Source organism: Halegenticoccus soli (assembly GCF_002844195.1).
GTDB classification, from domain to species: Archaea; Halobacteriota; Halobacteria; order Halobacteriales; family Haloferacaceae; genus Halegenticoccus; species Halegenticoccus soli.
In genome coordinates this window covers 1-55,619 of the sequence record NZ_PEND01000008.1, presented here as the reverse complement: position 1 = coordinate 55,619, position 55,619 = coordinate 1, and the positions used below count along the sequence as shown (strand labels likewise).

Sequence of the window (55,619 nt, the reverse complement as noted above, 5' to 3'; positions counted from 1 at the left end):
CGGGACGGCGGCGCCGACCGGGATGGTGACCGCGCGGGACCCCTGTCGCGGGCTCGATCTGCCGTCGGTCGGCGAGTTCGTCTTCGGCGGGCACGACATCCGCTCGGGAACGGTTCTGGGGAGGGCCAGGGAGCTGTCGGCGGACAACGGGACGCCGTCGCCGGAGGCGCTGTCGGCCGCCGGCGACGACCTCGCCGCGATCAACGACCGGATCCGCCGCGGGACGGCGCTCAACTGCGGCGAGTCGGTCGCGGCGCTCTCGGACGTCGAGCCCCTCGAAGCCGACAACGACGTCCCGGAGATCGCAGAGCGGCTCCGGGCCGACCTCGACGAGTTCGAACTGGAGAACGACCTCGACGACGTGGTCGTCGTCAACGTCGCCTCGACGGAGCCGCCGCTCTCCGAACCCGACCGGTACGAGTCGCGGGAGGCGATCGAGCGCGCCGTCAAGGGCGGCGACGACGGCCTCCCGGCGAGCGTCCTGTACGCGTACGCCGCGCTCCGGGGCGGGCGTCCGTACGTCAATTTCACGCCCAGCACCGGCAGCTCGCTCGGCGGACTCCGGCAACTGGCCGAAGAAGAGTCGGTACCGCACATGGGGAACGACGGGAAGACCGGCGAGTCGCTCGTCAAGGCGGCGCTCGGGCCGATGTTCGCGGCGCGCAACCTCCGCGTGCGCTCGTGGGACGGCCACAACATCCTCGGCAACACCGACGGCCGCGTTCTCGAAGACGAGACGAACAAGCGGGGCAAGGTCGAGAGCAAGGGCGACATCCTCGAAGGCATCCTGGACGAGCCATTCCACAACCGGGTCCGCATCGACTACACGCCGTCGCTGAACGACTGGAAGACCGCGTGGGACTACGTCCGCTTCGAGGGCTTTCTCGGCACCGAGATGACGATGCAGTTCACGTGGGAGGGCTCCGACTCGGCGCTGGCCGCGCCGCTCGTCCTCGATCTGGTCCGCCTGATCGCGTACGCGGACGACCGCGGTGAGGGCGGCCTCCAGCCGCACCTGGCGTCGTTCTTCAAGTCGCCGCTCGGGGTGGACGAACACGGCCTCTCCGACCAGTTCGACCTGCTCGACGCCTACGCCGAGGCGCGCGCCGAGCCGCCGGAGGCGGCCCCCCGCGGCGACGCCGAGGGATCGGGGTCGTGACGGATGCGCGTCCTGCAGGTCGCACACGCCGTCCCCTCGCACACGCTCGGCGGGACGGAGCTGTACGCGAAACACCTGAGCGAGTCGCTCGCGCGGGAGCACGACGTCGCCGTCGCGGCGCCGCAGGGCGACGGGACGCGCCTCGACGTCCCGTTCGTTCGGCTGCCGCTCCCGGAGGGCCGCGGGCCGCTGGCGGTCGATAGCGAGGCCGTCGAGCGGCGGTTCGTCGACGCGCTCGACTCGTTCGACCCCGACGTCGTCCACTTCCAGCACCTCAAGCGGCTCTCGGCGACGCTCCCGGAACGCTGCCGCGAGCGCGGGATCCCGTGCGTCGCCACGCTGCACGACTTCTGGACGATCTGCCACCGCGAGCAGCTCTACCGGCCCGAGGGAACGATCTGCAGCGGTCCCGAGTCGGTCGGCAAGTGCGCCGACTGCTACCTCGCGGCGCGCGAGGGCCGCCGCGGCGGGCTGCCCGACGGCGGCTCGTCCGACGACGGCGCGCTCACAGCGCACGCGGCCGGCCCTGTCGAGTCAGCCGAGCGCGCGGTCGAACGCCGCACCGCCCGGCTCTCGGACGCTCTCGGGGGCTTCGACCGGCTGATCGCCCCGTCGGCGTTCCTGCGCGACACGTTCGTTAGGTTCGGAACCCCGCCCGAGCGGATCGTCAAGCGCCGCAACGGCATCCTCACGGAGCGGTTCGCCGACGCGGGGTTCGACCCGTCCTCGCCCGTCCGGTTCGGGTACGCCGGGCGGATCACGGAGCTGAAAGGCGTTCACCTCCTCCTGCGGGCGTTTCGAGCCGTCGACGACGACGCGGAACTGCACGTGTTCGGCCGGTTCGATCCGGCGACCGATCCGTACCACGCCGGGTTGCGCGAGCTGGCCGCCGGCGACGACCGCGTGGCGTTCCACGGCGAGTACGACCGACCCGGCGAGCCGTACGAGCACATGGACGTCAAGGTGCTGCCGTCGCTGTGGTACGAGAACAGCCCCATCGTCGTGCAGGAGGCGTTCGCCTCGCGGGTTCCGATCGTCACCGCCGACGTCGGCGGCATGGCGGAACTGGTGACCGACGGCCGCGACGGCCTGACCTTCCGGGTCGGCGACCGGGAGGCGCTCGCCGCGACGCTCCGCCGCGTCGTCCGGTCGCCGTCGCTGATCGAGCGGCTCAGGCGGGGAATCCGCGAGCCGAAGCACCTCGACGAGAACACCGCCGAGACGGTCGCGCTGTACCGCGAGTGCCTCGACGGGAGAGGCGGAAGAGACGAAAGGGACGAAAAGGACGGGAGGGACGCCGGCCGGTGAGCGACGTCCTCGTGCTCACCCGCGACGTTCCGCACCCGCCGAACGCCGGCGACCGGATCGTCACCAGCGGGTTCGTCCGCGGCCTCGCCGCCCGCGACCACGCCGTCCACCTCCTCTCGTACGGCGGGGACGGCGACCGGTCGCGGGCGGCGGCGCTCTCGGACCCCTGCGAGACCGTCCGACTCGTCTCCGATCCGGGAACGTCGCTCCCGCCCCGGATTCGAAAGCTCGGGAACGCGCTCCTCGGGCGGTCCGACGTCATGCGGATGTTCTACTCGGACGCGTACCGCCGGGCCGCCGCCGAGGCGATCCGCGCGGTCTCGCCCGACGTCGTCCTCGCCGAGCACCCGTACATGGGGCAGGTGTTCCTCGACCGGGAGGTGAAGCGGGCGGCGCGCGCCGCGGACGCGCGGCTCGTGACGAACGCCCACGTCGTCGAGTACGCGGCCCACGAGGCGTACCGCGACCTCGTCGACGACCCGCTCGCGCGGCTCCACCTCCGACACGAGATCCCGAAGCTCCGCAGAGAGGAACTCTCCGTCTACCGGGCGTCCGACCGGACGCTGGTTCTCGGCGCGGAGGACCGGGCCGAGCTCGACCCCCACGTTCCCGGACCGGTTCGCCGCCAGCGCGTCGGACTCGACCTCGACGCCTACGACCCCGCGCCGGGGGCCGACGCCGACGGCGCCCGCCTCCTCTTTTTCGGCTCCTACGAGTGGTTCCCGAACGAGGACGCCGTCCGGTACTTCGCGCGGCGCGTCTTCCCGGAAATCCGGGCGCGACGCCCCGACGCGGAATTCGTCGTCGCCGGGCGGGGCGCTCCGGACTCGGTCGGGGCGCTGGACGACCGGCCGGGCGTCGCCGTCGTCGGCGAGGTGGCCGACCTCGGATCGGCCGTCCGCGACGCCGCCGCGGTCGTCGCGCCGCTCCGGGTCGGCGGCGGGACGCGGCTGAAGGTGCTCGAATCGATGGCCTGGGGGGCTCCGGTCGTGACGACCGCCCCCGGTTTCGAGGGGGTCGAGGCCCGACCGGGCGAGGACCTGCTCGTCGCCGACGCGTGGAGCGAGTTCGTCGACGCGACGGTCGGTCTGCTCTCCCGGCCCGACCGGCGCGAGCGGATCGGCCGCAACGCGCGCGAGGCGGTCGAATCGACCTACTCGATCGACGCGGCGGCCGCGGAACTGGTCGAGAACCTCGGGATCGCCTAGGGTCGTTCGGAGAACTCGCAGCCGAGCGGCGCAGTCCGGGGAGACTACGTCACTCCGCCGCGGCCCGGACTTCCTCCATCAGCGTCAGGACCCACCGGCTCCGTTCGAGCGACTCGAAGGACCGCCTGTCGCGTTCGAGCGCCTTCGCGACCTCGTTGAGCAGGTAGTAGTGGCCGTCGGCGCTGCGCTCCGCGTGGCGGTCGAACCGCTCCTCCAGGGTGTCGCGGCCGTGCCACTCTACGGCCCCGACCATCCCCCGAACCGCGCTTTCCGTCGTCCGCAACCCCCGCTCCAACCGCTTCGAGAGGAGGTGGTACGGCCCCTCGTCGGCGTCGTGCGCGTCCAGGATCGTCGTGGGAACGTCGACCGTCGCCGAGCCGTCGGTCCCGTGGACGCTGATTCGGTGACTCGGCGTCGACGCGGAGAGAAACGAGATCGAACAGAGCGTCGATCCCTCGCCGACGTACTGGAGGGTCGTGCCGTCGTAGGCGACGTCGCGCTCGTAGTCGTCCGCGGTCCGCGCCAGGACCTCGATCTCGGATCGGTCCCTCGGGTAGCCGCCGAGCGCGAGCGCGAGGTACAGCGGGTGCGGCAGCCCCTCCTCCAGATCGCCGCCCGGCAGGTCGAACACCCAGTCGCCGCGGTACGTCTCGTCGGGGCGGCCCTCGCCGGCGAACGCCGCCTCGACGGCGCGGATCTCGCCGAACTCGCCCGCGGCGATCCGACGTCTGAGCTTCCGGACGACCGGATAGCACAGCCAGTTGTGGACGACCGAGACGGGGACGCCCCGCTCGGCCGAGCACTCGGCCAGGCGCTCCAGCTCGTCAAGCGTCGTCGTCGCCGGCTTCTGCACCGTGACCGGGACGCCGGCCTCGACGGCGGCGCTCGCCAGGTCGAAGTGCGTTCCCACGGGGGTCGCCACGTGGACCCAGTCGAGCCCCGCGGCGAGCAGCGCGTCCGGATCGGTGTACGCCTCCGTGCCGTACTCGTCGGCCGCGTCCCGCGCCCGGTCGGCGTCGAGGTCGCAGACCCCGACGAGTTCGGTCCGCGGGTTGCGGTCGACCGCCGGGAGGTGGTTGTTCTCCGAGACGATGCCCGCGCCGACGATCCCCGTCCGAAGCGTCATCGGATAGTGGGTCCACGGTGTCGAAAATAGGAGTGGCGGCCACTCTCAGACGCGTTGATCGGTAGCGGCGAGCCCCTCGTCCCGGCCGTCGAGGGTCCGGGCCACGACCTCGCGGATCTCCGCGTGGAACCGGCCGCGGCCGAACCGCCGCTCGACGCTCTCCGGGTCGGCGCGGAGCCCCTCCCCGCCGTCCGGCCGCGAGAGCGCCGCGTCGATCTTCTCAACCGCCTCGGGGACCGTGTCGTAGACGAGTTCGTCCCGGCGGCCGACGATCTCGCGCTGGCCGCCGTTGTCGGGGACGAACGGGACCGTCCCGCCCGCGACGAGTTCGCCGACCGCCATCCCGAAGTGCTCGTGGCGCTTGCCGTGCAGGCCGTAGCGGTGCGAACAGACGGTCTCCACGAGCTCCCGGCGGGGGAGTTCGCCGTCGAGCGAGACGTATTCGCGGTCTGCCGCCAGCGATTCGAGTTCCGCCCGGTACGCCTCGTCGTACGAGGGCCCCACCACGTGGAGGTGTACGTCGTGGCCGCGCTCCCTGACGCGATCGACGATCTCGACGTTCGCCTCGACGTTCTTGTAGCGCGCGAGCCGGCCGAGAGTGACGAACCCCGGTTCGCGCTCCCCCCAGGGTCGGTCTTCGAACCCCCGCGTGTCCACGGGCGGGTGGACGACCGTCGGCCGAACGCCGTAGGCGTCCTGGACGACGCCGGCCATCCACTCGGCGTTCGTGAGCAGGACGCTCGACCGGACCTCGTCGGCGTCGTATCGCCCGAACCGGTAGCTCAGCCGGTCGTAGAGGTGATCGACGAAGCTGTCCTCGCCGACGCGCTTCGAGACGACGAGCCGGGCGAATCGAGGGGTGTGGATGTACTGGATCGTCGGTCCCGAGACGCTGAGTTCGTTGTCGGTGCCGAAGACCAGGTCGAACCCGTCGCGCTCCCGCTCGACGAATCGATTGAGGAGCGCGTTCCGCAGGTTGTACAGCGGATCGTCGACCCGGTCGAGCAGCGCGTCGACGAGCGGCGGGCGGCGGACCGGGAGGTCGCGCACGTCCGTCTCGAAGTACCGGTTCAGCTCCGCGATGTCCGGGTCGAAGAGGGTCAGGAGGACGAGGTCGTGCTCGTCCTGCAGCGCCTCCAGGACGTTCATGCAGACGCCCTCCCCGCCGCCTTTTGCCATCAGGTCCGCGTGCGCGACGCCGATTCGTGCCATGGGTGGTTCAGACGTATCCGAGTCGGTCGAGCCGCCGCTCGACGCCGCCGGAGACCGCCGTCCGTGCGGTTCCGGCCGCATCGCCCCGCTCCGGCCACGGCGGCACGCGTTCGAGCAGCGATTCCCTGACGGCCTCCGGCGGCTCCCCCGGCTCCTCGTCGGGGAGCGAGAACCAGCGTTCGACCCCGTCGCCGCGGGAGACGATCAGCTTCCACCCGCCGCCGTACGCCGCCTTCTTCTCGTAGCCGTAGCGGGCCCCCTCGACGAGGACGGGTCGACCGGCCGGCGGGCCGCCGTCGTCCTCGCGCCTCTCGCGCGGCGAGCCGCCTAAGAGCGACACCCCGTCCGCCGGCTCCGGCGTCGGGAGGCCGACCGCGTCGGCGACTGTCGGCGCGACGTCGACGAGCGAAACCGGGCCGTCGTGACCGGCAGGGCCGTCCGGACCGCCGTGACCGTCCCGATCGTTCGGATCGTCGCGGTCGCCGATCCCGTTCCGCAGGCCCTCAGCCCCGTCCCCGTCCCCGTCCCACAGGAGCGGGACCCGCGCGATCGCCTCGTAGGGCGCGCCGCCGTGGCCGACGCAGTAGGCGGGGCGGGGGTCGGCGAAGTGCTCCGCGCCGAACGCCGCGCGCTCCCAGAACCCCTCGCCGTGGTCGCCCGCCACGAACACGAGCGCGTCGTCGCCGAGGAGGTCGCGGAGCCGTCGGAGGTGCGATTCGAGCCGGTTGTCCACGTACTCGACCGCGGCGCGGTACAGCTCCCGTCGGTGCGTCCGGTACCGCTCGACGGTCGGGCTGTCGTGACAGACGTTCTCGTAGCGCCACGTCCGGATTCCGGGGATCGACGGGTCGACGCCGTGTTCGCGCCAGTACGGCGCGGGCGGATCGACCGGCTCGTGGAGGTCGCTGAGGTGGATGTACGAGAACGTCCGGCGGTCGAGCCGGTCTGTGAGCCACTCGCGGTGCGACGCAAGGAGCGTCCCCGCGTCGGCTCCCTCGCGGAGGTCGTGCGCCTCGAACCGCCCCGCCAGCGCGAGGAAGGGAACGAGCATCCCGAAGCTCCCGCGCGTCTCGTAGCCGGCGCTCGAAAGCGCCTCCGGGAGCGTCCACGCTTCGGGGGCCGCTCTCGGCGGCAGCGGCGTCACGTCGAGGACGGCGTCGTCGAACCCGTCCGTCCGCCGCATCGCCCCGTGGGCGTGCGGGTACCGCCCGGTCGCGAGCGACGTCACCGACGGGAACGTCCACGTCGACGGGGCGACGGCGTCCGTCCCGGACAGCGAGTCGAGAAACGGCGCGCGCTCCGGCGCGACGGCGTCGGCGCGGAGGGCGTCGACGACGACGAGGACGACGTGCCGCGGCGCGTCCGCCGCGGGGGTCGTCCGGGGGCGGGACCGGTTGCGGAACCGCGCGTCGGCGCGCCGCTCCCGGAACCGATCGACGATCGGCGCGCAGGACTCCTCGGCGCGTCGGGCGAGCGCGTCCGGGGCCCGCCCGGCGGCGCGAGCCACCGCTTCGAACACGGTAGCGCGGTACGAGAAGTAGTAGTATACGCGTGCGGGCTGGCATATCAACCTCAAGTCCCCCGGCGGCGAACGGCCGTGGCGGTTTTCCCGATCGTTCCCGCTAGGGGCGCTCGAGAGTGGAGGGGACGTCGCCGAAGCGACGAGGACCGCCGGCAGATCCGCACGGGAGGCCACGATGAACACGGACACGCAACGCGGCATCGAGGTGTCGACGTGACCGACGGTTCCGGGGGGACCGTCTCGGTCGTCGTTCCGACGTACTACCGAAACGGGCGTCTCCGCGAGGCCCTGGAGAGCGTCCGCGCACAGCGGTACCGCCCGATCGAGGTCGTCGTCGTGGACGGCTCCGGCGAGGCGCACGCGCGCCCGGTCGTCGAGGCGTTCGCGGAGGCTCTCGGAGCCGACGGCCCGATCGAGGACGTCGCGTACGTCGCCCAGGAGCGCGACGAGGGTCCCCAGGCCGCCAGAAGCGTCGGGGTCGAGCGGGCGAGCGGACGGTACGTCCAGTTCCTCGACGACGACGACCGGCTCCGGCCGACGAAGCTGCGCGAGCAGGTGCCGAGGATCGAACCGCCGGTCGGCGTCGTCTACTGCGGGATCGCCGACGAGGAACTCGGGGAGATCCGACCCGATCCGGAGGTCAGCGGGCACGTGTTGAAGCGCGCCCTGGAGATGAACACGTTTCCCTGCATCCCCTCGACGATGCTCGTCGACCGCGCGGTGATCGACGATCTGCTCCCGCTGAGACACCGCCACGGCGCGGACGACACGGGCATGAAGATCGAACTGGCGATGCGGACCCGCTTCGACTACGTCGACGAACCGCTCGTCGACCGCGGAAAGCCGGGCGGCGCGCTCTCGAAGTCCTGGGCGCACATCGAGGGGCGAAAGCGGCTCCTTCGGACGTACCGGGAGCTGTATCGGTCCTTCCCGCCCGGGGTCCGGGCGACGGCGACGAGGCAGACTCACTACCGGGAGGGGAAAAAGCGCCTGGAGGAGGCGGTCTGGTCGCCGTCGGCCGTCCTGTCGTTCGCCCGCGCGGCGTACCACACGCCGGAGAACCGGCCTTACTACGTCCGCGAGTGCCTCGCGTCGCTGTTCGGCCGTCCGGGGCTCCGGGCGGCCGACGCCGTCTTTTCGTGAGTCGCGCGGGTCGCCGCGGGTACGGCGGTCGCCGCACCGCCTCCGTGCTGCGACCGCCGCGCCCGGCGCACCCGTCTCCGCGCCGCGACTGCCGCGGCGGCTATCTTCGAACCGCGCGTACAAACTCACATGGAGGTGTACTCGTGATCACGGGCGGTAACCCGAACGCCACCGTCTCGGTCGTCGTTCCGACGTACTACCGAAACGACCGCCTGCGGGAGGCCTTAGAGAGCGTCGCCGCCCAGACGCACCGACCGATCGAGGTGATCGTCGTCGACAGCGCGGCGGGGGCGCACGCGCGCCCGGTCGTCGAGGCGTTCGCCGACGAGTGGGGTGACACGTTCGAGGGCGTCGCGTACGTCTCACTCGAACGTGACGAGGGTCCCCAGGCCGCCAGAAGCGTCGGGGCCGAGCGGGCCACCGGGCGGTACGTCCAGTTCCTCGACGACGACGACCGGCTCGAAGCGACCAAGTTCGAAACGCAGATTCCGCTCCTCGAACCGCCGGTCGGCGTCGTCTACTGCGGGATGGTCGACGAGGAGCGCGGGGAGGTGCGTCCCAACCCCGCGGTCCGCGGCAACGTGCTGCGGCGGGCCCTGGAGATGAGAACGTTCCCCTGCATCCCCTCGACGATGCTCGTCGACCGCGCGGTCGTCGACGACCTGCTCCCGCTGAAGCACCGTCACGGCGCGGACGACACGGGTATGAAGATCGAACTCGCGCTCAGCACCCGGTTCGACTTCGTCGACGAACCGCTTGTCCGGCGGGGCAGGACCGACACCTCCCTCTCGCGGTCGTGGGCCTACATCGAGGGCCGCGAGGAGGTGATCGACACCTACGACGACCTGTATCGGACGTTCCCGCCGCGGGTCCGTCGACTGGCGGTGAGAGAGACCCACGTCCAGGCGGCGAGAAAACACCTCGAAGAGCGAGGATGGTCGTCGAAGGCGGTGCTCGCCTTCGCGCGGGCCGCGTACTACACTCCGGACAACCGACCCTACTACCTGTTCGAGTGTCTCGCGTCGCTGTTCGGCCGCCCCGGAGTCCGGGCGGCCGACCGCTTGCTCGCGTAGCGGCCACTTCGGATCGCCCGTCCGCCCCGCCGGCGAGCGGCCAACTCAAGCGACGGCCCCCCTCCGCGAGTAAACCGCCGGTTTCGCGGGGTTTCGCGCCCGGCGCGGCAGCGTATCTCCATAAGTTATGAGTACCTACGAGAAAAGTTGTTTGACAACTACGCGGTGGCTATGGGAAAGAATTATATGGCTCCTGTCCATAGTACGTATTGTATTATGACTGGATACTACGACTACGTGCTCGGCCTGATCCCACTCGCGCTGCTCGGAATTACCACCATGCTCAGCGTCGTGGGCTTTCCGTTGACGACGGCCGTGCCCGTGGCCGCGAGCGTGTCTGGGCTCGTGATCGGCCACGCCCTCTTCGTCAACGGTCCAGTCGACTCCTCGACGCCCGCGACGTCGCCCAAGACGAAGGGCTTCAACGCGGACTGAACGACCAGTCGCTCCGTTTCCTTCGTTTCGGCGACCCGCACCGTTTTGGTTCTCGGTTCCGTGCTGTGACGCATGACGGAGACGCTGTTTCTGACGAGCGACGACGTCGCCGGACTCGCCACGCCGGCGGAGTACGTCGAGGCGGTCCGCGAAGGGTACCGCCAGCGCGGCGAGGGCGCGCCCGCCGAACCGCGGACGAAGCTCCTCAACGACGAGCCCCGCGGGATGCTCACCACCTACGCCGCGATCCTCCCCGAGACGGGCGCGATGGGAGGGTACACCTATGCGGCGGGCTTCGGCGCGGCGGACGCCTGGTTCGCGACGCCGCTCTTCGACGCGGAGTCGGGCGAACCGCTCGCCCTCCTCGATGGCGCGAGCATGAACCCGTTCAAGACCGGCGCGGCCGGCGCCGTCGGGGTCGACGCGCTCGCCCGCGAAGACGCCGAGACGGTCGCCGTGATCGGCAGCGGCGCGCAGGCGCGCGGACAGCTCCGGGCGACGGCGACCGTCCGCGACCTCGACACCGCGTGGGTGTACTCGCCGACGAAAGAGCACCGCGAACGGTTCGCGGGCGAGATGAACGAGCGCCTCGACGCGAGCGTCGCCGCCGTCGCCTCCAGCGCCGCCGCGGTCGAGGGCGCGGACGTCGTGATCACGGCGACGACGGCGTCGGAGCCGGTGTTCGACGGCGACCTCCTCGACCCCGGCACGCACGTCACGGCCATGGGTCAGTACCACCCCGACAAGCGGGAGCTCGACGCGACGACCGTCGAGCGGTCGACGTACGTGCTCGACCTCCGCGCCCGCGCGACGCGCGACGCCGGATCGCTCATCGCCGCGATCGAGGAAGGTGCCGTCGGCGAGGACCACGTCCACGCCGAACTCGGCGAGGTCGTCGCCGGGAAGATCGAGGGACGAACCGACGAGGAGGAGATCACGGTGTTCGACAGCGGCGGCACCGGCATCGAAACCGTCGCGGCCGCGCACCTGCTGTACGAGAAGGCCCGCGAGGCGGGGCTCGGGCGGACGATCGACTTCGCGCCGGCGAGCGAGGCGCTCACCGGGGAGTAGGCCGCCGTCCGACGACCCCACCGCCGGCGCTCCCCTCGCCGTACCGCGAATCCCCGAAAGCCGAACCGTTCGAGCGTTCGACGTCGACGCGGGCGAGGTCGCTCACACCGTCCGCAGCGCCGCCGATCGGAACCGCGCCAGGAGCCGCGGAAACGGCGCGAGCAGCCCCGGAGCGAGCACCGCTGGGAGGACGACGCCGGGCCACCACAGCCCGGTCGTGAGTTGGACCGCCCCGCCGAGGAACGATCCGACGCCGAGCACGCCGCCGTAGTACGCCGATCGGATCGGCATCGTGACGGGATCGCCGGGCGAGGGCCAGCGCCCGACGTCGACGTACCGGCCGCGGAAGACCGCCACGCCGACCGTCGTCGCCGCCAGCGCCGTCGTCGCGGAGAGCGACACCTCGACGGGGTTCGGCGCGAAGAGCAGGAGGTACAGCGCCGGCAACCCGAGCACGCTCACCTCCATGGCCGCGAAGAAAACGTGATCCAGCAGCCGCTCGAAGCGGGCGGTCGCGGAGTCGTTCGAGCGGCGCGCCACGCCGGAACTCGGGACCCGAACCGGTAAACGATTACCCCGACGCGGACGCGGTTCGTGGTCGGGCCGCGATTTCAGCGCTCCTACTGCAGCCGGTAGCGCAGGAGCGCCGCGATCCCGCCGAGGTTCTTCAGCTGCTCGCCGGGGGCGAACTCCGCGGAGAAGACGGTGATCTCGCCGCCCTTCTGCTCGACCGTCTCGAGGACCTCGTTCGCGTCGACCCCCCAGTCGCCGCGGCCCTGCCGCTCCTCGCGCAGTCGCTCGTCCAGCACCAGCAGTTCCTCGACCGCGCCGAACTCGGCGGCCTCGGCCACCTCCTCGATCCCGTAGGCCGCCTTCGCGCCCGCGGCGATCCGCTCCATCAGCTCGTCGATCAGCGTCGCCTCCCGCGCGATGCGCGTCTCCGCCTGGATCTCCTCTAAGGCGCCGCGCTTCAGCACCTCGTGGACGCCGCGGCCGCCCACGGCGCTCGTGTCGACGGTCGTCACCTTCTCTGCGACCTCCGGGTGGTTCTCCTCGATGTAGTCCTTCGCGTCCTCCTTGGTGAACCCCGGCCCGGCGAGGACGATGGCCGCGACGTCGAGGTGCGACAGCGCGGAGCCGAGCTCGGCGAAGAGTTCCTCGCGGGGGCGGGCGTACTCGCCCTTCCCGGTCGGCCGCGTCAGCGAGACGTACTCCTCGACGCCGTGCTGGGCGACGGTGTGGACGTACGCCTCGCCCTCCTCGACCGTCGCGATGGCCACGTCCGGGTTCTCCGCCGCCTCCTCCGCCTCCTCGATGCGGTCCAGCTGGTCGGGCTTGAACCGCTTTTCGATCGTGATCTCGGTGTGCTCTTCGACGTTCAGCGTGTGGTGCTGGTTGAGCACGTCCTCCCGCGAGGCCGACCTGATGACGCCGCCGACGCGGAGGCGGTTGGCGAAGCGGGCGAACTCCACGTCCTCGACCTCGATCGTGGCGCTGATGTGCTCGCGCTCGCCTCCGGTGTCGCGCATCTGGTCGTCGCTGCGCTGGATGCGCCGGGTCGTGTCCCCCGAGACGAGATCCCCCGGTTCGAGCACGTAGGAGAGGTGCCAGAGGTCGTCGACGTTCTCGGGGACGACCGTCAGGCGCTCGCGTCCCTCCTCGCCGCGACCGCGGCTTACGATTCGCATACGCGGACGGTCGCCCGCGAAGGTAACAACCCTTGCCTTCTCGGATCCGCCCGTCGCGCTCCCTGCGTCGGCCCCGATCGCCTTCGCGGACCGCCCCATCGAGCGTATCCGAGGCTGGCAGAGGAACGACGTTAGCGCGACGCCCCGTCACCGACGCCCGTTCTCGGGACGAGATAAGTTCACTGACAAGCCTCGGGGTCGTTCGGAAGACCGAGGGCCTTCCGTGATGACGAGACGCCGTCGGCGTCTCGAACCACTTGACTCCGAGGCGGTTGACGCTGGCGATCGTCGTGGCGATGGCCGCGACGGCGACGAAGTGGGTCAGAAGCCGCAGGCTTCGGTGACCGCGCCGCTGGAAGCGGCGCAGAGCGCGTTGCTCCCGCCGCTCCCTCCGCTACTCGCCGACCGCCGACGCGAACCCCCGACCCCAGACGGCGACGACGGCCACCTCCGCGTAGAACGCGAGGAAGAACCCGACGACGACCGCCGAGAGCGGCGCGGCCGCGGCGACGGCGACCGCGGCGAGGGCGACGCCGGTCCACCACGCGACGAAGTAACCCGCGTCCGTCGCGGCCCGTCGGAGCGCGCGCGCGTCGAACGCGGCCCGGACGCGCCCGCGGACGGCGTAGTTCGCGAGCGCCGCCGGCAGGAGGTACGCGAACGCGACCGCGACGAACAGCGTCGCCGTTCCGCCGACGAGGACGCCGACTCCCGTCCGCGCGCCCCCGCCGGCCGGGACGGTCAACGAGGACAGGCCCGCGACGGTCACCGCGAGCGCCGCGGCCGGTACGAGGAGGTAGGCGACCCCGATCCCGACGGCGGCGACGCCGTCGCGGGCGAGCGCCGGGAGGTCGCGGAAGGCGGGCGGGTCGGCCCCTCCGCGGAGCGCGCCCCGTCCGCCGGTCGCCGCGCGTTCGAGCGCGCGGACGAGGTACCCGGCGACGAACACGAGCGGCACGAACGGGACGAAGACTGCGAGGAGGTGCAACCCGCCGCCGACGAGCAGCGTCTCGACCGCGTCGTCTCCGCGCGCCGGGTACCGGAGCGCCTCAGCGAGCATCGCCGCTCCCCGCCGGCCGGCTCCGGTTCCGGCTCATTCGTCCGGGTCTTCTGCGTCGTCCCACACGAACCCGTCGGCCGCGGTCCCCGTCTGCCGCCCGTTCGTCGCCGTCCCGCCGCGTCGATTCGCGGAGACGGCCGGTGAGCCGACCGTCCGCCCGGTCTGAACGCTCGGCGGTGCCTCGGACGGGACTCGGGAATCGGCGGCTCCCTCCATTCCGTCGCCGCCGATCCTGTCCGCACCGATCCCGTCTGCGGGGATTCCGTCGCCGTCGATCCCGCCCGCGTCGACCCCGCCGGTGCCGATCGCCCCCCTCGAATCCCGTCCGAGCGCCGACGCCGCCCCGCGACCGTAGGCCGAGTGGGCCGCGACTTCGACGTAGAACGCGACGGCGAAGCCGACGAGAACCAGTTGTAGCGGGACGGCGACGGCGAGGCCGACCGCGAGCACGCCGATTCCGACGAGCCAGCCGGTCACGTAATCCCCCGAGCGGCAGACTCGGAGGACTCGTCGGGGCGAGAACGCGTCCCGGAGCCGGCCGCTCGCGGCGAAAAGGGCGAGCGCCGCCGGCCGAACGTAGAGGAAGGCGAGGCCGTAGACGACGCCGAACAGCCCGACGACGGTGACGCCCACGGAAACGAGAGGAGCGCCCACGGGACCGAAATCGACCCCGCCCGCGTCGACGGCGGACGCCGCGGCGGCGACGATCCCGGCGGCGACGGCGACCGGGAGCAGGTAGCCGACGCTGAGCAGGAGCGACTTCGCCCCGTCGACGACGAGGCCGCCCCACCGGACGAACGACGGGGCCGCGGGGTCGCCGTCGAGCCCGCCGCGGATCACTCGGACGTGGTACCCCCGAAGGACGAGGGGCGGCAGCGCGACGAAGGGGGCGAACGCGAGCGCCAGCGGGGTCGACGCGAGGCCGACGACGAAAAGCGGCGGCCCGACGGTCGAGACGAGCGCCAGCGCGCCGCCGATCAGGACGGTCGAGGCGGCGTCGTCCGTCCGCGCCGGGGTCTTCAGAGCGTCCGTGAGCATCGGTTCGTCCGCCGGGAGGGACCGCGGTACCATAACGGTGTCTCAGCCGGCACTCTGACCCGGCGCTCGCCGAGCAGTTCGGCGACGAACCGCGTCGGTGGATCAACGGCGGTGGCGGATGATCCTCGGCGGTGGACGGGCGCAGAGACGGACGAACGATGAGGGCGGGCGAACCGAGGGGGTGATCGAGTCGGCGATAGAACGGGCGAACCCCGCGGGAGCGAAAAAGCGCCGGATTCGAAAAACGTCGGGGTCGACAAGTCGTCGACGGCGTCGCGGGATCCCGCGGCCTCAGACGACGGGCTGCTCGTCGAGCACGTCCTCGTCGCGCATCTCGACCGGGTGGAGCTTCCCCCAGGTCCGGCCGATGATGTAGTACGCGGCGACGGCCGCGTAGAACGTCACGAAGGCGCCGACGACGAAGCCCAGGAGCGGGACGACGTTCAGCAGCCCGGCGACGAACCCGCCGGCGACGACGACCACGAAGGCGTACAGCCAGCCGGTCGCGTACGTGCCGGAGGTCAGCACCGGTCGGAGTTCGCCGACGGCGAAGCCCGCGCCGAGGCGGTCGTGTTCGGCGTAGTTCGCCAGCGCGGCGGGGATGACGTAGGCGGCGGCGAGGCCGAGCACGAGCGCGATCAGCGCGCCGATCAACGCGACGATCCCGCCGAAGACGCCGGCCGCGTCGGAGTTGCCCACCGACGCGCCGACGGCGCCGAAGAGCACCAGCGCGAGGCCGACGACGACGGGGACGAGGCCGTACACCGCCGCGATGACGAACCCCTTCAGGCCGTCGACGGTCATGTCGCCCCACTCCCCGAACTCGGGGGGCGTCTCGTCGCCGCGCATCGTCGAACGCAGGACGCGCAGGAGGTAGCCGATGACCGTGAAGGTCGGGACGACGAGGAAGCTCAGGAGGCTCAGGAGTCCTCCGATGAGGACCGTCTTTACCCAGTCCTCGCTGTTCCGCAGGTAGGTGATGGATTCGGTAATCATGGATGTTTCCGAGAACGTAGTCTCCGCCGGCCCGGTCGGTTTCGCTACAGCGGTAGTTCTCGCCGGACAGGTACTACCGCTGAGACGATAAGCATTTCTCCGGAGCTCCGGAAATTCGTCGATACAACGCCCGTAGCGCGAGATTATCCGTGTCAGTCCTCGACGATCTCGCTGCCGCCGGCCGGGAGGAACTCCTGGATCCGATCCGGGCTCGCCACCTTGCGGACGAACGACTGGTCGGCGAACCGCTTTCTGAACTCCCGATAGCACATCTTCGCGGCGTCGTTCTGCGCGTACCGGCCGGGTTCGAGCCGGATCGACGTCTCCGTCCGCGGTTCGACCGCCGAGGGCGGTCCGCCGAGCACCCGCGTCTCGGGCTCGCAGGCCACGCCGACCGCGACGCCGACGGCCACGTCGCGGTAGTACGTCCGGTCGCCCCGGATGACGAACCCGCCCTTCTCGACGTACTCGCCGCTCTCGGGCGTCTTCGACACCTGATCCGGCGTGACCACGTACGCGTCGCCGGCGAACCGCCCGTCCTTCCAGACCGACGAGTAGGAGACGGCGAACTGGGCGGCCTCCTCCCGGCTCCGCTCGGGGATCTCGACGTCCCGCGCGGGCTCGCTCGGTCCGGTGGCCTTAACGACCGTGACCGGCCCGCCGTGCGCCTGCGCGTGGAAGAACAGGTCGTTCGGGTTCAGGTACTTCTTCACGATCTCCTCGTTCTGATCGGCGTTGCGCCCGCCGATGACGAGAAAGCCGTCGCTCGTGCGGAACCAGCGGAACCGCTCGTACCACTGTTCGTCCCGCCGGATCGGGATCGACGACCGCGAGAGCCAGTCGACCTCCCTCGGCCCCTCGTCCTCGTCGTCCTCCCCGTCCTCGTCGTCGGCCTCCCACGCGTCGCGCCGCTTCTCGACCGCCTTCAACTCCTCGCGGGTGTCTTCGACGGCCGCGAGGGCGCCCTCCTTCTTCTCCTCGATTCGCTTCGCCTCGGTGTAGAGGCGGTCGGCGTTCTTCTCCACGCCGGTCGACGCGTCCAGGTCGATCCGGTGTCCCTCGATCTCGACCGTCACCGTCCCGGCCGATCCGTCGACGTCGACGACCGCCTCGGCCGCGGGGATCCCCCGCTCCGCGCCCGCTTCGAGCTTCTCCGCGATCTCGGCCCACGGAACCCCCTCCTCGCGCGCGCCGCGGACCGTCGAGAGGATCTCGTCGACCAGTTCGTAGTTCGCGTACAGGAGCTCGGCCTTCTCGCGTTCGGCCTGCGCCTGCTCCTCGAACCCCTCGATCGCGCCGCGCTGCTGTTCGATGATTCGCTTTTGCTTTGCGATCTGGGCCTCGAAGTCGGGGCGGTCGGCCCCGCCCTTGTCCCCGTCCTCGGAGCGGTCAAGCCGGTAGAAGTACTCGTCGAGCGCGGCGTTGAACGAGTCGAACGCGACGCTGTTGAGGTCGGCGTACTCCTCCAGGGGAAAGGGCGTCACGTCGACGACGCGACCGGCTCCGCCGCCCTCCTCGCTGCCGTCACCATCGCCGTCGCCGCCTCCGTTTCCGCTCCCACCGTCGTCTCCGCTCCCGCCCCCGTCGACGGGCGCTTCGTACACGCGGGGATCGAACTCGCCCGTCCGAAGCGGCTCCTTGAGCCGCTCGATCGCGTCGTGGAGCTTCCGGTACACCTCGCCGTCGGCGTCCTCGATGGCGAGCGTCTTCTCCACCCCGGCGCGGGTGCACACCTCCTCGGCGTACAGGCCGCCGAAGTTGAGCTGCGTCGCGAGCGTCCGCACCACGTCGGTGTCGGACTGCTCCATCTTCGCCGCGAAGGCGTCGTAGCTCACCGCGAGCGGGTTGACGCGGGAGGTGGGGAACTCGTACTGCGACCCGGGCGCGACCGTCCGCGACTTCAGGCGGACCGTCTCGAGGCTGCTCACGACCTCGCGGTTTTCGTCGAGCACGGCGACGTTGCCCTGTCCGAACAGCTCGGCGACGACGTGCGTGTCGGCGTCCTCGCGCTCGAAGTGGAACACGAGGATGCGGTCGAACTCGTACTGCTCGACCCCGGCGAAGTCCGCACCCGAGAGGCGGTTCCGCAGCATCATGGCGAAGTTCGGCGGCCGGCCGGGCGCGTCGGGGACGCGCTCGGGGGCGGCGACGTGGGCCCGCTTCACGTCCCCGACCTCGATCAGCAGTTCGACCCGACCGCGGTCGAAGTCGCGCAGCTTCAGCCGCAACAGGTCGTCGCCGTAGAGGTACGCCTTGTCGACCTTCGCGCCCTCGTAGCGGCCAAGCTCCGTGACGAGGGCGGCGAGGTCGACGCTCGAAAGCTCCCGCTTCGGGTCCATACCCCCGCCTACCCGCGGCGACGGAAAAGGCGTGTCGTTGTCGGACGGGGCGAGCGTCGTCTCACGCGCCGGTCGGCGGTGGCGAGGGGGAGTCCCCGCCGTTCACGATCCGGTCGACGATCTCGTCGATGTCCGGCGCTCGCTCCTCGTCCTCCGGTTCGTCCGATGGGTAGTGGGGAACGATGGGCATGCGCTCGCACCTCGATTCCGGATCAAACTACTGAATCCGTGAAAATAACTGTTTCCCACGGCGGCGTCGCGTCGACGGACCGCCTCGCGGGGCACCGTTCCGTCTGCGTTCGCCTCGCTTCGTCCCGTTCCGTCTGCGTTCGTCCCGTCTCGCCCCGTTCCGGCGACCCACCCCGGCGGCCCACCTCGGCGACCCGCCCTGCCGACCCGGTCCGTCGCCCGCTCAGAGCTCGTCGACGAGTTCCGACAGCGACCGAACGACCGCGTTCGGCTCGTCGGCGAAGGGGTCGTACGGCTCGTTCGACCGATTCACCCAGGCCGCACCCATCCCCGCCTCCGTCGCGCCGACCGCGTCCCAGACGTTCGACGACACGAGCCAGCACTCGGAGCGGTCGCGGCCGAGTCTGTCCGCGGCGTGGGCGTAGGCGGCCGGGTCGGGCTTGTACGTCCCCGCCCCGTCCGCGCTGATCACCTCGTCGACGTGCTCGTCGATTCCGGCGTTCGCCGCCAGCGGTTCGAGCATCTCCGGATCGCCGTTCGAGAACACCGCCGTGTCGAGACCGGCGTCCTCGATCGACGCCAGCGCGTCGAGCGTGTCGTCGAACGGATCGAGGTCGCGGTACGCTCCCATCACCGCCTCGATCTCCCCGCCGGAGAGGTCGTGACCGTAGAAGTCGAGAGCGTACTCGAGCGCGTCGACCGTCAGCTCCGAAAGCGGCCGGTAGGCGTCCATCGCGTCGGCGCGGAACATGTACTCCAGTTGCCTGTCCCGCCACGTGCGCGCGATCTCGCTCACGAGCCGGTCGGGGGCGTCCACGCGCTCGCGGAGCGTCGTCGTGACCGCCTGCGTGTCGCACAGCGTGCCGTACATGTCGAAGCAGAGTGCCTCGGGCATACCCGCGAAGTCGGGTTCCGCGCGCTTAATTACCGGCCCCGACGTCAGCGCCGCCGCCCGTCCGGACACCGCGTCAGTGAGTGTTTTACCTCCGGGCGAACAGTTCCGAGTGGATGGCAACGCTCACCGACGTTCTCGTCGTCTCGCTCCTCGCCGGCGGCGCGACCGGAATCGGCGCGCTCCCGCTCTTTGCCACCACCCGGATCAGCCACCGGATCTACGACGGCGCGCTCGGCCTCGCGGCCGGCATCATGTTCGGCGCCGCGGTGTTCGCGCTCATCCTCCCGGGGTTGGAACTCGGGTCGCTGTCCGAGGTCATCGCTGGCGTGTTCGTCGGCGGCGGGTTCCTCCTCGCGGTCAACCGCCTCGTCCCGCACCTCCACGAGGAGGTGGGCGCGGAGCGGCCGCACGGCCCCGTCGGCGACGGATCGACCGAGACGCCGCTCCGCCGGGCGCTGCTCATCGGCGGGGCGATCACGATCCACAACGTTCCGGAGGGGCTCGCGGTCGGCATCGCCTTCGCCAGCGGGCTGGAGGGCGTCGGCCTCGCCGTCGCGCTGGCGATCGCCATCCAGAACGTCCCCGACGGGTTCGCGATGGCCGTGCCCGCCGTGCAAGCCGGCGTCCCGAGGGCGAAAACCCTCCTCTACACCACGGCCTCCGGCGGGGTTCCGGAGCCGCTCGCGGCGCTCGTCGGCTTTCTCCTCGTCGAACTGGTGACCGGGGTCTTCCCGTTCGCCGCGGGGGTCGCCGCCGGCGCGATGATGGCCGTCATCTTCCGGGAGGTGATCCCGTCGAGCCACGGGCACGGCTACGCCGACCTCTCGACCCTCACGTTCGTCTCGGGCTTCGTGACGATGATGGTCGTCGACACCGTGTTCGCGGTCTGATTCGCGCTCGATCGTCGCGGACGGTAGCCGATCGCGGCCCCCTCGCTCGGATTTGCGCTCACCCGTCGCGTTCCGATCCGCGCTCGTCGTCCGCTGTCGCGTTCGTCATCGCCGTCCGCCCGGATCGGGCGACCCGTTCGGGCACAAGCCATTAGCGCGGTCCCGCTGTACGTGCTCGACGATGTGGACCGAGACGCCCGACGAACCGACGGTGAGCGTCATCGTCCCCGCGCGCGACGAGGCGGCGTACCTCCCCTCGACGCTCGCGAGCGTTCGGGCGATGGACACCGACGTCGAGTACGAACTCGTCGTCGTCGACGGCGCGAGCGAGGACGAGACGCCCGAAATCGCCGCGGCGTACGGGGCGGACGTGTACGACAACCGCGGGCGCGGGATCGGCGACGCCCGCCACCTCGGCGCTCGGCACGCGGCCGGCGACTGGTACGCGTTCGTCGACGCGGACACGGTCGTCGAACCGAACTACCTCGACGCGATGCTGTCGTTCGTCCGCGAGCGCGACCTCGTCGCCGCGTCGTCGCGCTGTCGGATGCCGGGCCTCCGGCCGGCGGTCATGGAGGCGACGATCAACCGCGTCTTCCCCCGGCTCTCGGCTCCGATCCTCCCCGGCTTCAACTTCTTCGTCGAGAGCGGCGCCTACCGCGAGGTCGGCGGCTTCCCGAACGTCCCGAACGAGGACACGGCGTTCAGCCGCCGGCTGGCGGCCTACGGGGAGACCGCCTACCACCCGGACGTGCTCGTGGAAACGTCGCCGCGGCGGATCGGGGAACTGGGGCTCACCGGAACGCTGTACCACTACCTGAAGTTGGACTGGGGACGGTACCGTGCGGACTACTGACGGCTGCCGGGGAGATCGCCCGGCGACGACGCGTCCCCGCCGTCGCCGCTCTGACCGCCCGCTCGCAGCGTCACCGTTCGCGAACTCGCTCGCGGGCGGCGCGTTCTTCGACGTTTTCGAGCGTCTCCGTTTCGAGCAGCACCTCCAGCTTTCGCTCGAACTGCGCGTCGGTCAGTTCCCCCGCGGCGTACCGTCGCCGCAGCGTTTCCAGCGGCGTCTCACTCGTCTCGTTCAATTCTGCGGGCGCGCGCGTCCCGTCCGTCTCGGCCTTCGACGATCCCCACCAGTCGCTCCACCAATCGCCGTCCCACCAGTCGTCGTCCCACCACTCCCGTCTGTCGTCATCGTCTCCGGACAGGAGGGCGACGATCGGCACGACGACGAAGTATCCGAAGAAAAGCGCCCCGAACCACCAGCTCTGGCCGGAAACGAGGGCGGCGAGCCAGAGACCGGTGACGAGAACGGACGCGATTTCGGTCGCGTTCTCGCGGAGGCGATCTGCGGGGGTGTCATCGCTCATACGGTCGGATCGCAGGGAGGAACGAAAATATATCCGCTCACGACGAGCTTTTGCGCTGCACTCCCTCGCTGCGCTCGGTCGTTCGGCAAAAGCTGGACCAAAAACCGATCTCCTAACCGTCTCGCTCGCGGTCAGAGCCGCTTGCTCACGTACGGACCGTCCTGGTAGTACCCCAGTTTGTCGCGGTAGTACCGCCGGACTCCGATGCCGGAGATGACGCTCACCTTGTCGTAGCCGGCGTCGGCGGCGAGTTCCTCGGCTTTCCGGATGAGCTTCCGGCCGTAGCCCCTGTGCTGCCAGTCGCCCTCCCCCGCGCCGATACCGGCCTCGCTGCCGTAGACGTGGAGCTCGCGGACGAGCGCGGCGTCCCGGAGCTCGCGCCGGACCGGATCGCCGGGGAACCGCAGGCGGCAGAAGCCGACGAGCAGGTCCCGCTCCGCGTCCTCGAAGCTGATGAAGTGCTCGGTGCCGCCGGCGGCCTCGTACTCCAGCACGCCCAATTCGACGTCGTCTGGGTCGGGATCCTCCTCGTTCATCCCGACCTCGCGGGCGCGGACGTCCCGGAGTTCGATCCCCTTCTCCTCGGCCCGCTTTTCGGCGAGCTGTCGGAGGTTCGACTTCCAGACCCCGGCGTCGATGAAGTCCGCGGGGATGTCGCGCTGGACGCGCTGGAGGCGGGTGTACTTCGGGATCATCCCCATCACCTCCGCGACGAGGTCGGCCGCCTCCTCGTTCGTGAGCGGCTCGTACTCGTCGCGCCGCCACATGTCGTAGACGCGCGTCCCGCGGACGACGAGCGTCGGGTAGATCTTCAGGTAGTCGGGCCGCCAGTCGGGGTTCTCGAACAGCTGGCGGAAGTCCTCGACGCACATCTCCCTCGTCATGCCCGGCTGGCCCGGCATCATGTGGAAGCCGACCTTGAACGCCGCGTCGCGCAGGCGGCGGTTCGCGTCCTTCGACGCGCGGTTGCCGTGTCCGCGGTGCATCTCGCGGTTGATGCGCTCGTAGGTGGTCTGCACCCCGACCTCGACCTTCGTGGCGCCGAGGTCGAGCATCCGGTCGATCTGCTCGGGGTCGCACCAGTCGGGCTTCGTCTCGAACGTCGTCCCGACGTTGCGCACGTCGGCCGTCTCGTTCTCGGCGATCACGTCCTCCAGGTAGCGGAACTCGACCTCCTCCGGATCCGGCTTGAAGCTCCGATCCTCGGCCGGGTCTGGCTCCGCCGAGAGGTCGTAGTCGTTCATCGCCTCCAGCGCTCGCTTCACGAACCACTCCTGGTAGTCGTGGCTCCTGGCGGTCATCGTCCCGCCCATGAGGATGAGCTCGACCTTGTCCACGGGGTGGCCGATGTGTCGCAGCTGTTCGAGCCGGAGCGTCACCTGCCCGTAGGGGTCGTAATCGTTCTGGACGCCCCGCGCAGCGGCCGGCTCGTGGCCGGTGTAGCTCTGCGAGGAGGGGAACTCCGAGGCCGGGCCGCCGGGGCAGTACAGACACTTCCCGTGGGGGCACATGTGCGGGCTCGTCATGATCGCCACCGGCGAGACGCCGGAGGCGGTCCGGACGGGCTTTCGGCGGACGACCTCCTTCACGTCGTCGCGGTGGGCGTCGGGCGCGTGCTTCAGGATGTCCGCGTTCTTCGGCACTTTCGGCGCGGAGAACTCCGAGCACACCTTCAGCTTCTCCGATTCGAGGTCGTCGCGACCGACCTCGCCCGCGACGATGCGCTCGGCGAGCTCCTCGCACACCGCCGCGAAGGCGTCGGTCTCCGCGCTCTCGGCGGCGTCCGAGCTCATCCTATCGGAACACCTCCGGTGCGGCGACGCGGGTCATTGGAGGGAGTTCGTGCGCTTTCGGGGTTAAGGGTGTCGCTCCGCGACCTCGGAACCGACCCGTTCGGAGGGCGAACGACGGGGACCCCGACGCCGAACCGCAATCCGGAGGACGTCGACCGCCTCAGTGCCCCTCCTCGACCGCGACCGCCTCGTCGACGGCGGCGGTCTGGCCGATCGCGGGGATCCCGTCGACGACCGCCTGGTCGACCTCGGACGCCCCGTCGGCGACGCCGCCGCGGGTCGCGAACGCCAGTCCGACGGCGCACGCGAAGGAGGCCACGCCGGTCGCCAGGAGCAGCGCGGGGTAGCCGGTCGTCGCGGCGAGGCCGGCGAACGCGACCGGCCCGGCGGACCGGCCGAGGAACGTCGTGCTGTTGCGGAGGCTCAGCGCGCCCGCGCGGTAGGTGCCCGAGACGGCGTCGGACACTTCCGCGTCGACGCAGGGGAGGACGAGCCCCACGCCGGCACCGACGGGGAGCATCGCCAGGCTGACGGCGAGCGGCGACGGCGCGAGCCACGCGCCGAGGAACCCGACGCCGTAGCAGGCGAACCCGGCGGCGACGAGGCCGCCGTTCGAAAAGCGCCTCGCGAGGCGACCGTTGATCATCGAGACGGCGATCGACGACGCCTCGGCCGTCGTGATGACGACGCCGATGAGCACCGGCGCGAGGGCGTACTCGGCTTCGAGGAGGAACGGCAACACCGTCAGCACCGCCCCGAACAGCAGGAACTCGACGGCGAACGTCGCCGCGTACATCGTCAGGACCGCCGGCTCGGCGACGGCGCGAGCGGCCCCGCGGAGGTACGCGAGGTCGATCCGCACCTCCGCGCCGTCGCGCTCCGGTTCGTCGAGGAGGGCGAACGCCGCGGCGGCGAGCGGGACGGCCGCGAAGTACGCGAGGAACGGGACGTTCCACGCGACGGCGACGAGCGCGCCCCCGAGGATGGGGAACGCCGCGGCGCCCGCAGAGAGGACGGCGTTGTTCGCGCCCAGGACGGCGTTGCGCTGGACGCCGTCGAAGACGTCGCCGATGAGCGTGATCGTCGAGATGAAGATCCCGGCGGAGGCGACGCCGCCGATCGCGCGCAGCGCGAGGACGGCCTCGAACGTCGGCGCGAACGCCGCCGCGCCGCCCGTCAGGCCGAAGGCGGCGAGGCTCCACACGAGGACGCGCTTGCGCCCGAGGCGGTCGGCGAGTGCGCCGATGAACGGCGAGAGGACGATCCCCGCGACGAAGTACGAACTGATGAGCAGGCTGGCGGTCGCGTCGGTTACGCCGAACGTGTCGCGGATGACCGGCAGGGCCGGGCTGACCAGCGGGACGCCGAGCGGCGCGAGCGCCGTGCTCAGGAGGACGATCTGAACCGCGGGCGATCGCCACGGAACGCCGGTCGACTCGGGGGTTTCGTCCGCGGTGGTGGTAGCGGTCATCGACGCCACCTCACGGCTCCAGGCGGTAGAACCGCCAGAAGTAGTTCTCGATCGGCAGGACTTCGACGGAGCCGAACCCCGCTTCCTCGGCGTACGACCGGAACGTGTCGGTCCGCATGATCGTCCCCGTCTCGGCCGACGGTTCGTCCGCGCGACCGACCGGGAGGCAGTGGAGGATGCTCGCGCCGTACAGGAACCGTTCGACGTCGCTCCCCTCGGCGGTGAACGCGTCGCCGACCCGCTCGTCCATGACGAGCGCCGCGCCGCCGTCGGTCAACAGCCGGCGCATCGTCCGCAGCGCGCCGACGGGGTCGGCCATGTCGTGAATGCACTCGAACGCCGTCACCAGGTTGTAGGACCGAGCGGCAGCGTCGCCGCGAGAGTCGTACGTCCCTTCGAGGGTCGGATCGCTGGCATCTCTGACCTCGAAACCGACGCGGTCGGCCACGCCGTACGCCTCGGCGTTTCGGCGCGCCGCTTCGACGGACGCCTCGTCGAGGTCGTACCCGTCGACCCGGACGTTCGGGTACGATCGGGCGATTCCGATGCTGGACCAGCCGTGGCCGCAGCCGACGTCCGCGATCCGAGCCGGCGGGTCGGCCCTGAGCCGCGCGTCGATGTCCGGAATCGACGGGAGCCACTCCTCGCCGAGCAGGCGGAGGAACGAGGGGCGGTTCATCGCCGCCTGCCCCTCGTGGAGGTCCGAGCCGTAGGCCGCGTACGGGACGCCCGCACCCGTCCGGTACGCCTCGACGACGTCGGGAAGCGGCGCGACGGCCCCGGCGAGGAGGCGCCCCAGCGGCGCCAGGTAGTACAGGCTGTCGCGGTCGGTCAGGACCTCGACGTGAGCCTCGGGCACCGAGTACCGCCGCTCGGTCGCCGCCGCCGCCTCGTCGTCGACGCCGAGAACGCCGGAGACGGTCTGCGCTTCGAGCCACTCGCGGACGTACCGCTCGTCCGTGCCGGTCCGCGCGGCCAGTTCGGCCGACGTGCAACGACCCGCTTCGACGAGGGCGTCGTACAGTCCCAACCGCTCGCCGAGGTACACGCCGAACACCGTCACGGTGTCGGTGGCCGCGTCGAGGAGGCGGCCGGCGAACGCCTCGGTTTCAGGGGCCGGTTCGTCTATCGTCGTCGTCTCTCCCATGGGAGGGGGGACGCTCCGGCGGCGTCTATAGTTAATTTCTGAGACCGATAGCAGGCAACGATCAGTCGGCTGCGGAGTGAGACGTGTCTCACTCCGTGAGACAACCGTTATCGTGCGACGCAGCATCACCTCTAGCGGGACGCGGAGAGGGGAGTGTCAAAAGCGATGAACCGATCACACATCTTCGACGAGCTGGTTCGCAACTCGCTCGACCTATGGCGGACCGCGGAACCGGACGACGATCCCGACGATCGAATCGAGACGGACGAGCTGTTGGCGATCGTCCGCCACGGACCGCTCTTGGAGGCGCTGATGGGCGGCCCCCTGGACCGCCGCGACATCGAAGAGCGGCTGGACGTCTCGCGAGCGACCAGCCACCGGTTCACCCGCTGGCTGGAGGACCTCAGGTTCGCCGAGCGCCGCGACGGATCGTTCGAACTCACCGGGGAGGGGCAGATCGTCGCCGAGGAGTTGCGCCGGTTCGAACGGAACGTGCGCGCCGCCCGCCGGCTCGCTCCCCTGCTGGACAGTATCTGCCCGGATCACCAGGAGTTCGTCGTCGAACCGTTCGCCGACGCCGTGGTCACGACCGCGGCCCCCGGCGATCCGTACCGACCCGTGACGCGGTTCCTGTCACTCCTCCGCGACAGCGGATCGTTCCGGGGGTTCAACACGACGCACATGGTGCCGCCGATCGTCGAGGAGTTCCGCGGCCGGCTGTTCGAGGGGACCGACGCGGAGCTCATCTACCTCCCCGACGCCGCCGAGACGCTCCTCTCCTCGGATCGCGAGCGAACCCGGGCGGCGATCGAACGCGGCGACCTCACGCTCCGCACCCGCGAGGCGCTCCCGTACGGGCTCGCCATCTTCGACGACCGGGTCGGCATCGGCGGCTACGACGAGGAGACGGGGGCGATGCGGGTGTTCGTCGACACGGACGACGCGATCGCCCGCGAGTGGGCAGAACGGGTGTACGCGACCTACCGGGCCGACTCGGAGCCCCTCGTCGCGTGAGGCGCCGCCGTATCCGTCCGGACGCGTCGCCCGCCGGTGCCGGAGAACGGATCCCGTTAGAACGGGAGCGATTCCTCTCGTCGTCGAGAGCGGCGCGTCCCCGGCCGGGGACAGAACGGCGGGTTTTCAGTCGAACTGCTCGGCGGCCGCCTCGACGACCGCGTCCGTCGCCGCCTCGCGCGCGCCGGAGAGGAACTCGATGCGCCCCTCGCGGACGCTGGCGACGGACACGTCCGCCCGGGGTGCCCGTTCGCGGGCCGTGGCGGCGACCGCGCGCACGTCGAGGTCGCCGGTGCTCCGGAGGTACAGTTCGTCCATCGCGACGCCGACCGTCACGAAGCGGCCGTCGCCGTCGCGGTTGCGGCGGTGGAGCTCCTCCAGGAGGAGCGCCTTCGGCGGGAAGTCGAAGCGGTGGGTGAACGCGTCGGTGTCGAGCACGGCGAACCGAACGCCGCCCTCCTCCCGGCGTTCGAGGTTCGCCTCCGCGGTTTCGACCTCGTCGTCGAGCTTCACGCGGAACTGCTCGCTGATGTGGTTGGCGAGCCCGCGGCCGGCGGACCGCTCGCCGCCCGCGTCCGCGGACGCGTCGTCCCCGAACAGCAGGTCGGCGATGAGTTCGCGCTTGTCCTGGTAGGACTGGTAGTACGCCTCCAGCGCGATCGCCTCGCGGAGGCGGGCGACGCGCTCCTCGTCGTAGCCCGCCTCGGCCGCGAGATCGAGGTAGGCCTCGGGCGCGCCCTCCCAGTAGCTGACGGCGGGGAGGTGCGCGAGGTCGTCGCGCACGTCCTCGTTGACGGCGGCCGCGAGGTTGGCGGCCAGCGCGCCCGTCGAGAGGTCGGACGCGTCGACGCCGTCGAGGCCGGGACTGACGAGCACCTCGGCGTCCGATTCGACCGCCGCGTCGGCGGTCTCGGCGTCGACGACGACGCGCTTCGCGCCGTAGACGCCGAGCAGGCCGAGCCCGTCGCTCGATTCGACGGTGCTCCCCGTCCCGAGAAGCAGGACGAGCGGGAGCTTCTCGCCGTGGCGCTCCCGATCCTGGAGCATGCGCGTCACGTCGTTCGTCGCGTCGTCCATGCCGTACACCGCGCCGTCGAGCGGCCGGCGGGCGAAGTAGTGGTACTCGGCGTCGCTCTTCGCGTACTCCTCGCGGATGAGCGGCAGCACCGCGCGTTCGACGGCCGCGCCGGCGACGTAGCCGTCGGCGGTCGCGGCGTGCCTGACGACGATCGGCCGGGATTCGAGCACCGCCCGACGGACGGCCTCGGCGGCGTCGAGCAGGCGCTCGGAGATCGCCTCGACGGGTTCGTGCGGCGCGAGCGGCATCACGGCCTCGGGCCGCGCGCGATCCGTGAGCGCGTCCGCGAGGCGGCGCTGTACGGTTTCGGCCTCCGCGCCGTCGAGTTCGACGAGCGCCTCGGTCTCGACCTGAATCTCGTTGCGGCGGAGTTCGACTTCGCCGTCCAGGCGGACGGCGTCGCCGACTTCGATCTCGGGGTACGCCCGGACGCCCGCCTCGACGAACGCCGCGCAGTCGACGACTCCCGTCTCGTCGCGGAGTTCGAACACCGTCGGCCCGCCCGTCTGGCGCGCGCTCACGACCTCGCCCTCGATGCGGACCTGCTGGCCGACCCGGTCGGAGAGCGACTGGATCTCGATCCGCTCGGGCTCCGAGACCGGCTCGGAGCCGTCGGTGACGCGCTTTCTCTCCTCCGACGCCGATCCGCCGGATTCGCTCGATCCGCCGGCCCCGACGGAATCGGATTCGTCACCCGCCGTCGACTCCGCCGCTTCGCCGTCGTTTCCTGCTTTGCCGTCGCCTCCTGCTTCGCCGTCGCCTCCTGCTTCGCCTTCGTCCTCCGCTTCGCCGTCGCCTTCCGTCTCGTCCACGTCGCGGTCGCCCTCGGCGCCCTGTACGAGCGCGCCGCGGAACTCGCGCTCGGACTGGCGGATCGACCAGCCGAGGTCGATGTTACCGTTCTTCCGGACGTTCTTCACCTGGACGTACACCGTGTCGCCCGGCTCCCAGTCGAGGCTCTCCAGCCGGCGGTCGAGCTCGCTCCGGTGGAGCAGGCCGGTGACCCCGGGCGCGAGGTCGACGAACACGCCGAAGTCGGCGTACCCGTCGACGACGCCGCTGTAGAAGCGGCCGGGGATCAGTTGGTCGGGGCTGTCGCCGCGGAACTCGAAGACGACGTCCTCCTCGTGACTCTCACAGATTCTCCCGTCGACGTCCGTACCGCAAATGATACACGAACCCATTTGAGCGGACAGAATGCCCCCGGACTAAAACTGTTGTCGAAAGTCCGCTGCCGGAAAACGCCCTTGCGCCGAGTCACCCCGGCGCTCCGGACGCGCTACTCGAACACCGGCCCTTCGTCGCGCAGTCTGTCGATATCTTCGACGAGCGACTCCGCCGCGTCGGGGTCGAGCGCCACCTCGACCTCGTTTCCCTCGCCGTCGGCGAACGCGAGCTTCACCTGGCTGTCGCCGAAGGCGCGCGCGCCGGCCGTCTCGACGTGGTACAGCTTCGCAGTCGCGGCCGTCGTCGCCGTGCCGACGTGCTTTACCGTCCCGTCCTTGAGTTCGAACATCAGGTCGTCGAGGTCGAGCGTGAGCATCGTCCGGGGGTACGCCCTCCCGGCTAAATAACGTACCACTGCCGGAGGAGGTGCGCGATCGCGCCGAACCCGCGGAAGCCGTAGCCGAACACGAGCGCCGACGGGAGGGCCGACGCGAGCGCCGCGCGCGCCAGCGTCGTCCGGTGAACCACGCTCAGCCCCACCGCGAGCAGCACCGCGCCGTAGACCGCACACAGCGCGCGGAGCTCCGGGATCGGAATGCCGGCGAGGGCGCACGGCGCGGCCGCGTAGGCGACGGTCTGCACCGTTTCGCTCACGCCGGCGCGGTCCCGGACGGCGAGAATCAAAAGCGCCGTCTGGAGCGCGGCGGTCAGGTGGAGCACCGCCGGCGCGACGATGAGCGCGACGAGCAGGAGCGCGAGAAACGCGGACAGGCCCGGGCCGACCCCGATCGCGGGGATCTCGCTCGGCGAGAAGGCGAACAGCCCGCCGACGAAACAGAGCGCGACCGCGACGCCGAACACGAGGCCGGGGGCCTGATCGCCGGGGGCGACGCCGTTGCGGAAGAACCGGCGCGGGCGGACGAGCACCTCGACCCAGGCCCAGGCGAGCCCGCGCGCCCCGCGGTCCCGCCCGCCCCGGGGGTTTTCGACCCACGTTGTCACGGTCGTACTAGTCGGTCAGGAGGGTATGACAGTTCCGACATCGCGCCTCGTAGGACTCCGCCGCGCCGACCATGATCGTCGGGTCGTCGACGTGCGCGGGGTCGCCGTCGATGAGCCGCTGGTTCCGCGAGGCGGGCTCGCCGCAGACGGTGCAGATGGCCTGCAGCTTGTCGACGTACTCGGCCAGCGCCATCAGCTGGGGCAGCGGCTCGAACGGCTCGCCGCGGAACGTCTGGTCGGTCCCGCTGACGATGACCCGCCGGCCGTCCGCCGCGAGCGCCTCGCACACGTCGACTAACTCGGTCGAAAAGAAGTTGGCCTCGTCGATCGCCACGACCTGCTCGCCGTTGAGTTCGTCGCGCACGTCCCAGAGCCCCTCGCCCTCGGCGTCGACGACGCGCGCCTCCCACTGCCGGCCGTTGTGCGAGCCGATGGTGGCCTCGCCGTAGCGGTCGTCCACCGCGGGCTTGAACGCGGCGATCTCCTGACCCGCGATTTCCGCGCGCCTGAGGCGGCGGAGGAGCTCCTCGGTCTTCCCGGAGAACATGGAGCCGGTGATCACCTCGATCCACCCGCTCCGCGTGATCGCGTGCATGGAGTGTGTCGGCGCGAGCGAGGGCCAAAACGATTGTCGTCTCGAATGGAGAGTCGTCGAGTCGGACAGGTCGAACGACTCGCCGCCTCGAACGGTGCTCCGGAACAAACGGTCCGCCGGATCGGCTGAAAGGCTGATACGGCTCGCCGTCGGACAGGACGCACCGGCCATGTCCTCCGCACACTCCCTCGCCGACTCCCGATCGCTGTCCGGCGTGCGCGGCGCGGTGTACGTCCCGGCGCGGGCGTTCAACGCCTACCAGCTGTGGGAGCGGTACGACACGGCCGAGGTCGAGCGCGACCTCGGCTACGCCTCGACGCTGAACCTGAACGCCGTCCGACTCTTTCTCAGTTACGAGCGGTGGCGGGACGATCCCGAGGGGCTCGAAGCGTCGTTCGATCACCTGCTGGAGGCCGCCGCGTCGAACGGGATCCGCGTGCTGCCGATCCTGTTCGAGAGCGCCGGCAGGGAGCCGACGCGCGACCACCTGGCGGACCGCGACCCGGAGACGGCCTGCGCGGTCTGTTCGCCGTCGCACGACGTGATCGGCGACGAACGTCGGTGGTCCGGTGCCGGCGGCGGGATGTTCGACGCCGCCAGGCGAGCGCTCGGTCTCGGTCGGGGCGGCGAACGAGACGGGCGGGACGGGAGCGCCCCCCGCCAGTACGTCGAGTGGTTCGTCGGCCGGTACGACGCCGACGATCGACTGCTCGCGCTCGAAATCATGAACGAGCCCGGCGGCTGGCCGAAGCGGGTGAACTTCGCCCGGCGGATGCTGCGCGTCGCCGACGACCTGCGCGAGGACCTGCCGCTCACGATGGGCTGCAAGGCGCTGCGGTTCAACGAGGACTACGACGACCCCGAACTCGACGCGTTCCAGTTCCACCACAACCTCCCGCCCGACGCGGCGGACGTGCGTGAGAAACTCGCCGATGCGCGGCGGTTCGCCGACCGGCGCGGCAAGCCGGTGTGGCTCACGGAGTGGCAGCGGACCCGGAAGCGGCCGCCGCATCCCATGCTCCCGAACTACGCGTCGCTCGCGGAGACGATCCGGGGGGGCGACGTCGACGGCGACTTCCTCTGGTCGCTGATGCTGAAACCCGCGTACCTCCCGAACCAGCGGCGGAAGGGGCGGCTGAACGGCCTCTTCCACGAGGACGGGGCGGTCTGGAGCGCCGCGGACGCCCGCGCCGTCGCGGGCGATCCGGATCTGGAGATCGATGAGCGCCGGGAGCCGCCGCGGTGGCTCCCCGAGGGCCTCACCCGCGCCGGGTGACCGAGACCGACGCCGGGCGTGTCCGCCTCCGACGCGTCACTTACCGCGCGCGCCGGTGTTCTGCCCGCTCTCGAACGTCGCGGGATCGGGTTCGATATGCGCGTACTGGACGGCGCGGACGCCGAGGATCCGGACCCGCTTTTCGAGCTCGTCGTCGACGAACTCCCCGCCCTCGAACGCGCTCGACGCCCGCGGAATCGCGGCCTGGTGCGGGATGACCCACGCGTTGAGCGCCCGACAGACCGACCGGAGGTGTTCGAGCGCCGTCACCGGAAACGCCCCGCCGGAGACCGCCAGCAACCCCACCGTCTTGCCGCTGAACTCGTCGAAGCCGCAGTAGTCGAGCGCGTTCTTCAGGACGCCCGAGTAGGAGCCGTGGTACATCGGCGTGCCGAGCAGCACCGAATCCGCCTCCCGAACCGCGGCGACGAGCCCCTCGCTGTCCCCCTGCGCGTCGAGATCGGCGTTCAGCATCGGCAGGTCGTACTCGCGCAGGTCGAGCAGCGCGCCGGTGCCGCCGGCCTCCTCGACCCCGCGGAGGGCCCGTTCGAGCCCGAGCCGCGTGTAGCTCCGCTGCCGGAGGCTGCCGGAGAGGGCGACGACGTGTACGTCCGTCATGCGCGAACGATCGGCGCGGGGGCACAAAAACGGCGGCGTTCGCCCGCGACGTTGGGTCGTTTCGCATGCAGATACGTTCGCCACGAAATCAGTTATAAAATCGGAAAGTCGCGTCCACCCTGGAGGAGGTCACCGAGGTTGACCGACTCTTGGCTCGGATGGTTATCGAGACAGAAGGTATTCGTGACCGGGAGACGTCAGCGGCAGAAATTGCTCGTGGGCTGTTTAACGAGTCTACTACCGCTGAGAGAACGACCAAGCAGCAAGTGTCACACAGTAGTGAGACGACTGAATCTGATGGTGGTTCTCGTTCGATGATAGCGAGAAACCGCTTGACAGCTCGTTGTCTGGCTCTGTAGATAGTGACGAAGATACCACTGATGATTCCGAATAACAATGCAGAACACTAACACCACCGTTCCGACGGTACAGAACAAGAACCGCATCCAAGAGCATCACGAAGGCACTAACCCCTTGGACGTGCTTATCCGGGAGTTTAGTCAAGAAGCTGGTAAGCGAGTCGGGAACGCTCTGGCCGAAGAGATTCATACCGATCCCGAAGTGCGACGTGCTGCTGCTACCGGGGCAGGCGTAGGCATCGGTGTTGTCCTCGGGCTAGGCCTACTTGCCCTCGCCACTCAGTAGTGCCATCCGCTCAACCGCACATCCGGGGGCTGAGATCTATATACAACTGAGTTCTGATGAAACGATTAGAAGACCGCTTGCCACGTACGTATGTAGCAGACACACCGGAGAGACTGATGAGACCATCATCTCATTATAATGGCGGTATTCAGATAAGCGATTGCGGGCCGAGATGCCGCCTATGGTGGGGATGAAACGGGCCATCGTCTCGACGACCCCCGGCGAAGCAAGGACCGCAGGAGCGAGCACCGCGGGCGACGAGGACTGCAGCGAACCGCGGTAGTCGAGACGGTTGGGGCCTTCGAGGACCTCTTAATGTCGATTCCGACATTTCGATCTTCTGAACACTACCCTTGGTAATCGGAAAAGGTTCTTATGCAGGAACCGCATCAATTAAAATAGGCTCGACTGGAGGCACCAACGATGACCTTTCAAGAACAACTCCGCTCAATAGAAGAGCGGTACGACGTAAGCGAGAGCGAACACGCCCGGGAGCTCGGACGCACCGTCGCAGACCTCCAAGACTAACGCAGTTATTCTGCCTCTTCGAGAAACGAGACAAACTCCGCTTTTCCGATACCTTCGGTACTGATGAGCTCGTCGTGTCCAGCACGCGTGACGGATTCAATGAGGAAGTCCGTACAGAGTTCGGTATGCATATCCCCATAGTGCACGTAAGCTTCTGAACGGGTGAAATCGAGGTCGTACTCTGCAAGAACGATCTCGATGCCATTCTTCCGTATAACGGTGTCACACCCCCACTCAGAGAGTAACGAGAACGCCGTCGTATTCCGCCGAACCGTGAGAAGCCGCTTCGATTCTGTAATGTACTCATTGACCCACGTCTCCCAGTCGTACGCTTCGGTCGCAAAGTCAGGAAACGAAAACCCGGTTTTGATGCTCTCTAAGTACCACTGAGCTATACTGATCGAAGTCCGGTGGTTCGCGTTGGGCAGCGCGTGTTTCAGAATAAGCGTAGACATAAGCTGCCCTGCGACATCGACGGCGGTACCGGTCCAATCGACGCGTGCGATAGCATCGGGAATCCGCTCTAATTCGATCTGCTTGTAGATCTCCAGCTTCTCTTCTTCTTCCAGTTCCTTTTCCTCGACGATCTCCTCGAAGATCTGGAGCAACCGTACGGTGATCGTCCGATCCTGTGGTGACATCTCATCGAGTACGTCTTCGAATTCGTCGTCAAGGTCCTCAACCGTACCACTCGCCCCACGATTCGTATACAGCACAAAGAACTCCTCATCGAAATCGTAGTGCTCAATGATCGCATTTTGCCCGGATGTCGTTATCTCATCCCTGTTCTGAGTGACATACGCGAGAGAATATTGAGAATCCTCGGGATGATGGTAATAGACACGGGCAGTCATCCCATCAGCGTAGGCGATAGACCGAATTAAAACACACTACACCCAGAGGTGGACCAGTACGTTCAGACGGTACTACTGATACGCGCATCACCTATGTGAGTCGGGTTCTGTTGAAACCCTCAATTGGTGATAGGTTTCAGTAATCGTGTTGAACGCAGAGGGAGTATACAGCAAATTGATACGAGGCTTTCGCGTACCTGACTCTATGGCGCTTACCGACGTTCTCAGTGATGAGTTTTGGGCACGACACACGAATCCGTGGAGTGGATATACCCGTCTCCCAATGGGGCCAGTCTTACTACTCGGCCTGTACCGTCGTGACTGGCGGATGGTCGGTTTGACGCTGCTCTACGTCGTCATCAATCCAATTCTTTTCCCGGAGCCGGAGAACAAGGACGCGTGGATAAGCCGGAGCGTCCTCGGAGAGCAACTCTGGCTCGAAGACGATCACGAGGTATTTGAGGCCAACCTACCCGGTGTTCTCAACGAGCTGAACGCCGTCGCGTACTGCTATGGTCTCTACGGCGCGTACAAGCGCAATCCACGGGTGACGGCGCTTGGTGGTGGGATCGCGCTTACGTGCAAACTCGTGTACCTTGCCATTCTCGTGCGGTACTACGATGAACACGCCCCGGTCGAAGACTGAAACAGCGCGAGCCTTACTGGGAGAGTGCTCCCCATCGCTCCGGTGCGTACGCGCCCTCTATTCAGCACACCGGTATTGTCAGATTTAAATGACTTCAACAGAGCCGTGAGTCGGTCTGTGGCTCTGGGAGATTAGTCCAGCGAATCCGAACCGGGTTATCGGAGTCGGGCAGTTGTCTGATCGTTTCCTTCCTCAATCTGGACGAGACCGTCATCAGAAAGGTCTGAAAGGAGATCTCGAAGCCACTCTCGCCCGTGTTCACCGTTGGGTGTGTAATCCACTCGAATCCGGTGCCCAAGCGTGTCCAGATCCATCTCGTCATGTTCGCCGAGGAGTCGAACCACACGTCCGCGGAACTGCCGGCGGCTCCCGTCGAAGCTCGGTTGTGTCGGAACGTCCGGCGCGGTGAAGTCGCCCGTCTCGTAGGCGTTGCACCACCGCCGCCACGGACAGCCTTCCTCGTCGCACCGGGGCGTCTTCCCGCAGGCGACGCCACCGAGTTCCATAATCGCGTTGTTCCACACGCGGGATCGCCCCCCCGGCATGAGGTCCCGCGCCGCCGCCTCGAACGCGGCGTCGTCGTCGGGCACGTCGAACGCGCGGTGGAGCACGCGCTTCACGTTGGTGTCGACGACCGCGTCGCCCTCGTTGAACGCGAAGCTCGCCACCGCGTTCGCCGTGTACGGGCCGACGCCCATCAGCTCTTGAAGCTCCTCGGGCGTCCGCGGGAACGACCCGTCGTACTTCTCGACGACCTGCTTCGCCGCCTCGTGGAGGTACTTCGCGCGGTTGTTGTACCCCAGGCTGTGCCCGGTCCAGAACGCCACCACGTCCCCCCGATCGGCCGCGGCGAGCGCCTCCACCGTCGGCCAGCGGTCGAGGAACGCCTCCCACGCCTCGACGACCCGGTCGAGCTGCGTCTGCTGGCTCATCACCTCGGAGACGAGGATCGCGTAGGGATCGTCCGTGCGCCGCCACGGAAACTCCCGGTGGTCGGCCTCGTACCACTCGATCAGCGCCTCGCGGATCGCGTCGAGGTCGGCGTCCGCCGCAAGCGCGGGCGCGCTCTCGGTCATCGCCCGACCTAGGTCGGCCCCTCGCTTAGGGGTGCTGATTCGCCCGCCCGACGCCGACGCTCGAAAAAGCTTATGCGCCCGTTGCATAGAGTGCCCGCATGGGCGCTCTGGTTCGCAGGCTCGTGCTCACCGGCGTGGGGATCGTGCTCCTCCCCGCGCTGTTCCTCGTGCTCCTGATCTTCGGGCCGTTCGCGTGGGTTCTCCTCGGCACCTCGATGATCCTCGTGAGCACGGCCGTGCGGTACCTCCGCGAGGGCTCGTCCGACGCGGACTTCGAGACCGTCGAGTGCCCCGGGTGCGGCGCGACGATCGCCGCGGCGCTCGATCGCTGTCCCAACTGCGACGAACAGCTGTTCCCGCCCGAGGACGACGACGCGTGACCGAACGACCCGCGAGCGACGGCGGTCCGTGTCGCGAGCGCCGTCCGCCCGCGCCGCCGCGCCTCCCGGAACGGAAAGCCGAAAGGGGTATTCGGCGTCCGACCTTCCGACCCCACATGAGCCTCGACAAGCTGAACGACGACGTCAAGTCGGTTTACGGCGACCTCGACGATACGCTGTCCGTCGATCTCGATCGGGAGACGAAGAACGAACTCGCGATGCTCGCGGCGGCGTTCGGCATGGACGACTTCGACGAGCTCGTCCGCCGCGGGATCCACGTGCTCTTCCGCTCGACCGTCGACACCGGGGATCTCGACTTCCAGCTCCGCGGGAGCTACGACGTGACCTACGACGAGTACCTCTCGGGGATGACCTACGACGAGATGACCGGGCGCGATCAGTACCCACAGCGGGACGACGAGCGGCGATATCAAATGTAAAAAGCCCTCGGCGCGCGCCCGGCGGCGGCGCGCGCCTCGCCCTTTGCATGTCCGCCAGGCCCGCGGCGCGAGTCGCGCGCGGCGGCGCGACACGCTCTCGGCCTCGTCCTCCCCAGCCGCCTCCCTCGGTCGCTCCGCTCCCTCGGTCAGCCCTCGCGCGACGGGTCGCGGCGATGGAACGCCGCGACGCCGCGCACCGATCCTACTCCGATGGTGTTTCGACGAAGTCGAAAGCGACGAAGGCGAGCTACGGCCGACAGAACGAACTACGCCACCGCAAAGCCAACGTCTACCGCCATCCATTGAGGTGCGTTACCATGGTGAAAGAGATCAGCTGCATCAACGCCGGATTCGAAGACTGCGAGTTCCTGGTCCGATCCGAGAACGAACGAGAAGTGATCGAGTTCGCCCGCCAACACGCGAGGAACACTCACGACGCGGAAGCGTCTCCGGAACACCTCGAACAGATCGTGGTGGAGGTCTGACCCGAGGCCCCGGTGCGCTTTCGTCTACCGCCGGTTCCTTCGCTCCGCTTCGTCAGGCGACGTCCGAGATCGCTTCGAGCAGCAGGTCGCTCCCGAGCGAGATCTCCCGCTCGGTCACGTCCAGCGGCGGCAGGATCCGGAGGACCTTGTACCCGCACGAGAGGGTGAGCAGGCCGCGCCCGAACGCCGCCTCCATGACCGCGTCGCGGCGCTCCTTCGTGTCGAACTCGACCGCGAGCATCAGCCCCTTGCCGCGCACGTCGACGACGCCCTCCGGATCGGCGTCCCGCATCGTCTCTTTGAACTGCCGACCGCGCACCACCGCGTTGTCGAGCAGATCGTACTCCTCGATGGCGTCGAGCGTGAGCGCGCCCTGCAGCGACGCGATCACGTCGCCCGCGCCCCAGGTCGACGAGAGGCGGCCCTTCTCCGCCGGGAACACGTCCGACCGGGAGATGGTCGCCCCCACGCGGAGCCCCTTCGCGGCCGTGATCACGTCGGGCTCGATGGGGAAGTGGTCCGACCCCCACATCTTCCCCGTGCGGCCGACGCCGGTCTGAATCTCGTCGGCGACGAGCGCGATGTCGAACTCCTCGACGATCTCGGCGATCTCCCTCGTGAAGTCCTCGCTCGGAACGCGGTAGCCGCCCTCCCCCTGGATCGGCTCCACGATGACGTAGGCGACCTCCTCGGGGTCGACGTTCCCCCGCTCTGGATCGAGTTTCTCGCGCAGGCGGGAGGTGTCCCCGACGAAGAATCCGCAGTCGCAGGTTCCGGGCGCGCAGGTGCGGTCGTCGCAGTACGGCACGTCGACGACCCCCGAGATCTCGGGGAATTTCCGGCGGTGGACCGCCTTCGAGCGGTTGAGCGACAGCGCGCCCAGCGTCCGGCCGTGGAACCCGCCCTCGAAGGTGACGCCGTACTTCGCGCCGTCGGCGCGGTCGTAACAGATCTTGATCGCGTTCTCGACCGCCTCCGCGCCGGAGTTCGAGAGGAACACCGTGTCCAGGTCGTAGTGGCTCGTGAGCTCGGTGAGGCGGCTCATGAGCCCCGCCGGACCGGGGAACCGCTCGTCGCCGGGATCGCCGCCGTTGCTCACGTAGAAGTCCTGCCCCGCGATCTTCAGCGGATCGCCGATGTCGAACTCCCGGAGGGTGTCCATCACCTTCGGGTTGTTGTACCCGAGCGGCGCGGCGGCGACGTGGCTCGTGAAGTCCATGAGCACGTTCCCGTCGACGTCGGTGCAGAACGGCCCTTCCGCGGGGGCGGAGCGGTCCCAGACGAACTCGTACACGTACGTGCTCGGGGCGGCGGCTCGATGGTGGTACTCGACCCATTCCCGCGCCCGTCTTCCGGGCAGCTCCTGCACCAGCGGTTCGGCGCTCTCTCGGTTCATAGAATCCGTTCGAACACTGGCATGTTAAGACGTTCGTTATCCTTCACGCAAAAATTGCCTCCGCGCCGGCGACCGCGCCCGCGACGAAGAGCAGCGCGACGCTCCACATCGCCACCTTGCGGGCGAACTCTCGCGGCCCGGCGGCCGCGAGTCCCGCCTTGACGACGACGCTCGCCGCCGTCGCCAGCAGGATCGTGTTGACCGCGACCTGTCCGGTCACCGTGCCGCCGCGGTACAGGAGGACGGTGGCCGTCGTCACCCCCGCCGAGGAGACGAGCCCGGAGATGATCGCCCCGGCGTAGAGGCCGGCGGTGCCGAACTGGGCCTTGGCGACGGTGCTGCCGGCGAGGATGAGCAGAAACACCCCGCCGAACGCGAGCACGTTCCGGAGTGAAAACGGACTTTCGAGGTCGATGTCGACGGATTCGCGCCAGTCGGCGGTCGCCCAGGCGATGGCGAAGCTCCCGAGGACGATCGCGCCGAGCGGGGGGATCGCCTTCCAGAGCGGCTCCGTCCCGTCGGCGAAGAGCGTGAACGCGAGCGCGATGGCGAGGTTCCGGACCGCCATGGCCGCGTTGGCGAGGAGCACGGCGGCGACGGCGTAGGACGCGGCCTCGGAGCGCTGTCTGACGTGGTCGAGCATCGTGCCGACGACCGCCGTCGACGATGCCAGGCCGCCGAGAAAGCCCGTCGCCGCGATTCCTCGCCCGCCGTAGCTCCGGATGAGCGCGTAGTTGACGATCCCGATGCCGGCGACGGTGACGACCATGAGCCACGCGACGCGCGGTTCGAACGTGATGCCGAGCACGTCGCGCTCGGCCGGCAGGACCGGATAGACGACGAACGCGAGGATCGCGAACTCGGTCGTCGAGCGCAGTTCCTCGCGCGTGAGCCCGCCGGCGAAGCCGTGGAGCTCCCGCTTGAGGACGAGGAGGAGCGACGAGACGACGGCGACGGTGACGCCGGCGAGGACGAACCCCGCCCCGACCAGGACGCCGACGCCGTAGGCGACGAGCAGCGAGACGGAGGTGGTCAGCGAAAGCGCGTCCTCCTCGCCGCTTTTGAGCCCCTGGACCGCGAGGAGGATCCCCTGCACGATGACGAGCAGGCCGCCGATCGCGAGCAGCGACTCGCCGATGCCCGCGTCGCGGACCGCGACGGTGAACACCGCGGCGACGAGGCTCGTCAGCGAGAAGGTGCGGATCCCCGCGGACTTCTGGGACCACTCGCGCTCTAACCCGAGAAACAGGCCGAGAGCGGCCGCGAGCACGAGCCGACCGAGCGGCGAGTCGAGGAACGTTGAGAGAAACGAACCAGATTGCAGCGCGAACAGTTCCATCCCCCACGACCTACGCGTCCCCCCCGTTTAATCTCGACGGCGCGATAGCCTTTTCCTCGCGCCCGCCCGTTCTCCGGTATGTCTCTCGCCGAGATGGATCGGACGAGGATGGCGTGGTGGGCGCTGGGCCTCGTGCTGTTCGTCGCCCTGGCCTTCGTCGCGTACTCGTTCGTCGGAACCCTGGTGTTCGGCGTCTTCATCTACTACGCGACGCGCCCCATCTACCGTCGCCTCCGCGACCGACTCGGGTCGCCGAGCCTCGCCGCGGCGGTCTCGATCTTCGCGCTCGTGCTCCCGGCGCTGGCGCTCGTCGCGTACGCGCTCGTCATCGTCGTCACGGAGGTCGACAAGCTCACCGATTCGACGAACGTCGACCTCACGCTCGTCCCGGGGATCGACCAGGAGCTTCTCAACCGCATCGCGGATCCGGAGACGCTCCTCACCTCGGACCTGAGCCGGTTCGTCTCCTTCGACACGTTCGGCTCGATCGTGACTTCGCTCGGCTCCGCCGCGGGAACTATCGCGCTCCTCGGCATCGGCCTCATCCACCTGTTCGTGATGACGGCGCTCGCCTTCTACCTCCTGCGCGACGATTACAAGCTGGCCGGGTGGGCGAAGTCGCGCGTTTCGGACGACGGGGTCGTCGTGGCCTACTTCCGGGCCGTCGACCGGGACTTCAACAGCATCTTCTTCGGCAACATCCTCAACGCCGTGCTCACGGGGACGATCGGCGTCATCGCGTACTCCGTCCTCAACGTCTTCTCCCCGCCCAGCCTCGGCATCCCGGCGGCCGCTCTCGTCGGCCTGCTCACGGGCGCGGCCAGCCTGATTCCGGTCGTCGGGATGAAGCTCGTGTACGTGCCGGTCGCCCTCTACATGGGCCTCCGCGCCGTTTTCGTCTCCGGCGTCCCGACGCTGTGGTTCGTCGGCGCGTTCGTCCTCGTCTCGTTCGTGATCGTCGACACGATCCCGGACCTCGTCCTCCGCCCGTACGTCTCCGGGCGGAGCCTCCACGTCGGCGCCGTGATGCTCGCGTACACGCTCGGGCCGCTGCTCTTCGGCTGGTACGGCATCTTCCTCATGCCGATGCTGCTCGTGCTCGTCGTCCACTTCGCCCGCATCGTGCTGCCGTACCTGCTCGGCGACGAGGAAGCGCCGCCGGCCGGAGCGGATCCGACGGCTTCCGGCGGCGAGAGCGAGTTCGAAGCGGAATCGGAGCCGAGCGAGGACTCGACCGACGAATCCGCCGCGGACGAGCGGTCCGGCTCGGAAGCGAAGTCCCGCCCAGAATCGGAGGCCGGGTCGGAATCGGAGGCCGGGTCGGAGCGGCCGAGCGGCGCGGCTGGAACGGGGAGTGAGTGAGAACGGCGAGGGAGTCGCGGACGCCCGTTGGGTCTTCCGAGCGTCGTCGTCCCGGATTCAGGCCGTGACGTAGCGCGATTCCCAGTCCTTCCGCGCCTCGATCTCGCGGCGGCCGCGCCGCGTCAGCGTGTAGTAGTTCGTTCGCCTGTCGCGCTGCCCCTTCTCGACGAGCCCCTTGTCGACGAGGGTGTCGAGGTTCGGGTACAGCCGTCCGTGGTGGATCTCCTTTTCGTAGTACTCTTCGAGCTCCTCTTTGATCGCGAGCCCGTGGGGCTCGTCGAGCCCGGCGATTACGTACAGCAGATCCCGCTGAAATCCTGTCAGGTCGTACATCGGTAAAGTCCGTCCGTAGGTTATTGTCTACTTGAAATAAATATGACGGCCGAAACGTCAGCTCGCGACCTCGACCCGGAGCACACCTCGCTTCGCGTCCCGAGACCGAAAGGATACTGTGGGTGAACTATAGCACCGCCTGTCACCCTCAGACAGCAAATATGTACGCCCCGCCGACGCGCCGACGCGCCGTTTATGCGTGACGCGGTCCTACTGGATCGCATGCCAGAGGAAGTCCTCTTCGAGTCCGAATCGACGCGGACCCGCGCGTCCGTCGCCGAGTACCTCCGGGCGGTCGCCGACAAACTCGACGCCGGCGAGCCGATCACGCTCCGCGCCGACGAACAGTCCGTGACGCTCGACGTGCCGGCAGAACCGACGTTCGAGGTGAAAGCCGAGCGCGAGACGTCGAGCGCTGGCGGATCGGCCGAACTCAGCCTCGAACTGGAACTGGAGTGGCGCGAAGGCGAAGCCGGAGACGCCGAGAGCGACGGCTCGCTGTCGATCGAGTGATCGGCGCGCCGATCGCACTGCCGCTCTGCGCGCGGTAGAAACGAAAAGGTAAGCAAGCCACGCGGAAACCGCGTGGATGCTTGCCGCCCTGAATTGGTCCCCGCTGACGCTTCGGCCCTCCAAGCGAAGCGTCACATGGTCGTATCGCCCGCCCGCACTTAAAACTACCGACGTTCTCCCGCCCCGTCCGATCGTCCCTACATGTGCTCCTCTTCGAGTACCCAGCCCAGGGCGCGTTTGTAGTACGTGAACATCCGCTTCACGCCCTCGTGGCGCATGTCCTCGTCCTCGAGCTGCGCCTCCAGAAACTCGTACTGCTCGCGGATCTCCTCCTCGTCGCGCATGCGGACAGGTTTCGGCGCACCGAGTAATGTATCCCGCGGCCGCCGCGCGGCACCGCAGGGGAGCGACCCGTTCGACCGTCGGGACGCCGTCGGAGCGTCACGCCCGCGGCCGTTCGGAGAGCCCGCGCCAGATGGCGTCGACGAGCCGGTCCGCCCCCTCGCCGTCCGCGTCGTCCCACCCGCGGGCGAGCGCGTCCTCGACGGCGGCGAGCGAGTGGTTCTCGAAGTTGTTCGCGCCGCGGAAGTCCCCGAGGGCCGCGCGATCCCGTTCGCCGAAGGCCTCGGCCCCGCCGGGGTCGCCGTCGTAGAATCCGAGCCCCGCGAGCGCCGCGCGAACCGCCGCCGCGGTCTCGCCCGACAGTGCCCTCGTCTCGTCGGGCTCCGCCCTCCGGAGGAGGGTCACGTCGTACAGCTTGAACACCCGTTCGAGTTCGTCGATCGGGCGCGGGTGGTCGTCGACCCGAACGTCGATCCAGCGGTCGTTGCCGCCGGCGTACCCCCCGGCCTCCCTCGCCACGTACAGCGCGGCGCTCTGCTCGCCCCGGCTGTCGCCCCCGGCGTCGTTACCCGCGTGCAGCGCCGCAATGAGCCGCTCGGGGAGGCCGCCCGCCGCCGCGCCCTCGAACGCTTCGGCCATCGCCGTCAGGGTCCGCTCGTTTTCGAGGACGTTGCCCTGGACGGTGTAGTTCTCCCCCTGCACGTCGCCGGCGACGTCGAGGCACTCCTCGCCGGTGAACGCGGCGACGGAGCCGTCCTGCCCGACCGCGCCCACCTGCCGCGACTCGGCCTCGTCGTCGTCGGCGACGAGCCGCCGTATCGCCTCCTCGGCCGAGTACCCCTCCCTGAGCAGGTCGAGCCCGTCGGGGCCGTACGCGACGTTCGCGAAGCTCTGCGTGGCGATCGCCCCCGCGTCGGCCGCCGCGAAGGGGACGACCGCGCCGACGCTCACGAACTTCGACTGGACCGCGACGCCGACCGCCCCGGTCTCGGGATCGCGCGCGACGATGGAGAACGTCATATCCGCCCCTCGAAAGCGACCGGCAAAAGTGTACTGTCGGCCGCGCCCGGGGCTCCCGCCGACCGCGTGTTCAGTCCGCGGGCAGAACTCCCTCCTTTCGCCCCGGTGCGGACTCGGTCGCTCCGTCCACGCCGTCCCGCGCGGCGTCGGCGTCCGCCTTTCGCGCGGTCAACGGCTGGCGGCTGACGAGCCGACAGTCGAACGCGGGGTGTTCGGCGAAGTGGCGGACGAGCATGTGTCGCCGCCCGCCCGTCAGGTCGGTTCTGCCGACCTCTTCGGCGGTGAATTCCTCGGGCAACCGGTCGTACAGCCGTTCGAGTTCGCGGAAGCTCCGGAACACCTTGCTGTGGCCCGCCGAGTCCGCGCCGCGCCGGGAGACGACGTAACACCCGTCCTCGCGGTGTTCGCCGGCCGTCCGGAAGAACTCCTCGCGGCGGGTGAGCGCCTCCGCGAGCGAGTCGCGCAGCTCGGCCGCGGCTCTGCGCGAGAGCCTGCGTTCGTCGCCGCCCAGCTTCAAAACCAGTTCCGCGCCGTCGGTCGATACCTCGACTCCGGTTCCCTCGTTCGGGACGCGCGTCTCACGACCGGAGAATTTCTCGATCAGGAGCGTGGGTACTCCGTGACATGCGTTTCTCTCTCCGCCGTCGCCGTATTTAAGCGTTGGTGGTCTCGCAGGTGATCGCGCTCGGCCGAGCGGCTCGCGGGGAACGAGTCGCGCGGAGACGCCATCGGGTCGCTCCGTCCGCGAGCGAGACGACGTCCCGGCACTCCCCTCCATTCCGGCCCCCCTCCCTAATGTCCTAGGACCCCCGTTGAACTCTCCACTTGGCCATCGTTGATCCACGACCGATGTCAAACAATCGTGACAGTCTCGATCGGACGACGGACGGGGTGCGACGAACAACGGTTTCCAGGCGGTCCCTGCTCCGCAGCGCCGGACTGCTCGGGACCGTCGGGATATCCACCGCCGCGTCGGCCGTCGGATCGGCGATCGGGCGGAGGCGGACCGGCGGGGAGAGTCTGCCGACCTCGGCTCCTCGCGTCCTCCACCGAGAGCCCGCGACGGCTCCGCAGTTCGAGAACGAACCGCCGTGGCGGGCCGAGCCGCTTCGCGTGGCGGGAACGGACGCCTACGTCGACGGTGAGTACCTCTACCAGGACTACGTCTACGACGACTACGGCGCGAACACCACCGACGCGCCCGGTCCGCCCCAGCCGGCTCCCAATGACGAGACGGCCTACGGGGAGAACGGGACGATGACCGGCGACCTCGTCTATCCCACCGACGCCGAAACCTTCCGGCACAACGCGGCCGACCTCCTCGAGTTTCGCGCGAAACCGGCCCCGGAAGGGATCCGCTACCGGATCACGCTCAACACGATGGTCGAGCCCGACGTCGCGGGCGTCGCGATCGGGATCGACGTGGACCGCGATCCCTCGGCCGGCGCGGACGAGTGGGGGTACGGGATCGGCTCGCTCGGACCGCTCGGCCTCGATCACGTGCTCGTCACCTGGGGGACGGGCGCCGAACTCGACGGCGCGCCGGTCGAGTCGTCGATCGATCTCGACCGAAACCAGATCGAGGTCGCGGTCCCGCTGGACCCCGAAGAGGAGACGTGGCGTCACTACGTCGCCGTCGGGCTCTTCGACGCGGACGCGAAGCGATTCAGGGACGTGCGGGACTCGCCGGACGAGCGTCGACCCGGCGGCGCGCACGGCCGGAACCCGCCGCCGATCTTCAACGTGGGGTTCCGGTTTGACGAACCCGTCGGCGCTCCGAATGTCAACCGCGAGGCGGGCGAGTCGGAACTCGAAGACGCGACTGAGACGGGAGCCCGCGGCGTCGGCTACGGCCACTGGCGTGACCACGCGCAGGCCGAGGCGCTCGCGGCCCGCGACGTCTCCGCGTTCCACGCCGACGTCGACTTCGGGAAGCTCCGGGCCCGCACCACGGAGCGCCACGTCCCCCGGACGGGCTTTCTCACCCGCCTCTACGCCTCCCACTACGATCTCGGCGCGGGCGTCGACGCCGACCGGGACGTCCTCCGCGGCCGTATCCAGCCGTACGGCCTGTACGTCCCGCACGCCCACGACCCCTCGGAGCCGACGCCGCTGCACCTCCAGCTCCACTCGCTCGGATCGACCTACAACGAGTACGCGGTCCTGAGCCCGAACCTGATCCGCGAGTTCGGCGAACGCAGGGGTGCGATCGTCCTCACGCCCGAGGCGCGCGGCCCGGCCGGGTGGTACACGGGGGAGGCCGAACTCGACGTGTTCGAGGCGTGGGGCGACGTCGCGGCCCGGTACGACCTGGACTTCGATCGGACGACGATCGGCGGCTTCTCGATGGGTGCGTTCGGCACGTTCCGACTGGGCTCCCTCTATCCGGATCTCTTCGCCAGAGCGTTCGCGATCAACGGCGGTGCGAGCGCGACCGACGCGGATCCGTACCGGGGGACTTCCCTCGAGATGCTCGACGGACTCCGGAACGTGCCGGTGCTCATGTGGAACGGCTCCAACGACCAGCTCGTGCCGGCACCGGTGTATCTCGCGACCGAGGAGCGCCTCCGCGAGCTCGACTACCGACACGAACTCGACGCCTTCCTCGGATACGATCACTTCACCTTCGCCTTCCGCGATCGGTGGGGGCCGGCCCGCGAGTTCCTCGGCGACGCGACCGTCGAACGGTCCCCGCGGCGGGTCAGGTACCGCAGGCTACCGGCGTTCGACGGCGAGCGGTTCGGTCTGATCCACGACGGAGCCCACTGGGTTTCGGAAATCGAAACCGTCGCCGGGGCGGAGGACGGCCTCGTCGACGCCCGTTCGCTCGTGTTCGGCGAAGCCCCACCGCGGCCCGCACACTACGAGGGCGAGGGGACCGAGCCGGATCCGCACGCGAAACGCGGGACAGTCTGGAAGCCGCCGCTCGTCGGCGAGCCGGCCCGGAACGCGCTGGTGATTTCGCTGGAGCGCACGGCGGCGGCGACGATCGACGTCGAGGGCGCCAACATCGACCCTTCGGCACCCGTCGAACTGCGGGTCGAGTCGACCCATCCGGCGTTGATCGCGCTCTCGAGCCGGCGCGGACGCACCACCGTGGAAGTGCCCGCGGGGGAAACCGCGCGGACGGTCCGTCTCTGACCCGCCCGCCGCGCGTCGATCGCCCCGCGCTCCGTCGCCGTTCGGTGCCGATGGCGACGGGGAGCGACGCCCAGATTAAGTCACTCGACACCCAACGTACCTACCGTCCACTCCCATGTACGAGACGATCCTCGTTCCGACGGACGGCAGTTCGGGCTCGACGCTGGCGGCGAAGCACGCGTTCCAGCTCGCCGAGACGTTCGACGCGACCGTCCACGCCGTTCACGCCGTGGACACGGCCGCGTACGATCCAATCTTCCACGATCTCGGGGTGGATCGATCCGCGGTGAGAACGCAGAGCAGTTCGCGGGCGTTCGAACCGATCGAGGCGGCCGCCGAGGAGGCGAATCGCCCGCTGGTCACCGAAGTCGTCGAAGGCGCTCCGCACGAGGCTATCCTGCGGTACGCCGACGAAAACGGCGTCGACCTCGTCGTGATGGGAACGCACGGTCGGACCGGCGTCGAGCGGTTTCTGATCGGCAGCGTCGCCGTCAGGGTCGTTCGGCTGTCCGACGCTCCCGTCGTCACCGTCCGGACGGGCGGCGAGGAACCCACCGGATCGTACGACGACGTTCTCGTCCCGACGGACGGAAGCGACTACGCGAGGGCGGCGGCCGACCGCGCGATCGCCGTGGCGGAGGCGTACGGCGCGACCGTTCACGCCCTCAACGTCGTGGACCTCACCGAGGCCGCCGGGTTCTTCGACGCCGGCGGCATCTCGCCGGAGTTCGTCGAGCGGCTCGACCGCGAGGGGGCGGAGACCGCGGAGGGGGTCGCGGAGACCGCCCGGGAGGCCGGCCTCCGAGCCGTCGCCGACGTCCGTCACGGGACGCCGCACAGGGAGATCCGGGAGTACGCCTCCGAAAACGGGATCGACCTGATCGCCATGGGGACGCACGGCAGAACCGGCGTCGGTCGATACGCCCTCGGCAGCGTCACGGAGCGCGTCGTGCGGACCGCGGACGCGCCTCTGCTCACGGTCCGTGGACCGCCCGAGCAGGAGGAGGAGTGACGTCGGTCTCCGTCTCCGTCCCCTCTCTCCACCTCGTGTCGCCTATTCACGCCGACGCCCGCGAACGACGCGGGGCGACTCCGAGACCCGCGGACCTTTGACGGTGACGCGCCTACGGCCGGACATGAAGATCCGCGGGCAGCGCGAGTGCAAGGAGTGCGGCAACCGCTGGTCGTACTACGACACCGGCAGCGTCGCCTGTCCGGCGTGCGGGAGCCTCCGGAGCGTCGGCGTCGACGAGCGCAAGCGGCACACGGACGGACCGGCGACGCTGGACCTCAGCCCCCACCGGAACGCGGTCGGCGACGGATCAGTCGTCGACGCGGCGGACGACCTCAAATCCGATCTCCGCGCGTACATCCGAAAGCGGGGGTTCATCCGCGGCGGCGACCTCCTCGACCTCGACGACACCTACCTCGCCGCCCACGAACTCCTGCACGCGGTGGACGTGTACGTGCGGGCGACCGACCGAACCGACGACGAACGGCTGTACGTCCTCTCGCTCCTCCGCGGCGCCGACGCCGGCGAGCGCCCCGCGAAGGACGACGCGCCGGGGTCGATGGCCGCCGCCCGGGGGCTCGCGTACGCGAACGCCGTCGAGGCGTACCGGCGGGACGCGGGGACCTGGCTCGACGACAACCCCGATCCCGAAGCCCGGCGGACGCTCGAAAGCCTCGAAGACCGCGTCAAGCGGGCGAAGGCGCTCCGGGGCGACGTCCCGCTCGGCGAATCGGAGGCGCTGGTCCGGTCGGCGAAGGACCTCGCGGCGTACCTGCGGGAGGGCGACGAGTCGGCGCTCGTCGCGGCGCGGGACCGGCTGGCGCGGATGGGGTGACGGCAGCGGCGGACCGCCTCGACGACCGCAGATCGACGACTGGTCGGATCTGGCGATGGGGCGAACAGGCGGCGAGGGCGAGGAACGCGGGACGGCGCGCCGCGCAACCGCTGTCCGGGAGTGGCTCCCGCGACCGTCCCGCGTCGATCGTCAGCTCACGGGGATTCTGGCCGCGGCTTCCGTTATGAACTCTCGCCCCGATCGAGGAGCGCGAGGACGAGTTCCCGATCGTAGGTGTCCGCCGGAATCGTTTCGCGCCACTCGACCGCGGCGATGCCCTCGCCGTCGAGTCCGGGATCCTCGGCGGGTTCGGTCGTCGCGGGCGTCGCGTCGAACGTGGCGAAGTAGAACGTGAAGGCGTCCTCGCCGCTGACGAACGTCTGCTTCGAGATCGACGGCCTCGCCGCGATCTCGACCTCGATCCCCGTCTCCTCTCTGACCTCTCTCGCGGCGCCCTCGGCGGGCGTCTCGTCGGGTTCGAGCATCCCGCCGGGGAGGAACCAGGTACCGTCCTGTCTGACGAGCAGCGCGCGCGACTCGTGAACGACGAACGCGCCGACGCCCCAGCCGCGCTCGGCGCGCCGACGGGCCGATTCGAACGCCTCGGCGTCGAGTTCGAACGCGTTCTCGTTTCGGATCGCGTCGCCGTAGCGGTCGAGCAGGGCTTCGGGACGGGGATCCGGCGCGGGAACGGAGACGCGGGCGGGGACGGATGCGCCGATATCGGCGTCGCCGGGGCGGTCGTCGGTCATCTCTGTCACGGTCGCCGTCCCTGTGCCATTTCAGGGGAGGTCGACGGGCACGCCCGACTGCTCGCTCGCCGCCTTCACCGCGTTGTACAGGAGCATCGCCCGGGTCATCGGCCCGACGCCGCCGGGGACGGGCGTGATGGCGCTGGCCTTCTCCTTCGCGCTCCCGAACTCCACATCGCCCACCAGCTCGTAACCCCTCTCGTTGTCCGCGTCCACCCGGTTCACCCCCACGTCGATCACGACGACGCCCTCGGACAGCATCTCGCCCGTCACGAGCTCGGGGACGCCCGCGGCGGCGACGACGACGTCCGCCGCGCGGGTCTTCGCCGCGAGATCCTTCGTCCGGGAGTGACAGACCGTCGTGGTCGCGTTCCCGCCGGGGGCCTTCTGGATCAGGAGGTTCGCCATCGGCTTGCCGACGATGTCGGAGCGGCCGACGACGACGACGTCCTTGCCCTCGGTGTCGACGCCGGTCGCTTCGAGCAGCTTCTGGACGCCGTGGGGCGTGCAGGGCTTGAATCGGGCGTCGCCCGCGACGAGCCGTCCGACGTTCTCCGGGTGGAACCCGTCGACGTCCTTTCGGGGGTCGATCCGGCGGATCACCTCGCGGGTGTCGACGTGGTCCGGGACGGGCATCTGGACGAGAAAGCCGTGCACGTCGGGGTCCCCGTTCAGGTCGTCGATGGTCGCGTACAGCTCCTCGGCGGGCTCCTCGGGGTCGATTTCCGCGTGGATCCCGTTGATTCCGACCTCCTCGCAGTCGCGCTGCTTCATCGAAACGTACGTCTCGCTCGCGGGGTCGTCGCTCATGAGCACCGTCGCGAGACCGGGCGTCACGCCGGCGTCGGCGAGCGTCTCGATGCCCGATTCGAGGCCCGCGCGCACGTCCGCGGCCACCGCGTTGCCGTCGATGAGTTCCGTCATCGTCCGAGAGAGCGACCTCGACGCTAATCAATCCGCGGATTCGTGCGCATCTTCGTATCTCGATGGGCGAACATATGCACGGTCGTGCCATCTCCGGGGCGGATCGCTAAAGGGAGTCTCCCCCGTAGGTTGTCCGGAGATGTACGACACGATCCTGCTCCCGACCGACGGAAGCGACGGGTCCCGCGCGGCCGCCGACCACGCGTTCGACCTCGCGCGGCGGTACGACGCGTCGGTGCACGTCCTGTACGTGGCGGACACGACACGCGACAGCGTGACCACCATCGGCGTCGACGACGTGATCGACGCGCTGGAGGAAGAGGGCGAACGGGCCGTGAAAGACCTCGCGCGCGACAGCGCCCCGATCGGCGTCGAGACGGAGACCGCCGTGGTACAGGGCCGCCCTCACGCGGCGATTCTCGACTACGCCGAGGACGTCGAGGCCGACCTCGTCGTGATGGGGACGCACGGCAGACAGGGGCTCGATCGGCTCCTCCTCGGGAGCGTGACAGAGCGGGTAGTTAGAACGTCGCCGGTCCCCGTGCTCGCGGTTCGGCTACCGGAGGAGTGACGACGGAGCGGGAGGGAGATCCTTCGTCGCCGTCCGGTCTTCGCTCCCGTCCGGTCTCCTCGTCCCGTCAGAGGTCCTCGTACAGCGGGTGTTCGTCGCACAGCTCCCGCACGCGCTCGGACGCCTCGTCGAGCACGGCCTCGTCGTCGTGGTTGTCGACGACGCGGTAGATCAGGTCGCCCACGTCGGCGACGGCGTCCTCGTCGAAGCCGCGGGTGGTGAGCGCGGGCGTCCCGGCGCGGATGCCGCTCGGGTTGAACGCCGAGCGCGTCTCGCCGGGGACGGTGTTGGCGTTCAGGACGACGCCCGTCGCGTCGAGCGCCTCCTCGGCCTCGCCGCCGGTGAGGTCCGGGTGGGACTCGCGGAGGTCGACGAGCACGAGGTGGGTGTCGGTGCCGCCGGAGACGACTTCGAGTCCGCGCTCCCGGAACGTCTCCGCGAGCGTCCGCGCGTTGGCGACGACGCCCTCGGCGTACTCGCGGAACTCGGGCTGGAGCGCCTCCCCGAAGCCGACGGCCTTGCCGGCGATGTTGTGCATGAGCGGGCCGCCCTGCCCGCCGGGGAAGACCGCCTTGTCGATGTCGGAGGCGTACTCCTCGCTCGTCATGATGATGCCGCCGCGGCCGGCGCGGATAGTCTTGTGCGTCGAGCCCGTGACGAAGTCGGCGATGCCGACCGGCGAGGGGTGGACGCCGGCGGCGACGAGGCCCGTGATGTGCGCGATGTCGGCGAGGTGGTAGGCGTCGACCTCCTCGGCGACCTCCTGGATGCGCTCCCAGTCGACCGCGCGCGGGTACGCGGAGTACCCGGAGACGATGACGTCGGGCTCGAACTCGCGGGCTTTCCCCTCCAGCGCCTCGTAGTCGATGTAGCCGGTCTCGGGGTCGACGTAGTACTGCTCGACCTCGAAGAGCTGGCCGGTGAAGTTCGCCGGGTGACCGTGGCTCAGGTGCCCCCCGTGGGTGAGATCGAGCGAGAGGATCTTATCGCCCGGGTCGAGCACCGCGAGGTAGACGCCCATGTTCGCCTGGGTCCCGCTGTGCGGTTGGACGTTGACGTGCTCCGCGCCCCACAGCTCCTTCGCGCGCTCGATCGCGAGCTCTTCGATCTCGTCGGCGTACCGACATCCCGCGTAGTAGCGCTTGCCCGGGTAGCCCTCGGCGTACTTGTTCGTCAGCACGCTCGACTGCGCCTCCAGCACCGCGGGGCTGACGTGGTTCTCGCTCGCGATCATCGCGAGCGTGTTGCATTGTCTGTCCACCTCGCCTTCGAGCGCGTCCGCGACCGCCGGATCGACCTCGCGGACGTGACGGTAGTCCATACGTTCACTCCGGTCAGGTGCCACAATAAGTGTGTCCTTCACGCGCCTTCTTGCAGCGTCACCCTCCGCCCGCGCCTGTTTCTCCGACAGAGATATACGTCCGCCGCGGGTTCCTTCGTCCGTACAATCGGGGCATGATCGAGGTGGTGTCGTCCGAGACGGGCGTACAGGCAGTCGACGCCGCGAAAACCTCCATCGAGGTTGTCGCCGACGACTGGCAACCGACGGACGGGCGGCCGTCGTTCCCGCGACCGACCGACGCCGTCGTGAGCGGCCGCGCCAGCGCGCTCCGGTTCCCGCCGGTGTTCCTCGTCGCCGAGCGGCTCGACGGCAAGGCGACGTACGAACTCGGGAGCGCGGTCGGGCCGATCGAACTTCCGCCCGGCGAGTACATCGTGCGCGTCGACGCCAACGTGCTGACCTACGTCCGCTTCTCCGGTCCCGCCACGATCGAGAAGCCGAACTACGAGCGGGCGGTGCTGTCGTTCCCCGAGCGGATCCCGGTCGGACTCGGCTTCCGCAGCCGCGTGCTTTCCCCGCCCGAGACGCTCGTCGTCCCGCGAACGCCGGCGGGGGTGGCGACCGCGCTCACGTACTTCCCGGCCGGACACCGGACGTCGACGCCGGACCGCTCGTTCCCGACGATGCGCGGGCACCCCCCGCTCGTCGAGTTCGGCGACGCGGTCGACGTTCCGGACCTCGTCGCCGAGCGGCGCGAGGAGACCGGGATCGAACTCGTCCTTCCGCCGTCCTTCGAGTACCTGTTCCCCGCGGCCTCGCTGTCGCACTACCTCGGCGCCGCGGTCCGCGTCGAGGAGGGCGCGACGCCGACGCTCCGAGCGCCCGACGCGGCCGTCGAATTCGAACCGCAGCCGACGTTCCAGCGGCAGACCGCGTCCCTGCTCCGCCGGACCTTCCTCCTCGACTGTCTCGTCCGCAACGCCGGCCCGCACGGGACCGACATGGAGGAACTGCGCCACATCGAGGCGCTCGGCCTCGACGCGGACGCCCTGTACGACCGCGGCGTGGCGACCAGGTTGGCGGCGTACATCGACGCCCCCTTCGACGACGTTTCGGACGAGCTTCCCCCCTGGCACCTCTCCATGTACGTCGAACCGCGGGCCGAGCAGGTAACCACGCTGCCGTACCTGCTGCACAACGTCCCGCACTTCTTTCTGGCGGAGGCCGAACCGCTCACCCGCGACGAGCGGCTGTCGCGGTCCCTCGACGACTTCTACCGTCGACAGCGGCACAACACGGTGTCGGTCGAGCTCCTCAAGCCCAAACTCGGCCCCGGTCGGGTCCACGGCTGGCTGGCCGACGGCGCGCCCATCGACGTGTTCAAAGCCGTCCCGAGCGCGTACCGGAACCGGTTTAAGTACCACCGGCGCGCGAACGAGCCGATCTCGGTCGTCGCGGTGCTCAACGACAGCGACATGGCCGACGAGCACGCGGAGGCGGCGGACATCTACCGACAGCGGGCGACGGACCTCGACATCGACATCGCCGTCCGGGAGTACCTCACGACCGACGAGCTGGCCGAGGTGTTCGAGACGCCGCACGACCTGGTCCACTACATCGGCCACTGCGAGGAGTCGGGGCTCCGCTGCGCCGACGGGCACCTCTCGATCGCCGACATCGAGGAGTCGAACGCCCAGACGTTCTTCCTCAACGCCTGCGGCTCGTTCAACGAGGGCGTCGACCTCGTGAAACAGGGGAGCGTCGCGGGGGCGGTGACGTTCAACAAGGTGCTCGACAGCGACGCGGCGCGGGTCGGCACCGCGTTCGCCCGGCTTCTCGTGCACGGGTTCTGCATCGAACGGGCGATCCAGCTGGCACGACGGAGGATCATCATGGGCAAGGACTACGCGGTCGTCGGCGACGGAACGCACGTCCTCGCGCAGTCGGATAATTTCGTCTCGCCGGACGCCCATCTGGAACGCCGATCGGACGACCGATTCCGCATGCGGTTTTCCGTCCACTCGCCCTGGGTGAACGGCGGGCACTACCAGTCGCATCTCCAGTCCGACAGGACGTCGCACCTCTACGGGTCGGAACTGGAGTTCGACCTCGACGCCGACGAACTACGCTCCTTTCTCAGTCACGCCGACATGCCGATCGTCTACGACGGCGACATCCACTGGTCGAACGATCTCAAAAGAACGCTGAAGTAGCGGTCGGTGTTCAGTTACGTCGATTACGGGCCGTTCGTCGCGCTGTGGCTGCTCTGCGGGCTAACGAGCAGGTCCCCGCCGGACTCCAGCGCGGCGGCGCTTCCCTGCGTCGCCAGCATGAGCACGAACAGTACTGCCAGCAGCGCGACGCGCGGGTTGCGCAGCAGGAATCCGGTCACCTCTTCTGAGCTAATGCGAGCTTGTCGCATATCCAACCGGTTCTGCGGGCTGGTGGGACTTATGATTTTCTGAAGATGTTAAACAAATAACGTAACAGTTATACATGGTTTCGTTCCCGCGTCGGAGTATTACCACGGTGACCTAGCTTCCACCAAGCGCACAGCGTTAATATTAAATATTCGAAACACGATTATCACCGTAGAGTCATGAGCTCGAATTTACTGGAGAACCAAATCGAGGATATCCTCCGGGCAGTCCTCTCGGACGCCGACGAGGAACTTCTCGTGATTGATCCGTCGGCGGAAACGGTCGAGGAACTGGTCGGCGTCGCCACCGAGTTCGACGACGACCTACCGACGATCCGACTGATCGCCGACGAGGCCGTCCTCAAGGACGTGATGGCGGACTTCCTGGTCGCGAGCAACGCGGCGGACCTCATCGACGCGGGGACGCTGTCGATG

Annotated in this window: 55 protein-coding genes (1 of these 55 running past the window's edge); 23 read left to right on the top strand and 32 right to left on the bottom strand. The window is 69.3% G+C overall.

Annotated features, from left to right (window positions below; all coding sequences use genetic code 11):
- The 3 genes in view from CNO20_RS19655 to CNO20_RS19645 are tightly spaced (at most 3 nt apart) and all read left to right on the top strand, a layout consistent with a single transcriptional unit that may run on beyond the window.
- On the top strand, positions 1-1,159 hold the 3' portion of the coding sequence (locus CNO20_RS19655; protein ID WP_394337277.1) for an inositol-3-phosphate synthase. 92 nt of this gene lie to the left of the window's left edge; 1,159 of the gene's 1,251 nt are visible here — the last part of the coding sequence; its start codon lies off the left edge, out of view; the stop codon is at positions 1,157-1,159.
- Between the two features lie 3 nt (positions 1,160-1,162).
- On the top strand, positions 1,163-2,467 hold the full coding sequence (locus CNO20_RS19650) for a glycosyltransferase family 4 protein (protein WP_101297917.1): 1,305 nt from the start codon (positions 1,163-1,165) through the stop codon (positions 2,465-2,467).
- Positions 2,464-3,675, top strand: coding sequence for a glycosyltransferase family 4 protein (locus CNO20_RS19645; RefSeq protein ID WP_101297916.1), 1,212 nt, complete (start codon positions 2,464-2,466; stop codon positions 3,673-3,675). The genes CNO20_RS19650 and CNO20_RS19645 overlap by 4 nt, the downstream gene beginning before the upstream one ends.
- Before the next feature lie 49 nt (positions 3,676-3,724).
- Here CNO20_RS19645 and CNO20_RS19640 read toward each other — a convergent pair whose 3' ends face one another.
- The 3 genes from CNO20_RS19640 to CNO20_RS19630 are packed head-to-tail and all read right to left on the bottom strand — an operon-like array spanning position 3,725 to position 7,532.
- Entirely contained in the window at positions 3,725-4,801 is a 1,077-nt protein-coding gene (locus CNO20_RS19640; RefSeq protein ID WP_101297915.1) for a Gfo/Idh/MocA family protein, read from the bottom strand.
- Positions 4,802-4,846: 45 nt separating this feature from the next.
- Positions 4,847-6,013, bottom strand: a complete 1,167-nt coding sequence (locus CNO20_RS19635) for a glycosyltransferase family 4 protein (RefSeq protein ID WP_143423301.1) — start codon at positions 6,011-6,013, stop codon at positions 4,847-4,849.
- Positions 6,014-6,020: 7 nt separating this feature from the next.
- Entirely contained in the window at positions 6,021-7,532 is a 1,512-nt protein-coding gene (locus CNO20_RS19630) for a sulfatase-like hydrolase/transferase (RefSeq protein WP_158237454.1), read from the bottom strand.
- A gap of 216 nt (positions 7,533-7,748) precedes the next feature.
- Between CNO20_RS19630 and CNO20_RS19625 the strand changes: the two genes are divergently transcribed.
- The 4 genes from CNO20_RS19625 to CNO20_RS19610 all read left to right on the top strand — a co-directional run bounded on the left by CNO20_RS19625 (position 7,749) and on the right by CNO20_RS19610 (position 11,257).
- Positions 7,749-8,678: a glycosyltransferase family 2 protein gene (locus CNO20_RS19625; protein WP_101297912.1), complete on the top strand. Its 930-nt coding sequence runs from the start codon at positions 7,749-7,751 to the stop codon at positions 8,676-8,678.
- A gap of 143 nt (positions 8,679-8,821) precedes the next feature.
- Entirely contained in the window at positions 8,822-9,751 is a 930-nt protein-coding gene (locus CNO20_RS19620) for a glycosyltransferase family 2 protein (protein ID WP_199174936.1), read from the top strand.
- A gap of 216 nt (positions 9,752-9,967) precedes the next feature.
- A complete protein-coding gene (locus tag CNO20_RS19615; RefSeq protein ID WP_101297911.1) occupies positions 9,968-10,186 on the top strand; it encodes a DUF8015 family protein in 219 nt (72 codons plus the stop codon).
- 72 nt (positions 10,187-10,258) lie between these two features.
- Positions 10,259-11,257 (top strand): ornithine cyclodeaminase family protein, encoded by a 999-nt coding sequence (locus tag CNO20_RS19610; protein WP_101297910.1) that lies wholly within the window; start codon positions 10,259-10,261, stop codon positions 11,255-11,257.
- Between the two features lie 102 nt (positions 11,258-11,359).
- Here the strand turns inward: CNO20_RS19610 and CNO20_RS19605 are convergent, their stop codons facing one another.
- From CNO20_RS19605 to CNO20_RS19575, 8 genes are all read right to left on the bottom strand, one after another.
- Positions 11,360-11,797 carry a DUF8215 family protein gene (locus CNO20_RS19605; RefSeq protein ID WP_101297909.1) on the bottom strand — a complete coding sequence of 146 codons (438 nt, stop codon included), beginning with the start codon at positions 11,795-11,797 and terminating at the stop codon, positions 11,360-11,362.
- A gap of 80 nt (positions 11,798-11,877) precedes the next feature.
- Positions 11,878-12,945 carry an mRNA surveillance protein pelota gene (locus CNO20_RS19600; RefSeq protein WP_101297908.1) on the bottom strand — a complete coding sequence of 356 codons (1,068 nt, stop codon included), beginning with the start codon at positions 12,943-12,945 and terminating at the stop codon, positions 11,878-11,880.
- A gap of 394 nt (positions 12,946-13,339) precedes the next feature.
- Complete coding sequence (locus tag CNO20_RS19595; protein WP_101297907.1) at positions 13,340-14,005, bottom strand: DUF4013 domain-containing protein; 666 nt, start codon at positions 14,003-14,005, stop codon at positions 13,340-13,342.
- A 33-nt stretch (positions 14,006-14,038) separates the two neighbouring features.
- A complete protein-coding gene (locus CNO20_RS19590) occupies positions 14,039-15,043 on the bottom strand; it encodes a DUF4013 domain-containing protein (protein ID WP_158237453.1) in 1,005 nt (334 codons plus the stop codon).
- Between the two features lie 291 nt (positions 15,044-15,334).
- Positions 15,335-16,039: a DUF4013 domain-containing protein gene (locus CNO20_RS19585; protein ID WP_101297905.1), complete on the bottom strand. Its 705-nt coding sequence runs from the start codon at positions 16,037-16,039 to the stop codon at positions 15,335-15,337.
- 152 nt (positions 16,040-16,191) lie between these two features.
- Entirely contained in the window at positions 16,192-18,378 is a 2,187-nt protein-coding gene (rqcH, locus tag CNO20_RS19580) for a ribosome rescue protein RqcH (RefSeq protein ID WP_101297904.1), read from the bottom strand.
- Positions 18,379-18,439: 61 nt separating this feature from the next.
- Positions 18,440-18,568: a hypothetical protein gene (locus CNO20_RS24180; RefSeq protein WP_269844163.1), complete on the bottom strand. Its 129-nt coding sequence runs from the start codon at positions 18,566-18,568 to the stop codon at positions 18,440-18,442.
- A 222-nt stretch (positions 18,569-18,790) separates the two neighbouring features.
- Positions 18,791-19,462: a haloacid dehalogenase type II gene (locus CNO20_RS19575; protein ID WP_101297903.1), complete on the bottom strand. Its 672-nt coding sequence runs from the start codon at positions 19,460-19,462 to the stop codon at positions 18,791-18,793.
- A 113-nt stretch (positions 19,463-19,575) separates the two neighbouring features.
- Between CNO20_RS19575 and CNO20_RS19570 the strand changes: the two genes are divergently transcribed.
- Together CNO20_RS19570 and CNO20_RS19565 are read left to right on the top strand one after the other, a co-directional pair.
- Positions 19,576-20,352, top strand: a complete 777-nt coding sequence (locus tag CNO20_RS19570; protein ID WP_101297902.1) for a ZIP family metal transporter — start codon at positions 19,576-19,578, stop codon at positions 20,350-20,352.
- A 181-nt stretch (positions 20,353-20,533) separates the two neighbouring features.
- Positions 20,534-21,208, top strand: a complete 675-nt coding sequence (locus CNO20_RS19565; RefSeq protein ID WP_101297901.1) for a glycosyltransferase family 2 protein — start codon at positions 20,534-20,536, stop codon at positions 21,206-21,208.
- A 70-nt stretch (positions 21,209-21,278) separates the two neighbouring features.
- On the opposite strand, the gene CNO20_RS19560 is transcribed toward CNO20_RS19565, so the two are convergent.
- From CNO20_RS19560 to CNO20_RS19545, 4 genes are all read right to left on the bottom strand, one after another.
- Entirely contained in the window at positions 21,279-21,728 is a 450-nt protein-coding gene (locus CNO20_RS19560; RefSeq protein ID WP_101297900.1) for an SHOCT domain-containing protein, read from the bottom strand.
- A gap of 131 nt (positions 21,729-21,859) precedes the next feature.
- Positions 21,860-23,521 (bottom strand): tRNA uridine(34) 5-carboxymethylaminomethyl modification radical SAM/GNAT enzyme Elp3, encoded by a 1,662-nt coding sequence (locus tag CNO20_RS19555; protein WP_101297899.1) that lies wholly within the window; start codon positions 23,519-23,521, stop codon positions 21,860-21,862.
- 160 nt (positions 23,522-23,681) lie between these two features.
- Positions 23,682-24,992, bottom strand: coding sequence for an MFS transporter (locus CNO20_RS19550; RefSeq protein ID WP_101298003.1), 1,311 nt, complete (start codon positions 24,990-24,992; stop codon positions 23,682-23,684).
- A 10-nt stretch (positions 24,993-25,002) separates the two neighbouring features.
- Positions 25,003-26,139, bottom strand: coding sequence for a class I SAM-dependent methyltransferase (locus CNO20_RS19545; RefSeq protein ID WP_101297898.1), 1,137 nt, complete (start codon positions 26,137-26,139; stop codon positions 25,003-25,005).
- Between the two features lie 165 nt (positions 26,140-26,304).
- Here CNO20_RS19545 and CNO20_RS19540 point away from each other — a divergent pair, with 165 nt between their 5' ends.
- On the top strand, positions 26,305-27,153 hold the full coding sequence (locus tag CNO20_RS19540; protein ID WP_199174935.1) for a helix-turn-helix transcriptional regulator: 849 nt from the start codon (positions 26,305-26,307) through the stop codon (positions 27,151-27,153).
- Positions 27,154-27,279: 126 nt separating this feature from the next.
- Here the strand turns inward: CNO20_RS19540 and CNO20_RS19535 are convergent, their stop codons facing one another.
- From CNO20_RS19535 to CNO20_RS19520, 4 genes are all read right to left on the bottom strand, one after another.
- Positions 27,280-29,415, bottom strand: a complete 2,136-nt coding sequence (locus CNO20_RS19535) for a DHH family phosphoesterase (RefSeq protein ID WP_101297897.1) — start codon at positions 29,413-29,415, stop codon at positions 27,280-27,282.
- A gap of 95 nt (positions 29,416-29,510) precedes the next feature.
- Positions 29,511-29,774 (bottom strand): hypothetical protein, encoded by a 264-nt coding sequence (locus CNO20_RS19530; RefSeq protein WP_101297896.1) that lies wholly within the window; start codon positions 29,772-29,774, stop codon positions 29,511-29,513.
- 23 nt (positions 29,775-29,797) lie between these two features.
- Entirely contained in the window at positions 29,798-30,400 is a 603-nt protein-coding gene (locus tag CNO20_RS19525; protein WP_101297895.1) for a YIP1 family protein, read from the bottom strand.
- A gap of 7 nt (positions 30,401-30,407) precedes the next feature.
- Positions 30,408-30,995 carry a thymidine kinase gene (locus CNO20_RS19520; protein WP_101297894.1) on the bottom strand — a complete coding sequence of 196 codons (588 nt, stop codon included), beginning with the start codon at positions 30,993-30,995 and terminating at the stop codon, positions 30,408-30,410.
- A 169-nt stretch (positions 30,996-31,164) separates the two neighbouring features.
- Between CNO20_RS19520 and CNO20_RS19515 the strand changes: the two genes are divergently transcribed.
- Complete coding sequence (locus tag CNO20_RS19515; protein ID WP_143423299.1) at positions 31,165-32,271, top strand: glycoside hydrolase 5 family protein; 1,107 nt, start codon at positions 31,165-31,167, stop codon at positions 32,269-32,271.
- A gap of 36 nt (positions 32,272-32,307) precedes the next feature.
- Here the strand turns inward: CNO20_RS19515 and CNO20_RS19510 are convergent, their stop codons facing one another.
- Together CNO20_RS19510 and CNO20_RS19505 are read right to left on the bottom strand one after the other, a co-directional pair.
- Entirely contained in the window at positions 32,308-32,889 is a 582-nt protein-coding gene (locus CNO20_RS19510; RefSeq protein WP_101297892.1) for an NADPH-dependent FMN reductase, read from the bottom strand.
- Between the two features lie 1,178 nt (positions 32,890-34,067).
- The gene (locus CNO20_RS19505) at positions 34,068-34,916 is read right to left on the bottom strand and encodes a DUF8172 family protein (protein WP_101297891.1); all 849 of its coding nucleotides are present in this window, start codon (positions 34,914-34,916) and stop codon (positions 34,068-34,070) included.
- 205 nt (positions 34,917-35,121) lie between these two features.
- On the opposite strand from CNO20_RS19505, the gene CNO20_RS19500 reads away from it, so the two are divergent.
- Entirely contained in the window at positions 35,122-35,562 is a 441-nt protein-coding gene (locus CNO20_RS19500) for a DUF6653 family protein (RefSeq protein ID WP_143423298.1), read from the top strand.
- Between the two features lie 155 nt (positions 35,563-35,717).
- On the opposite strand, the gene CNO20_RS19495 is transcribed toward CNO20_RS19500, so the two are convergent.
- Positions 35,718-36,638 carry an HhH-GPD family protein gene (locus CNO20_RS19495; RefSeq protein WP_101297889.1) on the bottom strand — a complete coding sequence of 307 codons (921 nt, stop codon included), beginning with the start codon at positions 36,636-36,638 and terminating at the stop codon, positions 35,718-35,720.
- A 98-nt stretch (positions 36,639-36,736) separates the two neighbouring features.
- Between CNO20_RS19495 and CNO20_RS19490 the strand changes: the two genes are divergently transcribed.
- The 3 genes from CNO20_RS19490 (at position 36,737) to CNO20_RS19480 (ending at position 37,943) form a co-directional block, all read left to right on the top strand.
- A complete protein-coding gene (locus CNO20_RS19490; RefSeq protein ID WP_101297888.1) occupies positions 36,737-37,018 on the top strand; it encodes a hypothetical protein in 282 nt (93 codons plus the stop codon).
- A gap of 116 nt (positions 37,019-37,134) precedes the next feature.
- Positions 37,135-37,458: a ribbon-helix-helix protein gene (locus tag CNO20_RS19485; RefSeq protein ID WP_101297887.1), complete on the top strand. Its 324-nt coding sequence runs from the start codon at positions 37,135-37,137 to the stop codon at positions 37,456-37,458.
- A 317-nt stretch (positions 37,459-37,775) separates the two neighbouring features.
- Positions 37,776-37,943 (top strand): DUF1059 domain-containing protein, encoded by a 168-nt coding sequence (locus tag CNO20_RS19480; protein WP_101297886.1) that lies wholly within the window; start codon positions 37,776-37,778, stop codon positions 37,941-37,943.
- A 52-nt stretch (positions 37,944-37,995) separates the two neighbouring features.
- Here the strand turns inward: CNO20_RS19480 and CNO20_RS19475 are convergent, their stop codons facing one another.
- Together CNO20_RS19475 and CNO20_RS19470 are read right to left on the bottom strand one after the other, a co-directional pair.
- Positions 37,996-39,339, bottom strand: a complete 1,344-nt coding sequence (locus tag CNO20_RS19475) for an aminotransferase class III-fold pyridoxal phosphate-dependent enzyme (RefSeq protein ID WP_101297885.1) — start codon at positions 39,337-39,339, stop codon at positions 37,996-37,998.
- A gap of 43 nt (positions 39,340-39,382) precedes the next feature.
- A complete protein-coding gene (locus CNO20_RS19470) occupies positions 39,383-40,678 on the bottom strand; it encodes an MgtC/SapB family protein (RefSeq protein ID WP_101297884.1) in 1,296 nt (431 codons plus the stop codon).
- A 78-nt stretch (positions 40,679-40,756) separates the two neighbouring features.
- Between CNO20_RS19470 and CNO20_RS19465 the strand changes: the two genes are divergently transcribed.
- Positions 40,757-42,040, top strand: coding sequence for an AI-2E family transporter (locus CNO20_RS19465; RefSeq protein WP_101297883.1), 1,284 nt, complete (start codon positions 40,757-40,759; stop codon positions 42,038-42,040).
- Between the two features lie 57 nt (positions 42,041-42,097).
- On the opposite strand, the gene CNO20_RS19460 is transcribed toward CNO20_RS19465, so the two are convergent.
- The gene (locus tag CNO20_RS19460) at positions 42,098-42,373 is read right to left on the bottom strand and encodes a PadR family transcriptional regulator (protein WP_101297882.1); all 276 of its coding nucleotides are present in this window, start codon (positions 42,371-42,373) and stop codon (positions 42,098-42,100) included.
- A 222-nt stretch (positions 42,374-42,595) separates the two neighbouring features.
- Here CNO20_RS19460 and CNO20_RS19455 point away from each other — a divergent pair, with 222 nt between their 5' ends.
- Positions 42,596-42,886 carry an amphi-Trp domain-containing protein gene (locus tag CNO20_RS19455; protein ID WP_101297881.1) on the top strand — a complete coding sequence of 97 codons (291 nt, stop codon included), beginning with the start codon at positions 42,596-42,598 and terminating at the stop codon, positions 42,884-42,886.
- Between the two features lie 197 nt (positions 42,887-43,083).
- On the opposite strand, the gene CNO20_RS23520 is transcribed toward CNO20_RS19455, so the two are convergent.
- The 3 genes from CNO20_RS23520 to CNO20_RS19445 form a co-directional block, all read right to left on the bottom strand.
- Entirely contained in the window at positions 43,084-43,230 is a 147-nt protein-coding gene (locus CNO20_RS23520; RefSeq protein ID WP_199174934.1) for a hypothetical protein, read from the bottom strand.
- Positions 43,231-43,327: 97 nt separating this feature from the next.
- Positions 43,328-44,248 (bottom strand): DUF1028 domain-containing protein, encoded by a 921-nt coding sequence (locus tag CNO20_RS19450; protein WP_101297880.1) that lies wholly within the window; start codon positions 44,246-44,248, stop codon positions 43,328-43,330.
- A 70-nt stretch (positions 44,249-44,318) separates the two neighbouring features.
- Complete coding sequence (locus tag CNO20_RS19445; protein WP_233204259.1) at positions 44,319-44,765, bottom strand: DUF7528 family protein; 447 nt, start codon at positions 44,763-44,765, stop codon at positions 44,319-44,321.
- Positions 44,766-45,139: 374 nt separating this feature from the next.
- Here CNO20_RS19445 and CNO20_RS19440 point away from each other — a divergent pair, with 374 nt between their 5' ends.
- The 3 genes from CNO20_RS19440 (at position 45,140) to CNO20_RS19430 (ending at position 49,236) form a co-directional block, all read left to right on the top strand.
- Positions 45,140-47,389: a hypothetical protein gene (locus CNO20_RS19440; RefSeq protein ID WP_143423297.1), complete on the top strand. Its 2,250-nt coding sequence runs from the start codon at positions 45,140-45,142 to the stop codon at positions 47,387-47,389.
- A gap of 115 nt (positions 47,390-47,504) precedes the next feature.
- A complete protein-coding gene (locus tag CNO20_RS19435) occupies positions 47,505-48,401 on the top strand; it encodes a universal stress protein (protein WP_101297878.1) in 897 nt (298 codons plus the stop codon).
- Between the two features lie 124 nt (positions 48,402-48,525).
- Positions 48,526-49,236, top strand: a complete 711-nt coding sequence (locus tag CNO20_RS19430) for a DUF7117 family protein (protein WP_101297877.1) — start codon at positions 48,526-48,528, stop codon at positions 49,234-49,236.
- Positions 49,237-49,418: 182 nt separating this feature from the next.
- On the opposite strand, the gene CNO20_RS19425 is transcribed toward CNO20_RS19430, so the two are convergent.
- The gene (locus CNO20_RS19425; RefSeq protein ID WP_101297876.1) at positions 49,419-49,988 is read right to left on the bottom strand and encodes an NUDIX hydrolase; all 570 of its coding nucleotides are present in this window, start codon (positions 49,986-49,988) and stop codon (positions 49,419-49,421) included.
- 30 nt (positions 49,989-50,018) lie between these two features.
- On the bottom strand, positions 50,019-50,912 hold the full coding sequence (locus tag CNO20_RS19420) for a bifunctional methylenetetrahydrofolate dehydrogenase/methenyltetrahydrofolate cyclohydrolase (RefSeq protein ID WP_101297875.1): 894 nt from the start codon (positions 50,910-50,912) through the stop codon (positions 50,019-50,021).
- A gap of 139 nt (positions 50,913-51,051) precedes the next feature.
- Here CNO20_RS19420 and CNO20_RS19415 point away from each other — a divergent pair, with 139 nt between their 5' ends.
- The gene (locus CNO20_RS19415) at positions 51,052-51,483 is read left to right on the top strand and encodes a universal stress protein (RefSeq protein WP_101297874.1); all 432 of its coding nucleotides are present in this window, start codon (positions 51,052-51,054) and stop codon (positions 51,481-51,483) included.
- A 67-nt stretch (positions 51,484-51,550) separates the two neighbouring features.
- Here the strand turns inward: CNO20_RS19415 and glyA are convergent, their stop codons facing one another.
- On the bottom strand, positions 51,551-52,804 hold the full coding sequence (gene glyA, locus CNO20_RS19410) for a serine hydroxymethyltransferase (RefSeq protein WP_101297873.1): 1,254 nt from the start codon (positions 52,802-52,804) through the stop codon (positions 51,551-51,553).
- A gap of 134 nt (positions 52,805-52,938) precedes the next feature.
- Between glyA and CNO20_RS19405 the strand changes: the two genes are divergently transcribed.
- Positions 52,939-54,978, top strand: a complete 2,040-nt coding sequence (locus CNO20_RS19405; protein WP_101297872.1) for a hypothetical protein — start codon at positions 52,939-52,941, stop codon at positions 54,976-54,978.
- 23 nt (positions 54,979-55,001) lie between these two features.
- Here the strand turns inward: CNO20_RS19405 and CNO20_RS22760 are convergent, their stop codons facing one another.
- On the bottom strand, positions 55,002-55,187 hold the full coding sequence (locus tag CNO20_RS22760; RefSeq protein WP_143423296.1) for a hypothetical protein: 186 nt from the start codon (positions 55,185-55,187) through the stop codon (positions 55,002-55,004).
- Positions 55,188-55,364: 177 nt separating this feature from the next.
- Between CNO20_RS22760 and CNO20_RS19400 the strand changes: the two genes are divergently transcribed.
- Positions 55,365-55,619 (top strand): transcriptional regulator TbsP domain-containing protein (locus CNO20_RS19400; RefSeq protein ID WP_233204258.1); only part of this gene is annotated, 255 nt, incomplete at its 3' end.

Bases quoted from the DNA above. Each gene is read 5' to 3' on its own strand.
- CNO20_RS19650 (WP_101297917.1), top strand. From the start codon at position 1,163: ATGCGCGTCCTGCAGGTCGCACACGCCGTCCCCTCGCACACGCTCGGC.
- CNO20_RS19640 (WP_101297915.1), bottom strand. From the start codon at position 4,801: ATGACGCTTCGGACGGGGATCGTCGGCGCGGGCATCGTCTCGGAGAAC.
- CNO20_RS19635 (WP_143423301.1), bottom strand. From the start codon at position 6,013: ATGGCACGAATCGGCGTCGCGCACGCGGACCTGATGGCAAAAGGCGGC.
- CNO20_RS19615 (WP_101297911.1), top strand. From the start codon at position 9,968: ATGACTGGATACTACGACTACGTGCTCGGCCTGATCCCACTCGCGCTG.
- CNO20_RS19610 (WP_101297910.1), top strand. From the start codon at position 10,259: ATGACGGAGACGCTGTTTCTGACGAGCGACGACGTCGCCGGACTCGCC.
- CNO20_RS19600 (WP_101297908.1), bottom strand. From the start codon at position 12,945: ATGCGAATCGTAAGCCGCGGTCGCGGCGAGGAGGGACGCGAGCGCCTG.
- CNO20_RS19595 (WP_101297907.1), bottom strand. From the start codon at position 14,005: ATGCTCGCTGAGGCGCTCCGGTACCCGGCGCGCGGAGACGACGCGGTC.
- CNO20_RS19590 (WP_158237453.1), bottom strand. From the start codon at position 15,043: ATGCTCACGGACGCTCTGAAGACCCCGGCGCGGACGGACGACGCCGCC.
- CNO20_RS19585 (WP_101297905.1), bottom strand. From the start codon at position 16,039: ATGATTACCGAATCCATCACCTACCTGCGGAACAGCGAGGACTGGGTA.
- rqcH (WP_101297904.1), bottom strand. From the start codon at position 18,378: ATGGACCCGAAGCGGGAGCTTTCGAGCGTCGACCTCGCCGCCCTCGTC.
- CNO20_RS24180 (WP_269844163.1), bottom strand. From the start codon at position 18,568: ATGCCCATCGTTCCCCACTACCCATCGGACGAACCGGAGGACGAGGAG.
- CNO20_RS19575 (WP_101297903.1), bottom strand. From the start codon at position 19,462: ATGCCCGAGGCACTCTGCTTCGACATGTACGGCACGCTGTGCGACACG.
- CNO20_RS19570 (WP_101297902.1), top strand. From the start codon at position 19,576: ATGGCAACGCTCACCGACGTTCTCGTCGTCTCGCTCCTCGCCGGCGGC.
- CNO20_RS19565 (WP_101297901.1), top strand. From the start codon at position 20,534: ATGTGGACCGAGACGCCCGACGAACCGACGGTGAGCGTCATCGTCCCC.
- CNO20_RS19560 (WP_101297900.1), bottom strand. From the start codon at position 21,728: ATGAGCGATGACACCCCCGCAGATCGCCTCCGCGAGAACGCGACCGAA.
- CNO20_RS19555 (WP_101297899.1), bottom strand. From the start codon at position 23,521: ATGAGCTCGGACGCCGCCGAGAGCGCGGAGACCGACGCCTTCGCGGCG.
- CNO20_RS19550 (WP_101298003.1), bottom strand. From the start codon at position 24,992: ATGACCGCTACCACCACCGCGGACGAAACCCCCGAGTCGACCGGCGTT.
- CNO20_RS19545 (WP_101297898.1), bottom strand. From the start codon at position 26,139: ATGGGAGAGACGACGACGATAGACGAACCGGCCCCTGAAACCGAGGCG.
- CNO20_RS19540 (WP_199174935.1), top strand. From the start codon at position 26,305: ATGAACCGATCACACATCTTCGACGAGCTGGTTCGCAACTCGCTCGAC.
- CNO20_RS19535 (WP_101297897.1), bottom strand. From the start codon at position 29,415: ATGGGTTCGTGTATCATTTGCGGTACGGACGTCGACGGGAGAATCTGT.
- CNO20_RS19530 (WP_101297896.1), bottom strand. From the start codon at position 29,774: ATGCTCACGCTCGACCTCGACGACCTGATGTTCGAACTCAAGGACGGG.
- CNO20_RS19520 (WP_101297894.1), bottom strand. From the start codon at position 30,995: ATGCACGCGATCACGCGGAGCGGGTGGATCGAGGTGATCACCGGCTCC.
- CNO20_RS19515 (WP_143423299.1), top strand. From the start codon at position 31,165: ATGTCCTCCGCACACTCCCTCGCCGACTCCCGATCGCTGTCCGGCGTG.
- CNO20_RS19510 (WP_101297892.1), bottom strand. From the start codon at position 32,889: ATGACGGACGTACACGTCGTCGCCCTCTCCGGCAGCCTCCGGCAGCGG.
- CNO20_RS19505 (WP_101297891.1), bottom strand. From the start codon at position 34,916: ATGACTGCCCGTGTCTATTACCATCATCCCGAGGATTCTCAATATTCT.
- CNO20_RS19500 (WP_143423298.1), top strand. From the start codon at position 35,122: ATGGCGCTTACCGACGTTCTCAGTGATGAGTTTTGGGCACGACACACG.
- CNO20_RS19495 (WP_101297889.1), bottom strand. From the start codon at position 36,638: ATGACCGAGAGCGCGCCCGCGCTTGCGGCGGACGCCGACCTCGACGCG.
- CNO20_RS19490 (WP_101297888.1), top strand. From the start codon at position 36,737: ATGGGCGCTCTGGTTCGCAGGCTCGTGCTCACCGGCGTGGGGATCGTG.
- CNO20_RS19485 (WP_101297887.1), top strand. From the start codon at position 37,135: ATGAGCCTCGACAAGCTGAACGACGACGTCAAGTCGGTTTACGGCGAC.
- CNO20_RS19480 (WP_101297886.1), top strand. From the start codon at position 37,776: ATGGTGAAAGAGATCAGCTGCATCAACGCCGGATTCGAAGACTGCGAG.
- CNO20_RS19475 (WP_101297885.1), bottom strand. From the start codon at position 39,339: ATGAACCGAGAGAGCGCCGAACCGCTGGTGCAGGAGCTGCCCGGAAGA.
- CNO20_RS19470 (WP_101297884.1), bottom strand. From the start codon at position 40,678: ATGGAACTGTTCGCGCTGCAATCTGGTTCGTTTCTCTCAACGTTCCTC.
- CNO20_RS19465 (WP_101297883.1), top strand. From the start codon at position 40,757: ATGTCTCTCGCCGAGATGGATCGGACGAGGATGGCGTGGTGGGCGCTG.
- CNO20_RS19460 (WP_101297882.1), bottom strand. From the start codon at position 42,373: ATGTACGACCTGACAGGATTTCAGCGGGATCTGCTGTACGTAATCGCC.
- CNO20_RS19455 (WP_101297881.1), top strand. From the start codon at position 42,596: ATGCCAGAGGAAGTCCTCTTCGAGTCCGAATCGACGCGGACCCGCGCG.
- CNO20_RS23520 (WP_199174934.1), bottom strand. From the start codon at position 43,230: ATGCGCGACGAGGAGGAGATCCGCGAGCAGTACGAGTTTCTGGAGGCG.
- CNO20_RS19450 (WP_101297880.1), bottom strand. From the start codon at position 44,248: ATGACGTTCTCCATCGTCGCGCGCGATCCCGAGACCGGGGCGGTCGGC.
- CNO20_RS19435 (WP_101297878.1), top strand. From the start codon at position 47,505: ATGTACGAGACGATCCTCGTTCCGACGGACGGCAGTTCGGGCTCGACG.
- CNO20_RS19430 (WP_101297877.1), top strand. From the start codon at position 48,526: ATGAAGATCCGCGGGCAGCGCGAGTGCAAGGAGTGCGGCAACCGCTGG.
- CNO20_RS19425 (WP_101297876.1), bottom strand. From the start codon at position 49,988: ATGACCGACGACCGCCCCGGCGACGCCGATATCGGCGCATCCGTCCCC.
- CNO20_RS19420 (WP_101297875.1), bottom strand. From the start codon at position 50,912: ATGACGGAACTCATCGACGGCAACGCGGTGGCCGCGGACGTGCGCGCG.
- CNO20_RS19415 (WP_101297874.1), top strand. From the start codon at position 51,052: ATGTACGACACGATCCTGCTCCCGACCGACGGAAGCGACGGGTCCCGC.
- glyA (WP_101297873.1), bottom strand. From the start codon at position 52,804: ATGGACTACCGTCACGTCCGCGAGGTCGATCCGGCGGTCGCGGACGCG.
- CNO20_RS19405 (WP_101297872.1), top strand. From the start codon at position 52,939: ATGATCGAGGTGGTGTCGTCCGAGACGGGCGTACAGGCAGTCGACGCC.
- CNO20_RS22760 (WP_143423296.1), bottom strand. From the start codon at position 55,187: ATGCGACAAGCTCGCATTAGCTCAGAAGAGGTGACCGGATTCCTGCTG.